The organism is Pseudomonas sp. GM50 (assembly GCF_000282375.1).
Classification (GTDB): domain Bacteria; phylum Pseudomonadota; class Gammaproteobacteria; order Pseudomonadales; family Pseudomonadaceae; genus Aquipseudomonas.
Genome location: NZ_AKJK01000085.1, coordinates 1 through 56,834, shown reverse-complemented (window position 1 = coordinate 56,834; position 56,834 = coordinate 1). Strand labels below are relative to the sequence as shown.

53 protein-coding genes, 2 tRNA genes and 3 pseudogenes are annotated in these 56,834 nt (G+C 59.1%); 35 read left to right on the top strand and 23 right to left on the bottom strand.

Going from position 1 to position 56,834, the window contains the following annotated elements; all coding sequences use genetic code 11:
* Positions 1–705 precede the first annotated feature (705 nt).
* Positions 706–2,214 (top strand): malate dehydrogenase (quinone), encoded by a 1,509-nt coding sequence (gene mqo / locus PMI30_RS08950; protein WP_008012000.1) that lies wholly within the window; start codon positions 706–708, stop codon positions 2,212–2,214.
* 211 nt (positions 2,215–2,425) lie between these two features.
* Here the strand turns inward: mqo and PMI30_RS08955 are convergent, their stop codons facing one another.
* From PMI30_RS08955 to PMI30_RS08965, 3 genes are all read right to left on the bottom strand, one after another.
* Entirely contained in the window at positions 2,426–2,713 is a 288-nt protein-coding gene (locus tag PMI30_RS08955) for a PA4642 family protein (protein WP_008011998.1), read from the bottom strand.
* Positions 2,714–2,776: 63 nt separating this feature from the next.
* Positions 2,777–3,262 carry a hypothetical protein gene (locus PMI30_RS08960; RefSeq protein ID WP_008011996.1) on the bottom strand — a complete coding sequence of 162 codons (486 nt, stop codon included), beginning with the start codon at positions 3,260–3,262 and terminating at the stop codon, positions 2,777–2,779.
* A 179-nt stretch (positions 3,263–3,441) separates the two neighbouring features.
* Positions 3,442–3,999 (bottom strand): hypoxanthine-guanine phosphoribosyltransferase, encoded by a 558-nt coding sequence (locus PMI30_RS08965; RefSeq protein ID WP_008011994.1) that lies wholly within the window; start codon positions 3,997–3,999, stop codon positions 3,442–3,444.
* A 176-nt stretch (positions 4,000–4,175) separates the two neighbouring features.
* Between PMI30_RS08965 and upp the strand changes: the two genes are divergently transcribed.
* Together upp and PMI30_RS08975 are read left to right on the top strand one after the other, a co-directional pair.
* Positions 4,176–4,814, top strand: coding sequence for a uracil phosphoribosyltransferase (gene upp / locus PMI30_RS08970; RefSeq protein ID WP_008011992.1), 639 nt, complete (start codon positions 4,176–4,178; stop codon positions 4,812–4,814).
* A 2-nt stretch (positions 4,815–4,816) separates the two neighbouring features.
* Positions 4,817–6,091, top strand: coding sequence for a uracil-xanthine permease family protein (locus tag PMI30_RS08975; RefSeq protein ID WP_008011991.1), 1,275 nt, complete (start codon positions 4,817–4,819; stop codon positions 6,089–6,091).
* A gap of 88 nt (positions 6,092–6,179) precedes the next feature.
* Here PMI30_RS08975 and hemH read toward each other — a convergent pair whose 3' ends face one another.
* A complete protein-coding gene (hemH, locus tag PMI30_RS08980; protein WP_008011989.1) occupies positions 6,180–7,202 on the bottom strand; it encodes a ferrochelatase in 1,023 nt (340 codons plus the stop codon).
* 14 nt (positions 7,203–7,216) lie between these two features.
* A complete protein-coding gene (locus PMI30_RS08985) occupies positions 7,217–8,119 on the bottom strand; it encodes a TIGR01777 family oxidoreductase (protein WP_008011986.1) in 903 nt (300 codons plus the stop codon).
* Positions 8,120–8,315: 196 nt separating this feature from the next.
* Between PMI30_RS08985 and PMI30_RS08990 the strand changes: the two genes are divergently transcribed.
* The 6 genes and pseudogenes from PMI30_RS08990 to PMI30_RS09015 all read left to right on the top strand — a co-directional run bounded on the left by PMI30_RS08990 (position 8,316) and on the right by PMI30_RS09015 (position 13,691).
* Positions 8,316–9,302, top strand: coding sequence for an NAD(P)/FAD-dependent oxidoreductase (locus PMI30_RS08990; protein ID WP_007905831.1), 987 nt, complete (start codon positions 8,316–8,318; stop codon positions 9,300–9,302).
* A 218-nt stretch (positions 9,303–9,520) separates the two neighbouring features.
* Positions 9,521–10,063: pseudogene (locus PMI30_RS08995) on the top strand (YbgA family protein); the annotation flags it as partial.
* Positions 10,060–11,001: a MerR family transcriptional regulator gene (locus PMI30_RS09000; protein WP_008011981.1), complete on the top strand. Its 942-nt coding sequence runs from the start codon at positions 10,060–10,062 to the stop codon at positions 10,999–11,001. The pseudogene PMI30_RS08995 and the gene PMI30_RS09000, both read left to right, overlap by 4 nt.
* A 34-nt stretch (positions 11,002–11,035) precedes the next feature.
* Positions 11,036–12,484, top strand: coding sequence for a deoxyribodipyrimidine photo-lyase (gene phrB / locus PMI30_RS09005; RefSeq protein ID WP_008011979.1), 1,449 nt, complete (start codon positions 11,036–11,038; stop codon positions 12,482–12,484).
* Between the two features lie 67 nt (positions 12,485–12,551).
* Positions 12,552–13,325 (top strand): SDR family NAD(P)-dependent oxidoreductase, encoded by a 774-nt coding sequence (locus tag PMI30_RS09010; protein WP_008011977.1) that lies wholly within the window; start codon positions 12,552–12,554, stop codon positions 13,323–13,325.
* 60 nt (positions 13,326–13,385) lie between these two features.
* Positions 13,386–13,691 (top strand): YkgJ family cysteine cluster protein, encoded by a 306-nt coding sequence (locus PMI30_RS09015; protein WP_007905822.1) that lies wholly within the window; start codon positions 13,386–13,388, stop codon positions 13,689–13,691.
* A 114-nt stretch (positions 13,692–13,805) separates the two neighbouring features.
* On the opposite strand, the gene PMI30_RS09020 is transcribed toward PMI30_RS09015, so the two are convergent.
* The 6 genes from PMI30_RS09020 to hemA all read right to left on the bottom strand — a co-directional run bounded on the left by PMI30_RS09020 (position 13,806) and on the right by hemA (position 19,177).
* A complete protein-coding gene (locus PMI30_RS09020) occupies positions 13,806–14,324 on the bottom strand; it encodes an acyloxyacyl hydrolase (protein WP_008011974.1) in 519 nt (172 codons plus the stop codon).
* A 120-nt stretch (positions 14,325–14,444) separates the two neighbouring features.
* Positions 14,445–15,236 carry a glutamate racemase gene (gene murI / locus PMI30_RS09025; protein WP_008011973.1) on the bottom strand — a complete coding sequence of 264 codons (792 nt, stop codon included), beginning with the start codon at positions 15,234–15,236 and terminating at the stop codon, positions 14,445–14,447.
* Positions 15,229–15,984 (bottom strand): molybdopterin-synthase adenylyltransferase MoeB, encoded by a 756-nt coding sequence (locus tag PMI30_RS09030; RefSeq protein WP_008011971.1) that lies wholly within the window; start codon positions 15,982–15,984, stop codon positions 15,229–15,231. Before PMI30_RS09030 ends, murI begins: the two co-directional genes overlap by 8 nt.
* Complete coding sequence (gene prmC, locus PMI30_RS09035) at positions 15,978–16,808, bottom strand: peptide chain release factor N(5)-glutamine methyltransferase (protein WP_008011969.1); 831 nt, start codon at positions 16,806–16,808, stop codon at positions 15,978–15,980. The genes PMI30_RS09030 and prmC overlap by 7 nt, the downstream gene beginning before the upstream one ends.
* Entirely contained in the window at positions 16,809–17,891 is a 1,083-nt protein-coding gene (gene prfA / locus PMI30_RS09040; protein WP_008011968.1) for a peptide chain release factor 1, read from the bottom strand.
* Positions 17,888–19,177 carry a glutamyl-tRNA reductase gene (gene hemA, locus PMI30_RS09045; RefSeq protein WP_008011966.1) on the bottom strand — a complete coding sequence of 430 codons (1,290 nt, stop codon included), beginning with the start codon at positions 19,175–19,177 and terminating at the stop codon, positions 17,888–17,890. Before hemA ends, prfA begins: the two co-directional genes overlap by 4 nt.
* Before the next feature lie 235 nt (positions 19,178–19,412).
* On the opposite strand from hemA, the gene PMI30_RS09050 reads away from it, so the two are divergent.
* The 9 genes from PMI30_RS09050 to PMI30_RS31975 all read left to right on the top strand — a co-directional run bounded on the left by PMI30_RS09050 (position 19,413) and on the right by PMI30_RS31975 (position 26,596).
* Positions 19,413–21,137 (top strand): tetratricopeptide repeat protein, encoded by a 1,725-nt coding sequence (locus tag PMI30_RS09050; RefSeq protein ID WP_008011963.1) that lies wholly within the window; start codon positions 19,413–19,415, stop codon positions 21,135–21,137.
* 4 nt (positions 21,138–21,141) lie between these two features.
* Entirely contained in the window at positions 21,142–21,759 is a 618-nt protein-coding gene (gene lolB / locus PMI30_RS09055; protein ID WP_008011961.1) for a lipoprotein insertase outer membrane protein LolB, read from the top strand.
* Between the two features lie 2 nt (positions 21,760–21,761).
* A complete protein-coding gene (gene ispE / locus PMI30_RS09060) occupies positions 21,762–22,613 on the top strand; it encodes a 4-(cytidine 5'-diphospho)-2-C-methyl-D-erythritol kinase (protein WP_008011960.1) in 852 nt (283 codons plus the stop codon).
* Positions 22,614–22,649: 36 nt separating this feature from the next.
* Positions 22,650–22,724, top strand: a tRNA-Gln gene (locus PMI30_RS09065).
* A gap of 45 nt (positions 22,725–22,769) precedes the next feature.
* Positions 22,770–23,711, top strand: coding sequence for a ribose-phosphate pyrophosphokinase (locus PMI30_RS09070; RefSeq protein ID WP_003171603.1), 942 nt, complete (start codon positions 22,770–22,772; stop codon positions 23,709–23,711).
* A 144-nt stretch (positions 23,712–23,855) separates the two neighbouring features.
* On the top strand, positions 23,856–24,455 hold the full coding sequence (locus PMI30_RS09075; protein ID WP_008011958.1) for a 50S ribosomal protein L25/general stress protein Ctc: 600 nt from the start codon (positions 23,856–23,858) through the stop codon (positions 24,453–24,455).
* 168 nt (positions 24,456–24,623) lie between these two features.
* Positions 24,624–25,208: an aminoacyl-tRNA hydrolase gene (gene pth, locus PMI30_RS09080; protein ID WP_007905795.1), complete on the top strand. Its 585-nt coding sequence runs from the start codon at positions 24,624–24,626 to the stop codon at positions 25,206–25,208.
* A 22-nt stretch (positions 25,209–25,230) separates the two neighbouring features.
* Positions 25,231–26,331 carry a redox-regulated ATPase YchF gene (ychF, locus tag PMI30_RS09085; RefSeq protein ID WP_008011955.1) on the top strand — a complete coding sequence of 367 codons (1,101 nt, stop codon included), beginning with the start codon at positions 25,231–25,233 and terminating at the stop codon, positions 26,329–26,331.
* Positions 26,332–26,443: 112 nt separating this feature from the next.
* The gene (locus tag PMI30_RS31975; protein ID WP_443216309.1) at positions 26,444–26,596 is read left to right on the top strand and encodes an integrase arm-type DNA-binding domain-containing protein; all 153 of its coding nucleotides are present in this window, start codon (positions 26,444–26,446) and stop codon (positions 26,594–26,596) included.
* Here the strand turns inward: PMI30_RS31975 and mug are convergent.
* Positions 26,574–27,089: a G/U mismatch-specific DNA glycosylase gene (gene mug, locus PMI30_RS09090; RefSeq protein ID WP_008011953.1), complete on the bottom strand. Its 516-nt coding sequence runs from the start codon at positions 27,087–27,089 to the stop codon at positions 26,574–26,576. The genes PMI30_RS31975 and mug overlap by 23 nt on opposite strands.
* An 8-nt stretch (positions 27,090–27,097) precedes the next feature.
* Positions 27,098–27,721, bottom strand: coding sequence for a TetR/AcrR family transcriptional regulator (locus PMI30_RS09095; RefSeq protein WP_008011952.1), 624 nt, complete (start codon positions 27,719–27,721; stop codon positions 27,098–27,100).
* A gap of 270 nt (positions 27,722–27,991) precedes the next feature.
* Here PMI30_RS09095 and PMI30_RS09100 point away from each other — a divergent pair, with 270 nt between their 5' ends.
* From PMI30_RS09100 to PMI30_RS09120, 5 genes are all read left to right on the top strand, one after another.
* Positions 27,992–29,128 carry an HlyD family secretion protein gene (locus PMI30_RS09100; protein WP_008011950.1) on the top strand — a complete coding sequence of 379 codons (1,137 nt, stop codon included), beginning with the start codon at positions 27,992–27,994 and terminating at the stop codon, positions 29,126–29,128.
* Positions 29,128–30,606, top strand: coding sequence for a DHA2 family efflux MFS transporter permease subunit (locus tag PMI30_RS09105; protein ID WP_008011947.1), 1,479 nt, complete (start codon positions 29,128–29,130; stop codon positions 30,604–30,606). Before PMI30_RS09100 ends, PMI30_RS09105 begins: the two co-directional genes overlap by 1 nt.
* Before the next feature lie 19 nt (positions 30,607–30,625).
* Entirely contained in the window at positions 30,626–32,092 is a 1,467-nt protein-coding gene (locus tag PMI30_RS09110; RefSeq protein WP_008011946.1) for an efflux transporter outer membrane subunit, read from the top strand.
* Between the two features lie 22 nt (positions 32,093–32,114).
* Positions 32,115–33,068, top strand: a complete 954-nt coding sequence (locus PMI30_RS09115; RefSeq protein WP_008011944.1) for an aldo/keto reductase — start codon at positions 32,115–32,117, stop codon at positions 33,066–33,068.
* A gap of 127 nt (positions 33,069–33,195) precedes the next feature.
* Positions 33,196–34,131 carry a LysR family transcriptional regulator gene (locus PMI30_RS09120; protein WP_008011942.1) on the top strand — a complete coding sequence of 312 codons (936 nt, stop codon included), beginning with the start codon at positions 33,196–33,198 and terminating at the stop codon, positions 34,129–34,131.
* 44 nt (positions 34,132–34,175) lie between these two features.
* Here PMI30_RS09120 and PMI30_RS09125 read toward each other — a convergent pair whose 3' ends face one another.
* The 3 genes from PMI30_RS09125 to PMI30_RS09135 all read right to left on the bottom strand — a co-directional run bounded on the left by PMI30_RS09125 (position 34,176) and on the right by PMI30_RS09135 (position 36,451).
* Entirely contained in the window at positions 34,176–34,433 is a 258-nt protein-coding gene (locus tag PMI30_RS09125; RefSeq protein WP_008011940.1) for a DUF2790 domain-containing protein, read from the bottom strand.
* Between the two features lie 331 nt (positions 34,434–34,764).
* On the bottom strand, positions 34,765–35,670 hold the full coding sequence (locus PMI30_RS09130) for a DMT family transporter (protein WP_008011938.1): 906 nt from the start codon (positions 35,668–35,670) through the stop codon (positions 34,765–34,767).
* A 157-nt stretch (positions 35,671–35,827) separates the two neighbouring features.
* A complete protein-coding gene (locus tag PMI30_RS09135) occupies positions 35,828–36,451 on the bottom strand; it encodes a glutathione S-transferase family protein (protein ID WP_008011936.1) in 624 nt (207 codons plus the stop codon).
* Between the two features lie 83 nt (positions 36,452–36,534).
* Between PMI30_RS09135 and PMI30_RS09140 the strand changes: the two genes are divergently transcribed.
* Positions 36,535–37,380 (top strand): helix-turn-helix domain-containing protein, encoded by an 846-nt coding sequence (locus PMI30_RS09140; RefSeq protein ID WP_008011933.1) that lies wholly within the window; start codon positions 36,535–36,537, stop codon positions 37,378–37,380.
* A 209-nt stretch (positions 37,381–37,589) separates the two neighbouring features.
* On the opposite strand, the gene PMI30_RS09145 is transcribed toward PMI30_RS09140, so the two are convergent.
* Positions 37,590–38,807, bottom strand: coding sequence for an MFS transporter (locus tag PMI30_RS09145; protein WP_008011931.1), 1,218 nt, complete (start codon positions 38,805–38,807; stop codon positions 37,590–37,592).
* A gap of 324 nt (positions 38,808–39,131) precedes the next feature.
* Between PMI30_RS09145 and PMI30_RS09150 the strand changes: the two genes are divergently transcribed.
* The 5 genes from PMI30_RS09150 (at position 39,132) to PMI30_RS09170 (ending at position 44,317) form a co-directional block, all read left to right on the top strand.
* Positions 39,132–41,189 (top strand): methyl-accepting chemotaxis protein, encoded by a 2,058-nt coding sequence (locus PMI30_RS09150; protein ID WP_008011929.1) that lies wholly within the window; start codon positions 39,132–39,134, stop codon positions 41,187–41,189.
* Positions 41,190–41,305: 116 nt separating this feature from the next.
* A tRNA-Met gene (locus PMI30_RS09155) sits at positions 41,306–41,382 on the top strand.
* Positions 41,383–41,522: 140 nt separating this feature from the next.
* Positions 41,523–43,367, top strand: coding sequence for a gamma-glutamyltransferase (gene ggt / locus PMI30_RS09160; RefSeq protein WP_008011927.1), 1,845 nt, complete (start codon positions 41,523–41,525; stop codon positions 43,365–43,367).
* Positions 43,368–43,639: 272 nt separating this feature from the next.
* A complete protein-coding gene (locus PMI30_RS09165) occupies positions 43,640–43,942 on the top strand; it encodes a type II toxin-antitoxin system HigB family toxin (protein WP_008011925.1) in 303 nt (100 codons plus the stop codon).
* Between the two features lie 3 nt (positions 43,943–43,945).
* Positions 43,946–44,317 carry a helix-turn-helix domain-containing protein gene (locus PMI30_RS09170; RefSeq protein ID WP_008011923.1) on the top strand — a complete coding sequence of 124 codons (372 nt, stop codon included), beginning with the start codon at positions 43,946–43,948 and terminating at the stop codon, positions 44,315–44,317.
* A 34-nt stretch (positions 44,318–44,351) separates the two neighbouring features.
* Here the strand turns inward: PMI30_RS09170 and PMI30_RS32190 are convergent.
* The 3 genes and pseudogenes from PMI30_RS32190 to PMI30_RS09180 all read right to left on the bottom strand — a co-directional run.
* Positions 44,352–44,783, bottom strand: a pseudogene (locus PMI30_RS32190) (methyl-accepting chemotaxis protein); the annotation flags it as partial.
* Between the two features lie 156 nt (positions 44,784–44,939).
* Positions 44,940–45,521: pseudogene (locus PMI30_RS32185) on the bottom strand (PAS domain-containing protein); the annotation flags it as partial.
* A gap of 266 nt (positions 45,522–45,787) precedes the next feature.
* Complete coding sequence (locus PMI30_RS09180; protein WP_008011920.1) at positions 45,788–47,101, bottom strand: MFS transporter; 1,314 nt, start codon at positions 47,099–47,101, stop codon at positions 45,788–45,790.
* 279 nt (positions 47,102–47,380) lie between these two features.
* Between PMI30_RS09180 and PMI30_RS09185 the strand changes: the two genes are divergently transcribed.
* Complete coding sequence (locus tag PMI30_RS09185; RefSeq protein ID WP_008011919.1) at positions 47,381–48,556, top strand: hypothetical protein; 1,176 nt, start codon at positions 47,381–47,383, stop codon at positions 48,554–48,556.
* A 180-nt stretch (positions 48,557–48,736) separates the two neighbouring features.
* On the top strand, positions 48,737–49,261 hold the full coding sequence (locus PMI30_RS09190) for an SET domain-containing protein-lysine N-methyltransferase (RefSeq protein WP_008011917.1): 525 nt from the start codon (positions 48,737–48,739) through the stop codon (positions 49,259–49,261).
* 7 nt (positions 49,262–49,268) lie between these two features.
* Here the strand turns inward: PMI30_RS09190 and can are convergent, their stop codons facing one another.
* On the bottom strand, positions 49,269–49,913 hold the full coding sequence (gene can, locus PMI30_RS09195) for a carbonate dehydratase (RefSeq protein ID WP_007896890.1): 645 nt from the start codon (positions 49,911–49,913) through the stop codon (positions 49,269–49,271).
* Positions 49,914–50,096: 183 nt separating this feature from the next.
* On the opposite strand from can, the gene PMI30_RS09200 reads away from it, so the two are divergent.
* Entirely contained in the window at positions 50,097–50,501 is a 405-nt protein-coding gene (locus tag PMI30_RS09200) for a hypothetical protein (RefSeq protein ID WP_008011915.1), read from the top strand.
* A gap of 95 nt (positions 50,502–50,596) precedes the next feature.
* Here the strand turns inward: PMI30_RS09200 and rimI are convergent, their stop codons facing one another.
* On the bottom strand, positions 50,597–51,049 hold the full coding sequence (gene rimI / locus PMI30_RS09205) for a ribosomal protein S18-alanine N-acetyltransferase (RefSeq protein WP_007896888.1): 453 nt from the start codon (positions 51,047–51,049) through the stop codon (positions 50,597–50,599).
* A complete protein-coding gene (locus PMI30_RS09210; RefSeq protein ID WP_008011913.1) occupies positions 51,042–51,782 on the bottom strand; it encodes a hypothetical protein in 741 nt (246 codons plus the stop codon). The genes rimI and PMI30_RS09210 overlap by 8 nt, the downstream gene beginning before the upstream one ends.
* Positions 51,783–51,988: 206 nt before the next feature.
* Between PMI30_RS09210 and mksB the strand changes: the two genes are divergently transcribed.
* The 3 genes from mksB to mksF are packed head-to-tail and all read left to right on the top strand — an operon-like array spanning position 51,989 to position 56,794.
* Positions 51,989–53,266 (top strand): Mks condensin complex protein MksB, encoded by a 1,278-nt coding sequence (gene mksB, locus PMI30_RS09215; RefSeq protein ID WP_008011911.1) that lies wholly within the window; start codon positions 51,989–51,991, stop codon positions 53,264–53,266.
* Entirely contained in the window at positions 53,256–53,957 is a 702-nt protein-coding gene (mksE, locus tag PMI30_RS09220; RefSeq protein WP_008011910.1) for an Mks condensin complex protein MksE, read from the top strand. The genes mksB and mksE overlap by 11 nt, the downstream gene beginning before the upstream one ends.
* A complete protein-coding gene (mksF, locus tag PMI30_RS09225; protein ID WP_008011908.1) occupies positions 53,954–56,794 on the top strand; it encodes an Mks condensin complex protein MksF in 2,841 nt (946 codons plus the stop codon). The genes mksE and mksF overlap by 4 nt, the downstream gene beginning before the upstream one ends.
* Positions 56,795–56,834 lie beyond the last annotated feature (40 nt).

Genomic DNA, 56,834 nt, shown 5'->3' with positions numbered 1-56,834 from the left:
TCCCTGCGTTTCTTAGATACAATCTCCCCCCGATTATAAGGACGTCTCCTGATCGGGCCTCGCAGCATCGTCAATGCCTCGGTATTGACACCCCCGCACCGCCCACAGAGAGCCGCCCACACAGATCGAGTGAAGCTGGCGCGCTTGCTGTTCCCTAAGCAAAAACACCACTTTTCGCGAATCTGCAGAGCTGTCATTACGCTCGGTTACTGAGCTGTTTGCCCGTTTTGCCTGTCATGTACCCCATGGCGGCAATCCATCCGGGCACAGTGCCAGGCTGGGACAGCCCTTTTTTGAGGTTCACGTCTTCAAAAGAGCGTGAAAAAAACGGGTTTTCACAACTTCACAAGAGTGTGGCGAGCAAATGAATAGTTTTGCGTCTGAACATGCACCATTAGCGTCTACAACAGCCCAACGACACAGGACCGAGTATTCCTCGAACACCGGAGCCTGAAGCCTGTCCGCTACGGATTTGGTTGCACAAACGGATGTCTCGACCATAAGTCGAATTGCCAGCCGCGTGCCGAAATGAGTTCATGTGACTCTTGAGGCCAAGCCGCATGCATCCGTCGAAGTTGCGAAAAATTGCGAAGATTCGGACATGGCGATCCTGGCCATGGATACCTGGGGCATCACTGACATCGCCCCGGAACGCCTGGCAGCTATGCCGACAATTTGGTGCTGCAGATTTTGGAGACGCGTTAAATGGCGCATAACGAAGCAGTCGACGTAGTACTGGTTGGGGCCGGCATCATGAGTGCCACCCTTGCTGTACTGCTCAAAGAGCTCGACCCCGCGATCAAGCTGGAAGTCGTCGAGCTGATGGATTCCGGTGCCGCGGAGAGTTCCAATCCGTGGAACAACGCCGGTACCGGTCACGCCGGGCTGTGTGAGCTGAACTACACGCCACAAGCCGCCGACGGCACCGTCGACATCAAGAAAGCCGTGCACATCAACACCCAGTTCGAGGTGTCGAAGCAGTTCTGGTCCTACCTGACCAGGAAAGGCACGTTCGGCTCGTGCAAGTCGTTCATCAGCCCGGTGCCGCACCTGAGCTTCGTGCAGGGCGACGACGGCGTCTCCTTCCTCAAGGAACGTTTCAAGACGCTGAGCAAGCACCACGCCTTCTCGGACATGGAATACACCGAAGACAAGGCCAAAATGGCCGAGTGGATGCCGTTGATGATGCCGGGCCGCGCGCCTGACGAAGTCCTCGCCGCCACCCGCGTGATGAACGGCACCGACGTCAACTTCGGCGCCCTGACCAATCAACTGCTCACGCACCTGACCAGCGCACCCGATGCCCAGGTCAAGTACTGCAAGCGTGTGACTGGCCTGAAGCGTAACAACGGTGGCTGGACTGTCAGCATCAAGGACGTCAATACCGGCAACAGCCGTGAAGTCGACGCCAAGTTCGTGTTCCTCGGCGCTGGCGGTGCGGCACTGCCGCTGCTGCAAGCCTCGGGCATCGAAGAAAGCAAAGGCTTCGGCGGCTTCCCGATCAGCGGCCAGTGGCTGCGTTGCGACAATCCGGAAGTGGTCAAGCACCACCAGGCCAAGGTCTACAGCCAGGCCGCCGTGGGTTCGCCACCGATGTCCGTGCCGCACCTGGACACTCGCGTGGTCGACGGCAAGAAGTCCCTGCTGTTCGGACCTTACGCCGGCTTCACCACCAAGTTCCTCAAGCACGGCTCCTTCATGGACCTGCCGATGTCGGTTCGCGCCGGCAACATCGGCCCGATGCTGGCCGTGGCCAAAAACAACATGGACCTGACCAAGTACCTGGTCAGCGAAGTGATGCAGTCGATGGAACAGCGCCTGGAATCCCTGCGTCGTTTCTACCCTGAAGCGAAAGCCGAAGACTGGCGCCTGGAAGTGGCCGGTCAACGGGTGCAGATCATCAAGAAAGACCCGAAGAAAGGCGGCGTCCTGCAGTTCGGTACCGAACTGGTCGCGGCCAAGGACGGTTCCCTTGCGGCCCTGCTCGGCGCCTCGCCAGGCGCTTCGGTGACTGTTTCGATCATGCTTGAGCTGATCGAAAAATGCTTCCCGAACAAAGCGTCCGGTGAATGGGCTGCCAAACTGGCGGAAATCTTCCCGGCTCGGGAAAAGGTTCTGGAAACCGACGCTGCGCTGTATCGCAAGATCAATGCGCACAACAACGTCGCGCTGGAACTGGTTGAAGCCAGTAACGAGACCGAAAGCTATGCTTGATTCGGCCGCATAAAAAACGCCCCGTCCTCATTGAGGGCGGGGCGTTTTTTTGTGCGGTGAAACAATCATTGTGGCGAGGGGATTTATCCCCGTTCGGCTGCGAAGCAGTCGCCAACCGATTCAACAGACTGGTCACAAAGTTCGGGGCCGCTTCGCAGCCCAACGGGGATAAATCCCCTCGCCACAGGTATAGGATTCCTCCCAGAAAGGATCAGCCGCGAGCCTTGTCGATCAACTCGATGTACTCAGCCGCATTACGCTGATCCTTGATCAGGGCGACGAAGTCATTGCCGTGCTCATCCTTGCCATTCAGGTCATGGCCGGCTTCAACAAAGAACGTCAGAAAACGCTCGAAGTCATCGATACGCAGGCCACGGTACGCCTTGATCAGTTTGTGCAGCGACGGTGAAGTGGCATCGACCGGCTCAAAATCGAGGAACAGCTTGATCTGCTCATCGCCGATCTCGTCACCAATCACTTGCTTCTTATCTTTACGCATTGCCGACTCCAGCTCGCAGACATTTCACGGGGCGGGCAGTTTACCCCTGCCATGGCATGGGGCTCAACGCGGACGAACGCTACCTGTGTGCAGATCGGCCCAGATATGGCCGTTGGCGTAGCTGAGGAACTGGCAATACACCGTGTCGTTACGCAACAAGTCGATCACCACCCGGTACTGGGCCATTGGGTAGAAGAGCGTCAGGGTCTTGCGATTTTCGTCGTAGATAGGCTTTTTCAGGCTTTTGCTTTCGCCATCGAAGTTGACCAGCACCTGGCTGATGGTCGCGCCCTTGTTCAAGGATTTGCCCTTGAGGCGGATCAGCAATGGTGATGTGACCGGGATCGGCTGTTGGTTGGACTGACGCTGGCTGCCGATCACCACCGAATACTCGGTGACCTGCAACAGTTGCTGCTGCTCGGGCTCAGCGTCACGCAGGGTCAGGTCGTCCGGGGGCAAAAACTGTGCGTGCATCGGCGACGGGGCGGCTGCCAGGGGCAGGCTGAGGGTCAGCAACAGGGCGGCGCAGCTGCGGATCAAAAGGCTCATGACAGGCTCCGGGGGCGGGGCCGAGCACTCTAGCATGGGTGCAAGAAAGTAGACCTGTGAACACGATCCATTGTGGGAGCGAGCCTGCTCGCGATAGCGTCGACACATCCAACATAACGTTGTCAGACAGACCGCTATCGCGAGCAGGCTCGCTCCCACAGGGGGATATGTGGCCGGACTTACATGCCTTTAACAGCAAAAATCCCGTTGGCGTTACGCCAGTAGCCTTTGTAGTCCATGCCGTAACCGAAGATGTAGCGGTCGATGCACGGCAGGCCGACGAAATCGGCTTTCAGGTCCGGGCGAGCCTTGCGGTCGTGGTCCTTGTCGATCAGCACGGCGGTGTGCACGGCGCGGGCGCCAGCGTGTTTGCAGAAGTCGATGATCGCGCCCAGGGTGTGACCTTCATCGAGGATGTCGTCGATGATCAGCACGTCACGGTCAATGAACGAAACTTCCGGCTTGGCTTTCCAGAACAGGTCGCCGCCGCTGGTTTCGTTGCGATAACGGGTAGCGTGCAGGTAAGACGCTTCCAGCGGAAAGCTCAGATGGGTCAGCAGCTTGCCGGAAAAAATCAGCCCGCCGTTCATCACACAGAACACCACCGGATTGCTTTCAGCCAGCTGTTCGTTGATTTGCGCACCGACGCGGGCGATGGCCGCCTCGACTTCAGCTTCGGTGTACAGGCAGTCAGCCTCTCGCATGATTTGACGGATATGCTCGAGATCAGCGGACATGGCGCTCTCCAAGGGGTTTTAGGGGGAGGGACGGATTCGGAAAAGCGGGCAAAGGTACGCATCAAGCGAGGCCAGATCAAGCGTTTGTGGACTAACGTTCTGTATGTCTATAGGACAACACCCTCGGATAGATTAATCTAGGCCGGTTTTTTTGCCCGCCGCCGGAGCCTTTCCCCATGCCCATCCTTGAGATCCGCCATCCGCTGATCCGTCATAAACTTGGCCTTATGCGCCGCGCCGACATTAGCACGAAGAATTTCCGTGAGCTCGCTCAGGAAGTCGGTGCCCTGCTGACCTATGAAGCCACCAAAGACCTGCCGCTGGAAAGCTACGACATCGAAGGCTGGTGCGGCACGGTGTCGGTCGAGAAAATCGCCGGCAAGAAAATTACCGTGGTGCCGATCCTGCGTGCCGGTATCGGCATGCTCGAAGGCGTGCTCAGCCTGATCCCGGGCGCCAAAGTCAGCGCCGTGGGCGTGGCCCGCAATGAACAAACCCTGCAGGCCCACACCTACCTGGAAAAACTGGTGCCGGAAATCGACGAACGCCTGGCGATGATTATCGACCCGATGCTCGCCACCGGCAGTTCCATGGTCGCCACCATTGATTTGCTGAAAAAGGCAGGCTGCAAAGACATCCGCGCAATGGTGCTGGTAGCCGCTCCTGAAGGCATCGCCGCTGTAGGCAAAGCTCACCCGGACGTGATGATCTACACCGCCTCCATTGACGAAAAACTCAACGAACACGGTTACATCATCCCAGGCTTGGGCGATGCCGGTGACAAGATCTTCGGTACCAAGCAGAAGGACGCTTGAGCATGCAGCAAGAGTTCAACGATCCGCTCTGGCGCACGGTGCTGTCGGGTGCACAGATGCTGTTCGTGGCCTTTGGCGCGCTGGTGTTGATGCCGTTGATCACCGGCCTCGACCCGAACGTTGCGCTGTTCACCGCAGGTTTGGGGACGATTCTGTTCCAGATCGTCACCGGGCGTCAGGTGCCGGTTTTCCTCGCTTCGAGCTTTGCCTTCATCACGCCGATCATTCTCGCCAAGGGCCAGTTTGGCCTGGCGGCGACCATGGGTGGGGTGATGGCGGCCGGTTTCGTCTACACCTTCCTCGGTCTTGCCGTGAAGATCAAAGGCACCGGGTTCATAGACCGTTTGCTGCCACCGGTGGTGATTGGCCCGGTAATCATCTCCATCGGCCTGGCCATGGCGCCAATCGCCGCCAACATGGCGATGGGCAAGGCTGGCGACGGCACTGAACTGATTCCTTACCAGACAGCGATGTTGATCTCGATGCCGGCGCTGCTGACCACTCTGATTGTCGCGGTGTTCGGCAAAGGCATTTTCCGCCTGGTGCCGATCATCTCCGGCGTATTGGTGGGTTTCGCGATGGCGTTCTATTTCGGCGTGGTCGACACCGCGAAGATTGCTGCTGCACCGTGGTTTGCGATTCCACAGTTCACGGCGCCGGAATTCAACTGGCAGGCGATCCTGTTCATCGTTCCGGTAGCCCTGGCCCCGGCCATCGAGCACATCGGTGGCGTGATTGCCGTGGGTAGCGTGACTGGTCGTGATTATTTGAAGAAGCCCGGCCTGCACCGCACGTTACTCGGCGATGGCATTGCCACCACCGCGGCCGGTCTGTTCGGCGGCCCGCCCAACACCACCTATGCCGAAGTGACTGGCGCGGTGATGCTGACCAAAAACTACAACCCGAAAATCATGACCTGGGCGGCAATCTTTGCTATCAGCCTGGCGTTCATCGGCAAGTTCGGCGCCCTGCTGCAAAGCATCCCGGTGCCGGTGATGGGCGGGATTCTCTGCCTGTTGTTCGGTTCGATTGCCGCGGTGGGGATGAACACCATGATTCGCCACAAGATCGATCTGGGCGAAGCACGCAATCTGGTGATTGTCTCGGTGACGCTGGTGTTCGGGATTGGCGGCGTACTGGTCGGCACCGGTACCGGCCCGGATGATTTCGGCCTCAAAGGCATCGCGCTGTGCGCGGTGGTGGCGATTGCGCTGAACCTGTTGCTGCCGGGCCATGACAGCTGGAAACACAAAAAGGCGGATGAGCCGTTGTTGTAAACCAGCCTCAAGAATGCCTTCGCGGGCAAGCCTCGCTCCTACAAGGTCCGCGCAATACCTGTAGGAGCGAGGCTTGCCCGCGAAGCTTTTAAAGGGCCAACGGCGCCCGTTCACACAATGCGTTCAACGCCTTCGCCCACTGCGGATCATCGTTGAGGCACGGCACCAGCACCAACTCCTCCCCTCCCGCTTCGCGGAACTGCTCCTTCCCGCGATCACCAATCTCTTCCAGGGTTTCGATGCAATCGGCGACGAACGCCGGGCACATCACCAGGACTTTCTTCACGCCGCTTTTGGCCAACTCATCGAGGCGCGCTTCGGTGTAGGGTTCGATCCACTTGGCCCGGCCCAAACGCGACTGGAACGACACCGACCATTTGCCATCCGGCAGGCCCATGCGCTTGGCAAACTCTGCCGCGGTGCGCAGGCACTGACCGCGATAACAGGTCGCAACCACTTCCGGCGGCGCCCCCGCGCAGCAATCGCCGCCACCTTCGAAGCTGTGACCTGGATTGAGCTTCTTCAGGTGCCGTTCCGGCAAACCATGAAAGCTCAGCAGCAGATGATCGTAATCCTGCTGCAAATATGGCGTAGCGCTGGCCACCAGGGCATCGAGGTATTCCGGCTGATCATAGAACGGCTGGAGAATCGAGAACTGCACGTCGAGTTTCTTCTCCCGCACCACCCGTTTGGCTTCTTCGATCACCGTGGTCACGGTGCTGTCGGCGAATTGCGGATAGAGCGGCGCCAGGGTGATTTTTTTGTGCCCCTGAGCCGCCAGACGAACCAGCGTCGACTCAATGGATGGCTCGCCGTAGCGCATCGCCAGCTCCACCGGCCCGTGGCTCCATTGCGCGGTCATGGCCCGTTGCAGACGACGGCTGAGCACCACCAATGGCGAGCCGTCCGCCCACCAGATCGACGCATAAGCGTGAGCCGATTGTTCCGGGCGCTTGATCAGAATCAACGACACCAGCAAACGCCGCACCGGCCATGGCAGGTCGATCACATACGGGTCCATCAGAAATTGATTGAGGTAGCTGCGCACATCCGCCACCGAGGTGGAAGCGGGTGAACCCAGGTTGACCAGAAGCAACGCGTGATCGGTCATGCAACGTCCTATTTCTAAAGGCGGCTGGACAGATCGTCCAACGCCGCGCGCAAATCAGTGAACTGGAATGTGAAACCCGCTTCCAGCAAGCGAGCCGGCATGGCCTTCTGGCCACCCAGCAGCAACAATGACAACTCGCCCAGGCCCACCTTCAACACGAGGGTTGGCATCGGCATGAACGCCGGACGATGCAACACGCTACCCAACGTTTGGGCGAATTCGCGATTGCGTACCGGCTTGGGCGCGCAGGCATTATATGGACCACTGGCCTCATTGCGGTGCAGAAGAAAATCAATCAGGGCGATTTGATCCTTGATATGAATCCACGGCATCCACTGCCGACCATTGCCGATCGGCCCACCCAGCCCCAGTTTGAACGGCAACAACAGCCGCGACAAAAAGCCGCCCTCGGCGGACAGCACCAACCCGGTACGAATGAGGATCACGCGAATGCCCAAGGCTTCGGCGCGTTGCGCGGTTTCCTCCCAGGCGACGCACAACTGGCTGGCGAAATCATCAATGACCGGTGGAGATTGTTCAGTCAACTCCCGCTCACCACCGTCGCCGTACCAACCGATCGCGGAGCCAGAAATCAATACCGGCGGTTTCTGCTCGCGGCTTTCGAGCCAGGCCAGCAGGGTTTCGGTCAGGGTGATCCGGCTGCTCCACAACAACGCCTTGCGTTTGTGCGTCCAGAGCCGATCGGCAATCGGTGCGCCCGCGAGGTTGATAATTGCATCCACCGGTTCTTGACCCAGGTCCTCAAGTCGTGCGATTCCACGTACCTGAGTGCCACAGACTTTGGCGACTTTTGCAGGCGTGCGACTCCAGACCGTCAGGCGATGTCCCTGGCTCAACCAGTGTTGGCAGAGTTGACGTCCTATCAAACCAGTACCGCCGGTCAGCAATATGTGCATGACATCTTCCTCGCGTGGCGTTTTACCCTGATCACTAGTCTATTTTTATAAGCAGGGATCTTTGGTATTGGGCAGGCTCTGTGCTTAACAATAGGCCAAGCTGTCAGAACGAGGACGCTAAAAGTTATACCAAAAAACAATATTGTACAGGTTTGAACCACGGCGTAGTCTGTACAGAAAGGTAAACGAGGCCCCTATGACTGTACCTATCGCAATCATCGGCACCGGCATCGCCGGACTCTCAGCCGCCCAGGCCCTGACGGAGGCCGGGCATGTCGTTCAACTTTTCGATAAAAGCCGCGGCAGTGGCGGACGCATGTCGAGCAAGCGCAGCGATGCGGGTGCTCTGGACATGGGCGCGCAATATTTCACTGCCCGCGACCGTCGCTTCGTCACCGAAGTCCAGCGCTGGCAAGCCAACGGCTGGGTCGCCGTATGGACGCCGCAGCTCTATACCTTTCACGGCGGCCAGCTCAGACCTTCGCCGGATGAACAGACACGCTGGGTCGGCACGCCACGCATGAGCGCGATCACGCGCGGCCTGCTCGGTGATCTGGAAGTGCATTTCGCTTGCCGCATCACCGAGGTCTATCGCGGTGAAGAACACTGGCACCTGCAAGACGCCGAGGGTTTCACTCACGGCCCGTTCAGCCATGTCGTTATCGCCACGCCAGCCCCTCAGGCGACCGCGCTGCTGGCGGCCGCGCCGAAACTCGCCGGGGCCGCTGCCGGGGTAAAAATGGAACCCACCTGGGCCGTCGCCCTGGCGTTCGACACGCCACTGGAAACCGCCATCGAAGGTTGCTTCGTGCAGGACAGCCCCCTCGACTGGCTGGCGCGCAACCGCAGCAAACCGGGACGCGACACCACCCTCGACACCTGGGTGCTGCATGCCACCAGTGCCTGGAGCCGGCAGCATATCGACCTGCCCAAGGAAGCGGTGATCGAGCAATTGCACGGGGCCTTTGCCGAACTGCTGCACGACGCCATGCCTGCTCCGACCTTCAGCCTCGCTCACCGCTGGCTGTACGCCCGGCCGGCCAGCAGCCATGAATGGGGTGCCCTGGCCGATGCCGATCTGGGCCTGTATGTGTGCGGCGACTGGTGCCTGTCTGGCCGTGTCGAAGGTGCCTGGCTCAGTGGTCAGGAAGCAGCCCGCCGGCTGCATGAACACCTGCAGTGAATTGAATCAAGTCCAGCCCATCGCTGCTGTCGACATGGGCAGCAGCCCTGCAAAAACCTATACAAAAAAATTGACTTGTACACCCTTGGATCTATGCTGAAGGGCATGTTGTACAGAAACATAACTCTGTACAGGTTCAGATTCGAGGTGCTCCGATGCCTGCACAGTCAGCCACCCATACGAAAATCGCCATCAGCGGCCGCATCTTTTCTGACTATGCGCTGCATCCCGATTTCCCGGTGGAAGAAGAAGGCCGGCTCAACGATCCGGTGCTACGGGAAAACTTCCTCACCCGCGTGCTTGCCTACAGCGACTGGCAGCAATTGCTGCAAGCAGGCCTGACCCGACGCGGTCTCACGGATTTTCACTCGCGCTACAAATACCTGTTGATGGCCCACAACCCGGTGCAATACAAAACCCTGGGCAACTTGCTGGGCAACATGGGTCAGTCCGCTCTCGAAGAGCTCGGCCCGCGCTATTTCAGCGAGCTGATGGAGGCCCTGAAAAAATGCGCTACTCGCCGCACCCACACCAACGTCCTGCAACACCTCAGTGGCTATCTCAAACGAGCTATCAGCGCTGAAGACAAACAGCAAGTGCAGCATGTCATCGGCCAGTATCGCCAGGGCATCGTGCCGCTGGTGGTGCCATTGACGCTGCTCAAACACTATTTTCGCCAACACCCGGATCCATACATTGCGCAACAGGTTTACCTGCAACCGCCTCCAGAAAACCTCAGCCTGCGAAACGCAATTCAATGAAAAATCCCCCGGACACCAGCGCCAGCGAAGACCTTGGCAGCGACTTCAAGAAGGCCCTGGACGCTGGCTGGCTACCCATTCGTGAAGTGGCCCGGCAAACCGGGGTCAATGCCGTCACCTTACGCGCCTGGGAACGGCGCTACGGTCTGATCGTGCCCCAGCGTACGCCCAAGGGGCATCGGCTGTTCTGTGCCGAACACGTTCAACGGATCCTGACGATTCTCACCTGGCTCAATCGCGGCGTGGCTGTCAGCCAGGTCAAACAACTGCTCGACACGCCTCATGGGCTTACCGACCCCATCGGGAACGATTGGCTGGTGCTGCGTCAGACACTGCTGCAAGCGGTCACTCAGCTGGCCGAACGCACCCTCGATGACACGGTGAATCAGGCGATGGCGCTGTATCCGCCACGCACCTTGTGTGAAAAATTGTTGATGCCATTGCTGGCGGAACTGGAACAACGCTGGCAAGGCCAGTTCGGCGCGCAGATGGAGCGGGTGTTTGTTTATTCCTGGTTGCGCAGCAAATTCGGCGCGAGGATCTACCATAACAACCGTCAGTTGCGCACCGCGCCGCTGCTGCTGATCAATCACTCGGACCTGCCGCTGGAGCCTCATCTGTGGCTCACGGCCTGGCTGATCAGCAGCGTCGATTGCCCGGTGGAAGTCTTTGACTGGCCGCTCCCCGCTGGCGAACTTGCGCTGGCGGTCGAGCATCTGCAAGCCCGCGGCGTACTGCTGTATTCCAGCAAAGCCATGAATCTTGCGCATCTGACGAAACTTTTGAATGGCGTCAGTTGCCCAAAAATGATTGCCGGACCAACGGTGTGTATCCACCACACCGAGTTAGCCGCAAAAACCACTGCCATTGCTGATTTGTCCCTGGCCGAAGACCCTTTGTCGGCCCATCAGGGCCTGATTCAGCGTGGGCTCATTTAATGACGCTTTTTTAATGGATCGTGCGGATACCACCATGCAATTGATCTGGCTGCGCAGCGACTTGCGTCTACACGACAACACCGCCCTCTCGGCCGCCGCAGCCCGCGGCCCGAGTGTGGCGGTGTATTTGCTGAGTCCGCAGCAATGGCTGGCGCATGACGACGCCTCGTGCAAAGTGGATTTCTGGCTGCGCAACCTCAGCGAGTTACGCCATGCGCTGGGCGCCCTGAACATCCCGCTGCTGATTCGCAAGGCGTCCCGCTGGGATGAGGCACCGAAGGTCTTGCTCGAGTTGTGCCAGCAATTGAAGATCGACGCAGTGCACGTCAACGAGGAATACGGCATTCATGAAACCCGTCGTGATGCCGCGGTGGCCCAAGCCCTGAAAGCCCAAGGCATCGACTTTTACCGCTACCTCGATCAACTGCTGTTCAAGCCTGGCACCGTGCTGACCAGAACCGGCACCTATTTCCAGGTCTTCAGCCAGTTCCGCAAGGTCTGCTACGAACGCTTGCACGCATCATTACCGAGATTGGTTACCGCCCCCGCCATCCAGGCTCCGCTGGGTATCGCCAGTGACGAACCGCCCTCTCGTGTCGAGGGTTTCGACACGCCCAGCGACAGTTTGCGTGCTCTCTGGCCGGCCGGCGAAGCCGAGGCCCGACGCCGCCTCGAGACCTTTACCGACGCACAGATCGACTATTACCACAGCGAGCGCGACTTCCCGGCAAAACCCGGCACCAGCCAGCTCTCGGCCTATATCACCGCTGGGGTCATCTCCCCTCGTCAGTGTCTGCACGCCGCGTTGCAAAGCAATCAGGGGGAGTTCGAAAGCGGCAAGGTCGGTGCCGTCACCTGGATCAACGAGTTGTTGTGGCGCGAATTCTACAAACACATCCTGGTGGGCTACCCACGGGTCTCCCGGCACCGCGCCTTTCGCCCGGAAACCGAAGCGTTGGCCTGGCGTGACGCCCCGGAAGACCTCAAGGCCTGGCAACAAGGCCGTACCGGCCTGCCGATCATTGATGCCGCCATGCGCCAATTGCTGGAAACCGGCTGGATGCACAACCGTTTGCGCATGGTCGTGGCAATGTTCCTGAGCAAAAACCTGCTGATCGACTGGCGTGAAGGCGAGCGTTTCTTCATGCGGCATCTGATTGACGGCGATCTGGCGGCGAACAACGGTGGCTGGCAGTGGAGTTCGTCCACCGGTACCGATTCGGCGCCCTACTTCCGGATTTTCAACCCACTGAGCCAGTCGGAAAAATTCGACGCCGAAGGCGTTTTCATCAAGCATTGGTTACCGCAGATCAATGGAATGAACAAAAAAGACCTGCACAATCGCGCGAGACTCGACGGATTATTCGGCGTGACGGATTATCCATCGCCGATCGTCAACCTGAGCACTTCCCGCGAACGGGCCCTGGCCGCGTTCAAGAACCTGCCATCCCGACAGGGTTTATCACCCCCGGAATTAATTTGATGCCGTCGCATTGCGTTATAAATACGGTGCTGAGCCGGGAAATTATCTGCTTAAAAAGGGAATTGGGATGAGTCTTACACCTCCAAGGCGATACTGGTTGACCGGCGCCAGCAATGGCATTGGTGCCGCTTTGGCCGAAGAAATACTGAAAACCGGTGCCCACCTGGCTGTCAGCTCCCGCTTATTGGCACCATTGAAAGCCCTGTCTCAGCGTTACCCCGGACAAGTGCTGGTGGTCGCGGGTGATTTGACCAACGGCCAACAGGTGCGCGAAATCGGCGAGCAGATTGCCAAGGAATGGGGTTCTCTGGATACCATGATCCTCAACGCAGGCACCTGCGAATACGTCGACCCCAGTCAGTTCGACTCGTCAATCATCGAGCACATCGTGCGTACCAACCTGCTCGCCAGCAGCTATTGCATCGAAGCCGCCCGGCCCTTGCTCCAGGCGGGCACTGCGCCGCATCTGGTGGGCATGGCCAGCTCGGTGACCTATCTGCCCCTGCCACGAGCTGAAGATGGCGATTCAAAGCCCGGGTTGCGCCACCTTTTCGAGTCCTTGCGCATCGACGTGGCGCCGGAAAACATCGAAATGACCGTGGCCAGTCCAGGGGTTATCAATACTCCTCTGAACGACGACCTCTCGTTACACCTCGACTGGTCGGCAGACAAAGCTGCGCGATACCTATTCGACATGCTCAAGCACCGTCCACCGGAGCTCCCCTTACCGGAACTGCTCATGCCTGTCCTTTGGCCTCTGCCACAAAAGTCTGGCCAGACGGGACTGGAAATCGGCAAGCGCATGGAGCGAAACAATCCGCCCTTCGACGATCTGCCGTGAAGCCTGAGCGTCCGTCAGGCCTTTCACACAGCGTGGGCCCACTGCCTTACACTGCGTGCCATGAAAACCATTCCCCACACGCAAATCGCCGAGCCTGCGGTCACCTGTTCGACCTGCGCAGCCTGCTGCTGTCAGCTTGAAGTCATGTTGATCACCGACACCGGCGTGCCCGAGCGCTTTATCGATACCGACGATTGGGGCGGGGAAGTCATGCTGCGACTGGATGACGGCTGGTGCGCCGCGCTGGATCGCAACAGCATGATGTGTACCATCTACGAAAAACGTCCGCTGATCTGCCGGGAGTTCGAAATGGGCGCACCGGAATGCATCACCGAACGCCAGGGGATTGCGACGGCGTATCGGTGAAAGGGGCGATTTTAGAGATAGGTCTGCAGGTCTGACGTCTTCGCGGGCAAGCCTCGCTCCTACAGGGCAAGATGGTCTCTGTAGGAGCGAGGCTTGCCCGCGAAGCTTTTGACGTTACAACGGCATCGTGTAATGCAGCGAATAACTCTCTACACCATCGTTCGGGCTGCTGATCCCGGCATTGGAATAGTGCGTGGCGCGAATCCCGACTTCATGTCCGCCGGTAAAGCGCAGACCAAACCCGAAACGGTCTTCAAACTGAAAGGCTCCGCCAAGTTTATTGTCTTCGACCTCGGTGTTGGCAAACACCGCGATGCCGATACCCGCTTCAACGTAGGGTTTGATGGTCTGACCGGCAAACTCGTACACCAGCACCGGCGAGAACGACAAACTGTGATTGCTCGACGTTTCATCGCCATCCCAATAGGTGTAAGCACCGCTCCAGTAGCCGGTCAAGCGACCGATATCACTCTGCAACCAGCTCTTGTCCCAATCGAATTGCATGCCCAATCGGTAAGTCATGGTCGAATCGCTGGTCTGGCCGACCCCGAATTCCACCCCTGCTGCCTGCGCGGTAAAACTGTGCCCCATCAATGCGGTCGCAATCGCGGCCAAGCAGAATAGTCGCTTCATTAGAAACATCCTTTTCCGAACAATTTCGTATGGTTTTTATGCTGCCCAACAGACAAAGCTATAGAAGTTGAAGCTTGATCAGAAGTTCAGCTCAATTATTCGTGTCATCTCTTTTTTTATCTACAAGTCGAAGCTTTGCACAACACCCGTCGAATGCCATAAAACCGGCAAGATATTTCTGAAATGTTCCGTATCCGCGCTCGACCAGAACCGGGTAGCGCGAGCAGGTCCCTCGGCCAGCAACTCACGCTCGGCCAACAATCGTTGAAGCTGCCGTGCCACAGCGGCACCGGTATCGATCAAGCTGATGTTCTGGGGGATCATCTGCTTAAGCAGCGGCTTCAGAAAGGGATAATGCGTGCAGCCAAGAATGATCGTGTCTGCACCGGCAGCCAGCAGCGGATCGACATACCCCTGCAGCAACTGACGCAATGCCTCGCTGTGCAAATCGCCATTTTCAATCAGCTCCACCAGCCCTGGGCATGGCTGAGTGATGACTCGCACATCGGCGGCGAAACGGTCGAGCAAGGCGGCGAACTTGGCACTCTGTAAAGTGCCGGTGGTGGCGAGTACGCCAACTACACCGCTGCGCGTCGCCGCGGCAGCCGGTTTGACCGCGGGCTCCATGCCGACAATGGGCCACTCGGGGAAATCGCGCCGCAAGTCCGCAACACCCGCGACGGTCGCGGTGTTGCAAGCGAGCACCAGCGCCTTGGCGCCCTGCTGCTGAAAGAACTGCGCCATGACACTGCAACGCTGACTGATGAATGCCGGTGATTTCTCACCGTAGGGAATATTCCCGCAATCGCCAAGGTACAAAAGAGACTCGTTGGGCAGCAACTGCTGGATCTCGGCCAGCACGGAAAGTCCACCGACGCCGGAATCGAATACAGCAATCGGCGCTTCACGCATGGCTTGACCCGCAGACACTGCAACCCGGATCACGCTTGACCCGCAATTCACGGAAGCGCGTACCCAAGGCATCGATCAATAACAGGCGCCCCACCAGCGGTTCGCCGAACCCCACCAGCAACTTCAGCGCTTCGAGGGCTTGCAAGCTACCGACCAGCCCCACCAGCGGACCCAGTACACCGGCCTCGCTGCAGGTCAGCTCGGCTTCGCTGCCATGCCCGTATAAACAGTGGTAGCAAGGGCTTTCCGGACGACGGGAGTCGAAGACCGACAATTGCCCTTCCAGCCGAATCGCCGCACCGCTGACCAGCGGTTTGCGCGCAGCCACACACGCGGCGTTGACCGCTTCGCGGGTGGAAAAATTATCGGAACAGTCCAGCACCAGATCCACCGCCGCCACTGCCGCCGCCAAAGAATCTTCATCCAGGGCGGTGCGATGGGCAATCAGCTGAATCTCGGGATTGATCGCGGTCAGACGCCGGATCGCCGAATCGACCTTGCTCAGGCCGACACTGTCGGTGTCGTGAACGATCTGACGTTGCAGATTGGTCAGGTCAACCGTGTCGAAGTCCGCCAGATGCAACTCACCGATACCGGCCGCAGCCAGGTACAGCGCCACCGGCGAGCCAAGACCGCCGAGACCGACAATCAGCACACGGCTTTCCTTGAGCCGTAGCTGGCCGTCGATGTCGACGTGTTGCAGCAGAATCTGCCGGCTATAGCGCAATAATTCCTGATCATTCAGCACGGCAAGCGCCCCAGACTGATGCGTTCGTGACCGCCCAGATCGGTGCGGCTATGGACTTCTTCAAAGCCGCGGGTCAGCAGCAAATCGCGCACGGCCTCGGCTTGATCGTAACCGTGTTCGAGCATCAACCAGCCACCTGCCTCAAGATGATCCGGTGCCTGATCGACGATCAGACGCAAATCGTCGAGCCCATCGACGCCGGCCACCAGGGCACTGGTTGGTTCGAAGCGCACGTCGCCCTCCGCCAGATGCGGATCGGTCGAAGCGATGTAGGGCGGATTGCTGATGATCAATTGAAAGCGTTGACCTTCCAAAGCGCTGAACCAATGACTACTCAGCACCGTGGCGTTGTTCAGGTGCAGCCGCTGGCGATTGCGCTCGGCGAGGGCTACGGCTTCCAGCACGCGATCCACGGCGGTGACTTTCCAGGCCGGACGTTCGCTGGCCAGGGCCAGGGCGATGGCGCCACTGCCGGTGCCCAAATCAAGCACCAAGGCCTGTGTGGCCGGCAACAGTTCCAGCGCGGTTTCTACCAGCAATTCGGTGTCGGGACGCGGAATCAGCGTGTGAGGCGCGACTTCCAGGTCGAGCTTCCAGAAGCCCTGCTGCCCCAGAATGTAAGCCACCGGCTCACCGCTACGGCGGCGCTGCAGGTACTCGGCAAACTTCAGGGCTGCTTCGCTCGGGACGATACGTTCAGGCCAGGTGTGCAGAAAACTGCGGGACTTGCCCAAGGCAGCCGCCAGCAGCAATTCGGCATCCAGACGCGCGGTGGGCGAGTCGGGCAAATCAGCGGCGCGCAACAAACTGGCAATGATCGTCATTTACTCACCTATCGCTGCCAATTGGTCGGCCTGGTACTCGGCCAGCAGCGGTTCGATCACCGCATCCACGCCACCGGCAAGAATTTCGTCGAGCGAATACAGCGTCAGGTTGACCCGGTGGTCGGTGACCCGGCCCTGGGCAAAGTTGTAGGTGCGAATACGCTCGGAGCGGTCACCGGAACCCACCAGCAATTTACGCTCGCTGGCGATGGCATTGGCCGCTGCGCTGGTCTGCTGGTCGTTAAGCTTGGCCGACAGCCAGGACATCGCCCGGGCGCGGTTTTTGTGCTGGGAACGTTCTTCCTGGCACTCAACGACAATACCGGACGGCAAGTGCGTGATACGAATCGCCGAGTCGGTCTTGTTGACGTGCTGACCACCGGCACCGGAGGAGCGATAGGTATCGACCCGCAGATCCGCCGGATTGATCTCGATCGCTTCCTGCTCGTCCGGCTCGGGCAACACGGCCACGGTGCAAGCCGAAGTGTGGATGCGGCCCTGGGATTCAGTGGCCGGAACCCGTTGTACGCGGTGCGCGCCGGATTCGAACTTCAACTTGCCGTAAACGTTCTCTCCTTCGACCCGCGCAATGACTTCTTTATAGCCGCCGTGCTCACCTTCGTTCTCCGAGAGAATCTCTACCCGCCAGCCACGCCGCTCGGCGTAACGCGAATACATGCGGAACAGGTCGCCGGAGAAAATCGCTGCTTCGTCACCGCCGGTGCCGGCACGGATTTCGAGGAACACGTTGCGCCCGTCGTTGGGATCTTTGGGCAGCAGCATGCGTTGCAGTCGGGCTTCGATTTCGATCAGTTGCTCTTTGGCTTCGCGGACTTCTTCCACGGCCATTTCGCGCATGTCCGGATCGCTGTCCTTGAGCAGCGCCTGAGCCCCTTCGAGATCGCCCTGCACTTTAAGCAGCTGTTTATAGGTGCCAACGATCGGCTCGACTTCCGCGTATTCCTTGGAATAGGTGCGGAACTTGTTTTGATCGGAAATGACCTCGCCATCGCCAAGCAGGGCGGTCAATTCCTCGAAACGGTCCTGGAGGATGTCCAGCTTATTGAGCAGTGACGCTTTCATTGCGGTTTTTTATCCGAAAAGCTATCCGATGAGCCCTCACCGAGGGCAAAGAGTTCCTGGGCCATGGCCAGCGCATCGAGGCGGCCTTCGGCAGAGAGCTTTTTCAACTGCACGCTCGGTGCGTGCAAGAGTTTGTTGGTCAGGCCGCGAGCCAGTTGCACCAGCACGTCTTCAGCGCTGCTGCCATTGGCCAGCATGCGCTGGGCTTTCTGCAATTCTTCGTCTCGCATGCGCTCGCTTTGTTGACGGTAGGCCTTGAGCACATCCACCGCCGCCAGTTCGCGCAGGCGAACCATGAAATCTTCGGCACCGACCGACACCATCTCTTCAGCGGCCTGGGCAGCGCCCTGACGGCTCTTGAGGTTTTCGGCAACCACTTCGTGGAGATCGTCGACGCTATACAGGTAAACGTCGTCCAACTCGCCGACTTCCGGTTCGATATCCCGAGGAACGGCGATATCCACCATGAAAATCGGCTTGTGCTTGCGCAATTTCAAGGCACTTTCCACCGCGCCTTTACCGAGAATCGGCAACTGGCTGGCGGTGGAACTGATGACGATGTCGCTGCGCACCAGTTCTGCCGGGATATCCGAGAGCAGCACTGCGTGGGCGCCGAACTGTTCGGCCAGAATGCTCGCGCGCTCCAGGGTGCGGTTGGCGACCACGATTCGCTTCACCCCCAGCTCATGCAGATGGCGGGCGACCAGGGTGATGGTCTCGCCGGCGCCGATCAGCAAAGCCTGGCTGCGTTGCAAATCACTGAAAATCTGTTTCGCCAGGCTGACCGCGGCAAACGCCACGGACACCGGGTTTTCGCCGATGGCGGTGTCGGTTCGCACCTGTTTGGCCGCATTGAATGTGGCCTGGAACAGCCGCCCGAGCAACGGACCGATGGTGCCGGCCTCGCGAGCGACAGCGTAGGCCGATTTCATCTGACCGAGAATCTGCGGTTCACCCAACACCAGTGAATCTAGCCCGGAAGCAACCCGCATCATGTGACGAACTGCCGCATCATCTTCATGCACATAAGCGCTCGCGCGCAGCTCATCGAGGCTCAAATGATGATAATCGGCCAGCCAGCGCAACACGATGTCAGCCGAAAGGTGATCCTGTTCTATATACAGTTCACTGCGATTGCAGGTGGAGAGGATCGCAGCTTCGCGGCTGTCGGTGAGTCGGCAGAGCTGCTGCAAGGCCTCAACCAGCTGCTCAGGGGTAAAGGCCACGCGCTCGCGGACGTCTACTGAAGCAGTCTTGTGGTTAATACCGAGTGCAAGGAAGGCCATTCAAGGTCGCTGATGGTGACGTGAAGCCGACAATTGTCCTACTTCGACAGAGCCAGAACAACCACTCGATCTCTATCGCTCCTGCAAGAACCGCCAAAGGCTGCGATCCGTTCTCGTTTACAAGGGCGCCGGGCCTGTGGGGATTGCCCGCGCGGGTAAATTGGCCGGGCGGTTATGTTTGGCCGAAGGCTTGTGTCATGATGATCCGACCGCAGGTTAGTCGTCCTTTTCCTATATGAATAGATCTTCCGCGTTGCTCCTCGCTTTTGTCTTCCTCAGCGGCTGCCAGGCCTTGGCACCCGTTTCGTCGGACGGTACGCCGCCGGTTGAAGACAGCACTCCGGTTCCTGAAAAGCCCAAGGTTTACAGCTCGTTCAGCGAAGAAACCGTCTTCAGCCTGTTGAGCGCCGAACTGGCTGGCCAGCGCAATCGTTACGACATTGCCCTGGACAACTACGTGACCCAGGCCATCAATACCCAGGATCCGGGGGTCTCCGAGCGGGCATTTCGCATTGCCGAGTATCTGGGTGCCGATCAGGCTGCCCTCGACACCGCACTGGTCTGGGCCAAAAACGCCCCGGACGATCTCGAGGCGCAACGGGCGGCTGCCGTGCAACTCGCCCGCGCAGGGCGTTATGACGACTCCATGGTCTATATGGAGAAAGTCCTGCAAGGCAAAGGCGACACGCATTTCGACTTCCTCGCCCTGTCCGCGGCCGATACCGACCAGGACACGCGCAACGGCCTGATGAAAGGTTTTGACCGCTTGCTGCAGCGTCATCCGCACAACAACCAGCTGATTTTCGGCAAGGCCTTGCTGATGCAACAGGACGGCGATGCCAAAGGTGCCCTGACCCTGCTCGAAGACAACCCGCCGGACGAGGGCGAAATAGCGCCGATCCTGCTGCGCGCGCGCCTGCTTCAAGGGCTCAACCGTGGCGATGAAGCCCTGCCGCTGCTGCAAAAAAGCATCAAGAAATACCCGGACGACAAACGCCTGCGCCTGACCTATGCGCGCATGCTGGTTGAACAGGACCGCATGGAAGATGCCAAGGCCGAGTTCTCGAGCCTGGTGCAGCAATACCCCGAAGACGACGAACTGCGTTATTCCCTGGCCTTGGTCTGTCTGGAAGCCAAGGCGTGGAACGAGGCCAAAGGTTACCTGGAAGATTTGATCGCTCGGGAAAGCCATGTCGACTCGGCACACCTGAACCTGGGGCGCATTGCTGAAGAGCGTAACGACCCGCAGGGCGCATTGATCGAGTACGCCCAGGTCGGCGCGGGCAACGATTACCTGCCGGCGCAATTGCGTCAGGCCGATATTCTGATGAGCAATGGCAAGACCGCCGAAGCCCAAAGCCGCCTGGCAGCCGAGCGCGGCGAGCAACCCGATTACGCGATCCAGCTGTATCTGATCGAAGCTGAAACCTTGTCCGCCAACAAACAGGGCGACAAGGCCTGGAAAGTCTTGCAGCAAGCCCTGCAGCAATACCCGGACGATCTGAACCTGCTGTATACCCGGGCCATGCTGGCAGAAAAACGCAATGACCTGGCGCAGATGGAAAAAGATCTGCGATTGATCATCAAGCGCGACCCGAACAATGCGATGGCGTTGAACGCCCTCGGCTACACCCTGTCCGACCGCACCACACGCTACGCCGAAGCCAAGACCTTGATCGAACAGGCGCACCAGATCAACCCGGAAGACCCGGCAGTCCTCGACAGCCTCGGATGGGTCAACTTCCGCCTGGGTAACCTCGATGAAGCCGAGCGGTATCTGCGCCAGGCACTGGAACGCTTCCCCGACCAAGAAGTCGCCGCGCACCTGGGCGAAGTCCTGTGGGTCAACGGCAAACAACGCGAAGCCAAGCAAATCTGGAGCAAGTTCCTCAAGGAACAGCCCGACAGCCCTACCCTGCGCGGCACCATCAAGCGCCTGACCGGATCAGAGACTCTTTAAGATTATGTTTTTGCGCCACCTCGTTATTTTCAGCTTCATCGCCCTGCTCGCCGGTTGCGCGGGCTTCGGCGCCCGTGAATCGGTCCAGGGTCAAGGCAACACGGCCCAATGGCGCGAGCACAAACAGCAACTGACCGGCCTCGACGGCTGGCAGATCAACGGCAAAATCGGTATCCGCGCGCCAAAAGATTCGGGCAGCGGCACGTTGTTCTGGCTGCAACGCCAGGATTACTACGACATCCGTCTCTCCGGCCCGCTGGGTCGTGGCGCGGCCCGCTTGACCGGCCGCCCGGGCAAAGTCTCGCTGGAAGTGGCCAATCAGGGTCGCTATGACGCGCAGACCCCGGAAGCCCTGGTTGAAGAACAGCTGGGTTGGAAATTGCCGGTATCCCATCTGGCATGGTGGGTTCGCGGGCTCCCGGCCCCGGACAGCAAAAGTCGCCTGACCCTCGACGTCGACAGCCGCCTGGCCAATCTCGAACAGGATGGCTGGCAGGTCGAGTATCTGAGTTATGCCGAGCAAAACGGCTACTGGCTGCCCGAGCGGATCAAACTGCACGGCACCGACCTTGATGTCACGCTGGTGATCAAGGAATGGCAACCACGCAAACTGGGGCAGTGAACATGACTGCGCCACGCCTGAAATTGCCCTCGCCCGCCAAGCTCAACCTGATGCTGCACATCCTCGGTCGTCGTGAAGATGGCTACCACGAGTTGCAGACGATTTTTCAGTTCCTCGATTACGGCGATGAAATCACCTTCGCCGTTCGCGACGATGGCGTGATTCGGTTGCACACCGAATTCGCCGACGTCCCTCACGACAGCAACCTGATCGTCAAAGCCGCCAAAAAACTTCAGGAACAATCCGGTTGTTCACTGGGTGTCGACATCTGGATCGAAAAAATCCTGCCCATGGGCGGTGGAATCGGTGGCGGCAGCTCGAATGCGGCGACCACATTGCTGGGCCTCAATCATCTTTGGCAACTGGGTTGGGATGAGGACCGGCTGGCCGCGCTGGGCCTTACGCTAGGCGCCGACGTCCCGGTTTTCGTGCGTGGCCATGCGGCTTTCGCCGAGGGTGTGGGGGAGAAACTCACCCCTGTAGAGCCCGAAGAACCGTGGTATCTCGTGCTCGTGCCGCAAGTATCTGTAAGTACAGCAGAAATTTTTTCAGATCCACTGTTGACACGTAACACTCCTCCCATTAAAGTGCGCCCCGTTCCCAAGGGAAACAGTCGAAATGACTGCTTGCCGGTGGTAGCAAGGCGTTATCCAGATGTACGTAACGCATTGAATTTGTTAGGTAAATTTACCGAAGCAAAACTCACCGGAACTGGAAGTTGTGTGTTTGGGGGCTTCCCAAGCAAAGCTGAAGCTGATAAAGTCTCGGCCCTTCTGACAGAGACCCTTACAGGGTTTGTAGCAAAAGGAAGCAACATTTCGATGTTGCATCGCAAGCTGCAAAGTCTGCTCTAAAGGAATCGATTACTGGGTAATCGTTGCAACAGATACAGGGGCGTCGCCAAGCGGTAAGGCAGCAGGTTTTGATCCTGCCATGCGTTGGTTCGAATCCAGCCGCCCCTGCCATTTTCTATACTCATCCAGGTTACCCTCAGCCTCTAGGTACTGCGCGTGTCCAAGATGATGGTCTTTACGGGGAACGCTAACCCCGATCTGGCTCGGCGTGTTGTACGTCAGCTGCATATCCCTCTCGGTGACATCTCTGTCGGTAAGTTCTCCGACGGCGAAATTACTGCCGAGATCAATGAAAACGTTCGCGGTAAAGACGTTTTCATTATTCAGCCGACTTGCGCTCCGACCAACGATAACCTGATGGAACTGGTAGTGATGGCTGATGCCTTCCGCCGCTCCTCGGCTACTCGTATCACTGCTGTTATTCCTTACTTTGGTTATGCCCGTCAGGATCGCCGTCCGCGTTCCGCACGTGTGGCTATCAGCGCGAAAGTCGTTGCTGACATGCTTACTGTAGTCGGCATCGACCGTGTTCTCACGGTTGATCTGCATGCTGACCAGATTCAGGGCTTCTTCGATATTCCGGTAGATAACATCTACGGCTCCCCGGTACTGGTGGATGACATTGAAGATCAGCGCTTCGAAAACCTGATGATCGTGTCCCCGGACATTGGTGGCGTCGTGCGTGCACGGGCTGTTGCCAAATCCCTGGGCGTGGACCTCGGGATCATCGACAAACGCCGTGAGAAAGCCAATCACTCTGAAGTGATGCATATCATCGGTGATGTCGAAGGGCGTACCTGTATTCTGGTCGATGACATGGTCGATACCGCCGGCACTCTGTGCCACGCGGCCAAGGCCTTGAAAGAGCATGGCGCTGCCAAGGTTTTCGCCTACTGCACGCACCCTGTGCTGTCGGGTCGGGCGATCGAAAACATTGAAAATTCCGTGCTGGACGAGCTGGTGGTAACAAATACCATCCCGCTGTCCGCTGCAGCACAAGCCTGTGCGCGTATCCGTCAACTGGATATCGCACCGGTAGTTGCCGAGGCGGTCCGCCGCATCAGCAATGAAGAATCGATCAGTGCGATGTTCCGTTAAGGGCCCTGCCCTTTTCATTACATCTCGTTGACGAAAAGCGCCCCGCCCCGGCATTCCTGTCGGGGCGGGGCTTTTTTGCCCATATCGCCTTTTAAGCGCTGGTCGCAAACGCTGGGGCGAATGTGGTTATTTTGGAGATACAACATGAACGATTTTACTCTGAATGCTGAAGTGCGTTCCGACCTGGGGAAAGGTGCGAGCCGCCGCCTGCGTCGTCTCGCAAGCCTGGTTCCAGCTGTAGTTTACGGTGGCGACAAAGCCCCTGAATCCATCAGCATGCTGGCTAAAGAAGTTGCCAAACTGCTCGAAAACGAAGCGGCTTACAGCCACATCATCGAGCTGAACGTTGGCGGCACCAAGCAAAACGTAATCATCAAGGCTCTGCAGCGTCACCCGGCAAAAGGCCACGTGATGCACGCTGACTTCGTACGCGTTGTAGCTGGCCAGAAACTGACCGCTATCGTGCCTGTACACTTCGTTGGCGAAGCTGCTCCGATCAAGAAAGGCGGCGAAATTTCGCACGTTGTTTCTGAAATCGAAGTTTCGTGCCTGCCGAAAGACCTGCCTGAATTCATCGAAGTTGACCTGGCTGATGCCGAAGTCGGCGCGATCATTCACCTGTCTGACCTCAAAGCCCCTAAAGGCGTTGAGTTTGTTGCTCTGGCTCACGGTAACGACCTGGCTGTTGCCAACGTTCACGCTCCACGTGTTGCTCCAGAAGCTGCAGAAGGCGCTGCAGAGTAATTTCACTCTGTACGCCGGAGTGACCGGAACATCGCGGACTAGAGCGTAGCGAGAAAGCGGGCGAGAACGCGGAGTTTACATAATGGTAAATGAGCACTTGTCGTCCACTTTCGCCGCACACCCTGATCGCGGCGATGTTATCCATCACTTCAAGGAAGGGCCCCTATCGTGACTGCCATCAAACTGATCGTTGGCCTGGGAAATCCAGGCGCTGAATACGAACAGACCCGGCATAACGCAGGGGCCCTTTTTGTTGAGCGCATCGCGCACGCGCAGGGTGTCAACCTTGTGGCCGATCGCAAGTATTTCGGCCTGACCGGGCGCTATTCGCATCAGGGTCAGGATGTTCGTCTGCTGATTCCCACCACCTACATGAACCGCAGCGGCCAGGCCGTCGCGGCACTTGCCGGCTTCTTCCGCATCAAGCCTGAAGAAATCCTGGTGGCGCATGACGAACTCGATCTGCCTCCGGGCGTTGCCAAGCTCAAACAGGGCGGCGGCCATGGCGGTCATAACGGGTTGCGCGACATCATCGCGCAACTGGGCAATCAGAATACCTTTCACCGCTTGCGGCTTGGCATTGGCCACCCGGGCGTTGCCAGTATGGTTTCAAATTTCGTCCTGGGTCGTGCGCCACGCGCCGAACAGGAAAAACTCGATGCCAGCATCGACTTTGCCCTCGGCGTGCTGCCGGATATCCTCGCCGGTGAATGGAACCGCGCGATGAAAAACCTGCACAGCCAGAAGGCCTGACTCACTCCTCGGGGAAAACACCATGGGATTCAATTGCGGCATCGTCGGCCTGCCTAACGTCGGCAAGTCCACCCTATTCAACGCCCTGACCAAATCCGGGATCGCGGCCGAGAACTTCCCCTTCTGCACCATCGAGCCGAACACCGGTATCGTGCCGATGCCGGATCCGCGCCTGGAAGCCCTGGCAGCCATCGTCAATCCAAAGCGCATCCTGCCGACCACCATGGAATTCGTCGACATCGCTGGCCTGGTTGCCGGCGCCTCGAAAGGTGAAGGCCTGGGCAACAAATTCCTCGCCAACATCCGCGAGACCGATGCCATCGCCCACGTGGTCCGCTGCTTCGAAGACGAGAACGTGATTCACGTCTCCAACAGCGTCGACCCGAAACGCGACATCGAAATCATCGACCTGGAACTGATCTTCGCCGATCTCGACAGCTGCGAGAAGCAACTGCAGAAAGTCGCCCGCAACGCCAAGGGTGGTGACAAGGACGCCGTGGTCCAGAAAGGCCTGCTGGAGCAACTGATCGCTCACTTCACCCTCGGCAAGCCAGCGCGCACGCTGATGAAGAACATGGGCGCCGACGACAAAGCGGTGATTCGTGGCTTCCATCTGCTGACCACCAAGCCGGTCATGTACATCGCCAACGTCGCTGAAGACGGTTTCGAGAACAACCCGCTGCTGGACATCGTCAAGGCCATCGCCGAAGAAGAAGGCGCCATGGTGGTTCCGGTCTGCAACAAGATCGAAGCCGAAATCGCCGAACTGGAAGACGGCGAAGAGAAAGACATGTTCCTCGAAGCATTGGGCCTCGAAGAGCCTGGCCTGAACCGCGTAATCCGCGCCGGCTACGAAATGCTGCACCTGCAGACCTACTTCACCGCTGGTGTCGAAGAAGTCCGCGCCTGGACCGTCCGCGTCGGTGCCACCGCACCACAAGCCGCTGGCGTGATCCACACCGACTTCGAAAAAGGCTTCATCCGCGCCGAAGTCATCGCCTACGACGACTTCATTCAGTACAAGGGCGAAGCCGGCACCAAAGAAGCCGGTAAATGGCGCCTGGAAGGCAAGGATTACATCGTTAAAGACGGCGACGTGATGCACTTCCGTTTCAACGTGTAACGGTGACCGTGGATTTACACGGAACTCGATAGACTAAAAATCCCCGCAATCACTCGCTGATGCGGGGATTTTTGCGTCTTGGGGTCACCATCCTCCTCCATTGTGATCTGGGTTGTTGAAGGACAAGCCCTACAAGCTCACCGACGGAAAAGGGCTGCGCCTATGGGTCAAACCCAACGGCTCAAAAGAGTGGCGCTACCGTTTCGAGCTTCGAAGCTCTCGGCGCGTGTCGAGGCTGACACTCAGCCTGTTTGAAAACCGGTAGCCCGTGATAGCTGCTGATACGCCGCCACCAATTGTTCCAGGGTAAACGCCAGATTGCGCCCGCTGGGGTTGGGCAGCACCCAGACAACCGCATTGCCGAAGGTCTCGGGCTGAAGCCCCCACGCAATGATCTTCTGCCCGGACAGTCCCGAATAAGCCGCTTTGCCGAGAAACGCTACATGGCGTGGATTGTAGCGGGCAATCTTCTGCTCGAAATCGACCGCGGCGGCGACGAATTCCTGCGCCGACACTTGATCCGCCCGCGCGGTTGGCCGTGCTACCACCGCCGTCAATCCGCACTGGTACTGAAGAATTGAGCGGTCGTTTTCCGGGCGTATTTCTTCGGCCGTGAACCCGGCCAGATGCAGCGTGCGCCAGAACCGATTGCTGCGCCCGGCAAAATGATGCCCCTGCTCCGCCGCAAGCAGGCCGGGATTGATGCCGCAAAAGACCACTGACAGATCTTCCGCGAGAATATCGTCGAGGTCGTTCATGGTAGCGCTCAGCCGCAGATGACGATGACGGCGTTACGCACGATCGCGGCCAGCTCTTCACGGGATTTGCCCGCCCGGGCGCGGATCGAAATGCTGTGCAGCAGCGAAGAGGCGATCACCGCCAGCGCGGCCAGGTCGCTATCAGGTTTCAGTTCGCCGGCCTCGATCGCCGTTTGCAGGCGCGCTTCAAGGTCAGCATCCAACTGGCTGAGCCTGGCCGACAGCACATTGCGGATTTCCGGGTCTTCGACAGCCTCGGTGGTCGCCGTGCCGATGGCAAAGCAGCCACGGGGCTGTCCGTCGCCCGAGAAGTAGATCGCCAATTGCCCTTCATAAAAACCGGTCAGCGCCTGCGCCAGGGTCAGGCTGTTGTCGGTCAATGCCGCCTGCATGGCGGTATGCGCGGTGTCCCAGTATTGATCGAGTGCCTTGATGTAGAGCGCATGTTTATCGCCGAACGCGGCGTACAGGCTTGGCCGGTTCATTCCCGCCGCCGTGGCAATGCTGTCCAGCGAAGCGCCGGAGTAGCCGGTGTTCCAGAACACGCCAAGGGCCTGTTGCAGCGCTGTCTGCGGGTCATACGCGCGAGGTCGGCCGCGGCCTTTTCCTTCTGTCGTTTTATTTTGTGCCATACCGTACAAATTCCTTGCAAGGAGTAGAAGCCGCTCATATTCTTACACCATCGCACAAAATTAAGAAACCAGAAATTCCTTGGTCAGCAGCTTTGTTGTAGTGCAGCTCGAATCGGGTGTGGCAACGACGAAACAGCGGTACGGAGCGATCCTCCCCCACCGCGTACGGATTTGATTTCTCGCAGCAATTAATCACGTCGCGGCCACAGGCGATTGCCCGGGTCGGCCCGATGTCCCGTTTTGGCTTCAGCACCTTGGATAGAGCAGATCATGACCAAGCCAATTGATCTCACCGCAGAACACGCCAGCGCCCAGCCGATCCGGGATCTGGCGGGCACACCGCCGAAAAAGCCACTCAAGCAAAAGCTGCGGCCACTGCTGATGGCTGGCCTGCCCGCGCTGTTCGCCGTCATCGGTTACAGCCAATACAGGGCGAACGAGCCTTTCGTGTCCACCGACAACGCCTATGCCCGCGTGGCCAAGTCGTCGATCAATGCGCGGGTTTCCGGGCAAGTGGTCGAGGTCGCCGTTGACGACAACCAACCCGTGCGCAAGGGACAAGTGCTGTTTCGCATCGACGCGCAGCCGTTTCAGATTGCTGTCGACCGCGCCGAAGCCCAGCAGGGCAACGCTCGCCTGCGCATCGATGGCCTCAAGGCCAGCTATCGCCAGCAACAGGCCGAACTGCAATCGGCGCGGGCGTCGGCGGAATACGATCAGAAAGAGTTCGCCCGCAAGAAAGCGCTGATTGCCACCGAGTTCGTCTCGCGGGCTGCCTATGAGCGCGCCGAGACCGACCTGAAAGTCTCGCGCCAACGCATCGCTTCGATCGAGCAACAGATCGCCAGCACCGTGGTCGCTCTCAACGGCGATCCGGACATCGCCATCGACCGTCACCCGACCGTGCGCGAAGCCAAGGCCCAGCTCGACGAAGCGCAACTCTATCTGTCCTACGCCACGGTGACCGCGCCGGCCGACGGCATCGTCGCCAAGGTCGACGACTTGCAGGTTGGCAATTACGTCAACAACGGCAGCGCCGCGTTCGCGTTGATTTCCGATCGCGAGATCTGGGTCGAAGCCAACTTCCGCGAAACCCAGGTCACGCATATGCGCCCCGGCCAGACCGCGACGATCACCCTCGATACCTACCCGGATCGGCCGTTCAAGGCTCATGTAATCAGCATGAGCCCCGGCGCCGGGGCCGACTTTGCCCTGCTGCCGCCAGAGAATGCGACCGGCAACTGGGTGAAGGTGGTGCAGCGGGTGCCGGTGCGTCTCGAACTCGACGACGCCGACCCGGCCCTGCCGCTGTTCTCCGGCACCAGCGCAACAGTTCAGGTCGACACCGGGCACCGTACGCCGTGGTGGTATCCGCTCAAGTCATTGCTCAGCGCGGGTAACTCGTGATGAACACCATCTCTCACACCAAGGCTGCCGATCTGCGCGCGCTGCGCTTCGTCGCTCTGCTGGCGACCTACCTGCAATCGGTGAATCTGCCGCTGCCCAATGCTGCCCTGCGCTTGATACAAGGCAGCCTGTCGATGACCGACGATCAGGCCGGGTGGATTTTCACGGCTTATCTGGCCGCCAGCGCGATCACCTTGCCGATTGCCCAGTGGCTCGCCGCATCGTACGGATTGAAGCGGGTTTATCAGATTGCGCTGGTGTTGTTTGCGCTCAGCCTGTGGCTCGGCACGTTAGCGAGCACGCCGCTGGAGTTCATCGCCGCGCGCATTCTGCAAGGCTTGGCCAGCGGTGTACTGGCACCGCTGTCGATGGCGATTGCCCTGGAAACGCTGCCTGCGGAAAAGCGTCCTGCGTTCGGGGCGAAATGGACGGCGCTGGTGCTGTTCGGCATCGTCAGCGGCCCGGGCATTGGCGGCTTGATCTGCGAGTACTTCGACTGGCGGCCGATGTTCTACCTCAGCCTGCCGTTGACGGGGTACATCTTCATGGTGGTGGCGTTGCTGCTCGCGGAGAAAAAAGCCGATCAGCGTCCGCCGTTCGATTTCTTCGGTTTCGGCACCTTCACCCTCGGCATGATCGGCCTGCAGATGCTCCTCGACCGTGGCGAACGCCTGGACTGGTTCGACTCGGTGGAAATCTGGATCGAAGCGCTGGCCTGCGTGCTCGGGCTGTACCTGTTCGCCGTGCATCGGTTGACCGCCAAGGTGCACTTTGTCAGCAAGGCTTTGCTCGCTGACCGCAACTTCGTGCTGTCGACGGTGATGTTCTTCGCCCTCGGCTTTGTACTGCTGTCGACCATGGCGCTGACCTCACCGATGCTCGACGAGATCCTCGGCTACCCACCGGACACCACCGGGTTCCTGACCATTCCACGCGGCATTGGCTTGGTTGGCGCGTTCCTGTTGATGGGCCGTGTGCCGCTGTGGATCGACACCCGTGTGTTAATCGCCGCTGGCATTGCCCTGGTGGTCTACGCCAACTGGCTGATGCTCGGCTACTCGCCGTTGATGGACTGGACACCCGTGGCGCTGACCGGGTTCATCCAGGGGGTCGGCCTCGGCGTGCTGATGCCGGCGTTGAGCAAGGTCGCTTTCAGCACGATCAACCCAGCATTGCGCCCGGAAGCCACCGGCCTTTTCAACTTGATGCGGGTCTACGGCAGCACCCTCGGTGTGGCGGTGGTGCAGATCTTTTTCTTCAACAACACCCAGGCGATGCACGTGGCGCTGGTCAGCCAACTGACGCCCTATCGCGTGACGCTGCCGACGTCGCTACCGGCGCTGGAAGGTTTGAACCACCTGGTGACCCATCAGGCCGCGTTCGTCGCGTTGATGGGCCAGTTCAAGATTCTGATGCTGGCGATGCTCGTGGTGAGTCCGCTGGTGTTGTTGCTGCGCAAACCTGCTGCGGCCAACTGATATTCGTGGAGTCTGCAAAATGAAAACGTCTACGCGCTTCACTCACTCTGCAATCCCCAGCGCCTTCAGTGCATTGGCCATATTGGTAATGCTCTCGGCCTGCACCGTCGGACCCGATTTTCAACGCCCCGCCGCCGGTTCGTCGCAGCACTATGATCAGCAAGCCGAACAATCGTCTGGCGATCAACGCTTCGATATGGGCCAACGCATTCACGGCGATTGGTGGACAGCGCTGCGCTCACCGAAACTCGATCAGCTGATGCGCCGCGCCATCGACGGCAACCTCGAACTGGTCGCGGCTGACGCGACTCTGCGCCAGGCCGCCGCCTCCGTTGCGGTGGCGGAAGGTGCGCGGTACCCGCAAGTGGACTTCGCCGCGGCGGGCGGTCGGCAACGGACCCACAATGGGCCGGAGCCGAGCGTTGCCAATGTCTATGCCATCGGACCACGAGTCGCATTCGATCTGGATGCCTTCGGCGGCATCAAACGCGAAGTCGAAGGCCAACAGGCGTTGGCCGATTTACACAAGCATCGCTATGAAGCGGCCTACCTCACGTTGACCGGTGAAGTGACCCGACAGGCGTTGCTGCTCGCCTCGGCCAACGCGCAGATCGAGGCTGTGCAAACGCTGCTGGCCAATGACACAAAAAACCTTGATCTGGTGCAGCGCGCACAACAGAGCGGCACCACGACGCGCATCGATGTGTCGCTGGCCGAAACCCGGCTCGCGCAGGATCGCACCCTGCTGCCGCCGCTCGCCCAGCAGCGCGATGCGGCGCGACATGCGTTGTCGATTCTCGCAGGCAAAGGCCCGGCCGACTGGATCGCGCCGGACTTCACCCTCGACGAGTTTGCCTTGCCGACGAGTCTGCCGGTGAGCCTGCCCTCGGAAATGGCCCGCACCCGTCCGGACATCTTGCAGGCCGAAGCCGAACTGCACATGGCTAGCGCGGCCATAGGTGTGGCCACGGCCAATCTCTATCCGCGGATCGAACTGTCGGCCTCGCTGGCTCAAGCGGCCTCCGGCAATGGCGGCGCCGCACTGTGGGGTTTTGCTGCCGGACTGACCGCACCGATCTTCAATGGCGGCACACTCAAGGCCGAGCGTCAGGCAGCAGTCGATGGCTACAACGCCTCGCTCGCACGCTATCAACAGACGGTGATTCAGTCGTTCGGCCAGGTCGCGGACACCTTGCAGGCGATCCATCACGGCGCCGAGCAATACCTCGCGCAGGATGATGCGTTGCGCGCCGCCGACAGCAGTTTCCGGCTCAACCAACAGGCTTACGCCCAAGGCGAAAACAGCGTCCTGCAAGTGCTCGAGGCCGAGCGTGCGTACGAGCAGGCGCTGCTTGGGCAGATTCAAGTGAAGACCGCGCGTTATCTCGACACGGTGCAACTGTTCGTGGCGCTGGGCGGCAATTCCGTCGGTGTCTTCGAGCAAAAACTCGCCGCGCGTGCAGGCAACGAGCAAACACCGCTGTAACCACCGACATTGGAGAAAAACCATGACCTACGAAGCCTTTCACGATGAGCTTCGCGACACCCGCTGGCCGCTCAACAACGGCGCAGGCGCTATGCCGGCCGTTGGCTTCGGCACCTTGTTCCGCGATCCGAGCACGACCACTGAAGCGGTCAAATGCGCGTTGGAGGTGGGTTTTCGCCACTTCGACTGCGCCGAGCGTTATCGTAATGAAGCGCAGATCGGCGTGGCGTTCCAGCAGGTCTTCGCCGCCGGCCACATTCGCCGCGAAGACGTGTTCATCACCACCAAGCTGTGGAACACCAATCACCGGCCCGAGCGGGTCAAGCCTGCATTCGAAGCAAGCTGCCAACGGCTGCAAACCGACTACATCGATTGCTACCTGATCCACACGCCATTCGCTTTCCAGCCGGGTGACGATCAGGACCCGCGGGACGTGTTCGGCCACGTTATATACGATGGCGAGATCACCTTGCTCGATACCTGGCGTGCGCTGGAAAGCCTGGTGGATGAAGGCCGCTGCAAATCCATCGGCTTGTCGGACATCACCCTGGAGGCGCTGAAAAAGATTGTTGCGGCGGCACGGATCAAACCGGCCGTGGTGCAGATTGAGTCGCACCCGTACCTCCCGGAATGGGAAATGCTCGAGTTCTGCCAACAGCACGGCATCATCCTTTTGGCCTTCGCGCCACTGGGGCACGGGATGGAGCCGAATGTGCTTGAAGAGGCAGTGCTGACCGGCATCGCCCGGCATGTGCAGAAGACCCCGGCGCAAGTGGCACTGGCGTGGGCGGTGCAACGTGGCACGGCATTCCTGACGACGTCGGCAACGCCCAGCCATATTCAGGAGAACTTTGATATCGCGACATTGGCGCAGCGGGCGATGCGTGAGATCAAGGAAGACATCAGCACGCGGATCCGCTTCAATTCGGTGGTGGAAACCGGGGTGCCCGGGTTTATTCCGAGGCGTCCGGCTTGAAGTGCAGTGGCGTGATGCAGATTGAAGCCCTCCCCCCCCCGCCCTCCGGGAGAGGGTTAGGGTGAGGGGCTGCCATTGAAGGTGAGCACCGACTCCCAGACACCGTCCCCCATAAGGCGAACAACCAATGGACGTTTTCCAGAGCATGCGTTTCTTCGTCGCCGTCGCTCAGAGTGGCAGTTTCACTGCGGCCGCCGAGTTGCTCGACACCACCACGACCAACGTCTCCAAAGCCGTTTCCGCCCTTGAAGCCCGTCTGCACACACGCCTTATCAACCGCACTACCCGCCGCCTCGCCCTGACCGAAGCCGGCGTACGTTACCTGCAACGCTGCGAACGCATCCTCGATGATGTCCGCGAGGCCGACGAGGAAGCCGGCACCGCGCAGACCCTGCCCGTGGGTCGTTTGAAAATCCACGCAATGTCGGCCATCGGCAACCACTATGTGATCGACGCCATCGCCCGCTACCGGGAGATTCACCCCACGGTGATGTTCGACCTGACCCTGACCAACCGCGTGCCGGACCTGCTCGAAGAAGGCTACGACATGTCCATCGTACTGGCCCGCGAACTGCCTGATTCAGGCTTCGTCGCTCAGCGTCTGGGCATCACTTACAGCATCCTCTGCGCGTCGCCGGCCTACCTGGAAAAACGCGGCAGGCCCGACTCACCCAGCGCCCTCGGTGAACATGAGTGCCTGCGGATCGTCAACACGGTCATGCCAGTGGAGAACTGGACGTTCGAAGGCCCGCAAGGCATGGAGACCATTACCATTCCCTTGTCGCCCTTCCATATCAATACCGCCGACGGCATGACCATCGCGATCAGAAAAGGCATGGGAATCGGCATTCAGCCGATAGCATCGGCCGTGGATGGCCTGCGGGCGGGGACGTTGGTGCGGGTGTTGCCGGAGTACCGGCTGGAGGAGTTGAACCTGTTCGCGATCTATCCGTCGCGCAAGTTCGTCGATGCGAAGACCAAAACCTGGGTGGATTTTCTCAAGCTATCGATCCCGCAATTGCTGGCATCGGATGAGCACGTTGCTGGAGCAAGAAAAGACTGAGTACAGCAGATATGGAGTGTCGACCCTCCATCCTCCGCACCGAATCAACTGGAACAGCCAGTGCCCATTATTTGATATTGCAGGACATGGCGCTGACCATGGGAATCTTCATAGGTCATCTGAACCGGCACCGGTGCGCACTCATTCGCCGGCTCAGTGATCGAAATCACATGCTCGATATCGAGCTTCGTCGAGTAGTCATAGGTTTCGACCCGAAGGTTTGTCGTCGGCACCGTATCCGCATAGGCCTGCGCGCCTAGGCTACCAAGCAATAACACCATCGCCATTTTCATCGTGTTCATGTTGGTCACCGTCTCGTTGAGTGGGCCGCTTCAGCACGATTGCTGGCGGCTTGAGGACGATGCTATGGGATGACGGCGGCGGGAAAAATCGATCGGAGGGACAAACACTGTTGCCGAATCAGGGATGAATGGCTGGGTTCAGTCGCTTTCAGTCGGTCGCGACAGACTGAAATGGGCCAGAACGGACGTTTTGGGAGCGAAAGTGAAGCTGTCCCCATTCTCCTCTAGCGCTACGCCAGTCTATCCAGCTCCGCCAGCAATTCAGGCGTAATCACCAACTCACTGGCCATGACAGCCCGTCATTCACGATACCGCCGTGATACACCTTCTATCAGGTCGCTTCGGGTAAAGGGTGCGCTTTCTCAGGCGGTTTGATTGAGCCAATGTAAACCGCAAAGATAGTCAGCAGCGCGCCACAAATCTGCAGCGTGGAGCTGGCCTTGCCGAGAAAGGTGACATCAATGAAATACGTGATCACCGGCTCCAGTAGCAGGATCAGACCGGCCAACCCCAGGCTGATGGCTCCAATCGAACGGTTGACCAACAACCAGCCGACAAACTGCACCAGCACCCCGTATATGATCAACATCAGCAAGGTGTGCCCATCCACGATGGCCAGGCTTTCCCCAGTTGCCAGCGCGTATGTCAGCAGAACCAGTGCCGCCCAAAGACTCAAATTGAGCATCTGTGCGATCTTGTCACCCCCGCCGTCAGGCAACTGGGTGTTGATCTTCAGGAAGTACACGCAGATGGCATACGCCAGTCCCGACAGCACGCCATACACCACGCCCTTGATCCCTACCGCACTGGTCATCTCGGGTAGCAACAACAGATAGAGCCCAACAAATGCCAAGGTAATGGATACCAGGAAGTAGATCGAAGGTTTTTCCTTCAACAGGTACAACCCCAGCAGGGTCATGAAGAACACCTGACAGTTGGTCAGGATCGACCCGATACCCGGGCCGACGATATAGATGCTCTGGTGCCAAAGCACCAGGTCAATGGCCAGAAACACCCCAGCCAACGCGGTGTACAGCTGCGCCTTGGCGGTTTTGAGCAGCACCGGTGTTTTGCGCACCTTGAGCAGCAGGAAGAACAGGATCGAGGCGAACACCATCCGATAGAACCCTGCGCCACCCGCGCCGATATGGGTGAAAGCGACGGCTAGAGCAGACAGACTGAGCATCAGTCCGCCGATGGTCAATTCAATGATTGCCCGATTGTTATTAGTCGACATGAGAAACCTCATTGATAAAGACCGGCATTAACTTTATGAACACTCAACAAACACCGGACTCGACAAAGCAGAAAAGCCCCAAAGGTCTTTTCTGCCACGCGTCAAAAAACACAACTAATTTTTAATTAGCTTTAATAGTTAGCCGCCACACAACCCTTTAAACTTCTTGCGCGGCCAACTTCAACCATTGTTGTACCGGCGCATACCCCAGAATGTTTTCGACATAACCCTGCAGTTGTTCAGGGATGGCAATCCCATAACGACGGAAGCGGAACACCACCGGAACAAACATCGCATCAACAATGCCAAAGTCACCGCAGAGGAACTGTGTTGAACCGCTCACCTCACGGAGCTGCTTCCAGATTGCGAACACCCGCATGATTTCCTCTCGGGTCTCGGCGGTCAGGCTTTCCGGGATGTCACCGGTGTTCAGGCCAAACGACATCTGCGTGCGCAGATGGGTGAAACCGGAGTGCATCTCTGCCGCAGCAGCTCGTGCCAGGGCCCTGATCCGTGAATCTTGAGGCCAAAGGTTAGCGGTCGGATATGTGCCGGCAATATATTCGCTAATGGCCAGGCTGTCGTTGATGACAACATCATCAAGCAGCAGCGCCGGTACCTTACCGGAAGGCGAGTGCTCCAGAATGCGCTCACGCGTGTCGCTTTGTTCCAGTTTGATCTGAAGGGTTTCAAATGCAACATCCGCTGTCACAAGAACCAGCCACGCACGAAATGACCATGAAGACTTATTAAAATCCCCAACTACCAGTTTTGTAGACATCGCATCCCCTAGCTTGTGTTGTGAAATAGGTGCTAAATTTAGCGACCTTTTTTTCATACGTATTGCACAAAACTGGACAATTAATGGATGAGAATCGCCATAACAAAGCCCTTCAAAAAAACAAGGACTTTGTTCAATTCTGGCGTATACCCGAAGGCGACTGTGAATTGCTATCTGCGCGTTACAGCACTCAATCTTTCGGCCGACATTCACATGACCGGTACGCTATCGGCGTTATAAGTAGCGGTGTTGAAAAGCTTTTTTATCGCGGCAGTTACTACATGGGGGTCGCTGGCAGTGTGGTCACCATTACCCCCGGGGAGATCCACGACGGCTTGCCAGGGCATGATGAGGGCTGGATGTATCGAATGCTCTATATCGACCCCGAATGGGTCAATCGGATGGTGTTTCAAGGGCGTTTTTCAGACGATCATATTCATCTTTTTCAAACAGCTCTGAGCCAGGCCCCCGACTTCGCCCGGACCTTTTTGCATCAACATCAAATCATTGAAACATCCCCCTCCAGCCTTGAACGGGAAACTATCCTGCTGGATCTGGTGACCCAGCTCTTCGAGCGCAGCGGAGCGCCCATCGAACCAGTCAGTGCGGTTGAGCAGCACGCAGTGCAAAAGATCAAGAGGAAGCTCGAAGACGAGTTCGACAAACATCTGTCTCTGGAAGAACTGGCACAACTGGTGAATCTTGACCCTCTTTACCTGATCCGGGTGTTCAAAAAAAGCGTTGGCGTCTCCCCCCACAGCTATCAAATCCAGAAACGAATCGCACAGGTCCAAAAACTGCTGCGCACCGGGTCCAGCCTCGCAGAAGCGTCGTTCGCTTGCGGCTTCTTCGATCAAAGCCACATGACCCGGGCCTTCAAAAAAGTAGTGGGCATCACACCCGGCAGCTTCCGCAAAAGCAGTACCTGAGCTTGTGCGTCCCCATTGCCTGACTCATTTGAGCCAGTATCCATTGCACCTTCCTGATAAGAAGTCGGAAGGGTGTAAACCCTATTCAGGACGAGACACTTCCGACACGTAGGAGCGAGGCTTGCCCGCGAAGAACGATGACGCGGTGATTCAGGCAAACGGCATAACGGCCTTCGCGGGCAAGCCTCGCTCCTACGGGTCGGTAGTGTTCAGGCTTTTTTGGTTCTCGGCAGGAAGATCGCCAGCACACCAAGCAACGGCAAGAACGAGCACAGGAAGTACACGTATTCAATGCCGTGGATATCCGCCAGATGCCCGAGCAATGCGGCGCCAATCCCGCCGAAGCCGAACATCAGGCCGAAGAACACCCCGGCAATCATCCCGACATTCCCCGGCACCAGCTCTTGCGCATACACCACGATGGCCGAGAACGCCGAGGCGAGGATGAAGCCGATCACCACGCTCAGGACGCTGGTCCAGAACAGATCGACGTGGGGCAGGATCAGGGTGAACGGTGCGACACCGAGGATCGAGAACCAGATCACTGCCTTGCGCCCGATCTTGTCGCCGATCGGCCCGCCGAAGAAGGTCCCCGCCGCTACCGCACCGAGAAACAGGAACAGATGCAGCTGCGAACTGGCCACCGACAGGTCAAATTTTTCAATCAGGTAGAACGTGAAGTAACTGGTGAGACTGGCCATGTAGAAATACTTGGAGAACACCAGCAATCCAAGTACCACCAGCGCGCTGATCACCCGGCCTTTCGACAAGCCGTGAGTCGCTGCCTGACCTTGTTTGAGCTTGAACAGGTTCAGGTGGTTGGCGTACCAACGGCTGATCCGATACAGCACGAACAGCGCAAACAGCGCGAACAATCCGAACCAGGCCACATGCCCCTGACCGTAGGGAATGATGATCGCTGCCGCCAACAACGGCCCGAAAGCCGAACCCGCATTACCGCCCACCTGAAACGTCGACTGCGCCAAGCCGAAACGCCCACCCGAGGCCAGTCGCGCCACACGAGAAGCTTCCGGGTGAAAGGTCGATGAACCGACACCGATCAACCCCGCCGCCAGCAGAATCATCGGGAAGCTACCGACCACAGACATCATCAGAATGCCGATCAATGTGCAGACAGTACCGGCCGGCAACAGCCAGGGTTTGGGATGACGATCAGTGTGGTAACCGACCCATGGCTGCAACAGCGAGGCCGTCAGTTGAAAGGTCAGGGTGATCAGACCGATCTGGGTGAAGGTCAGGCCATAGCTGGCCTTGAGCATCGGATAGATCGACGGCAATACCGCCTGAATCAGGTCGTTGATCAAATGCGCCAGCGCCACCGCGCCGATGATGCGCATGACCAACGGACTGCTTTGTGAAGTGGCGGGCGCCGACGTGGCGGCGGACTGAGCGTTGCTGATGGCCATGAGAGTTTCCGTACTGCGGATGGGTGCGCACTGGCAGGTCGGTCAATGTGCCATTTTTCGGTGCAGGTGCGCCATCCCCTTAGCCTGCTAACGACTTCAAAAAAAGAAGGTGATAGCGCAACGCCATGGTCTGAATCTTGCCTTGCTTATACGCTTCAACGCGGCCCCTTACAAAGGGAACCGAGAATGGGAAGTTTCGCTACAGAGTCGGCCTACAGAGCGGACCAAGGGGAATTTTCGAGGCCTTTTAGAAGGGCACCAGTCGCGGTCGCAATGACCTCGACGCACGCTAATGATGCGTGGTGTCCAGAGGAGTCATGGGGCATGCAGGCTTTTTTATCACCGGGGATCGGGCTACTGGGGCGCTTCGGCTTCGCGCGCAAATTTCAGCTGCTGTTTCTGCTGTTTATCCTGCCACTGGCGGGCAGTCTGTGGATGATCGGTCAGGATTATCGTGACAAGTTGAACCTGATCTCCGGCGAACGCGCCGGGGTTCGTCAATTGCTCGCCCTCGATGCACTCGACAATCTGCTCGCCGCCCAGCGTGACCGCGCCGCTCGTTGGCGCGCCACCGAAACCAATCGCCAGCCGACGCCCGCAACCATCGCTGCGATGGCAGCGTTCGACGCGGTTCAGCCGGCCGTCGCCCAAGCCACCACGGATTTGGGCAATGCCCTGAAAACCGAAGGCGCCGAGGGCCAAATCCTCACCCGCTATCAGGCCCTGCAAACCGCGCTCACCGGCCTGGACTCGAAAAGCCTGAGCAGCGTCGGTTGGTGGCCGGACGGTTACGATCGCTTCACCAATGCCTTGAGTGCTCTGCAAGCCTTGCGCGAACAAATCGCGATGGACAATCGCCTGACCCTCGCGCCATGGCTGGAAACCTGGCTGCTGACACAGATTTCCACTCAACACGCACCGGATCTGATCGAACGGGTCGGGCGTCTCGCCGCCGTCGGCCAGGCCTCGGTAGTATCCGGGCAGTTCACTCTGCAAAGCCGTCTACAACTGCGGGACTTGCGTAGCCGCATCGGCGATGCGCGGGAGCAGCTTGTTAAAACGGCTGGCCTGCTGGAAACACGCCTGCCCAGCGCCCTGCAAACCTGGGCCGGGCAATACCACGACAGCCTCAAACATCTGGACGCCGGTTTGAAAGTGCTGGATGAGGGCGTCTTCGGCGGCAGCATCAACCTCAAGCCGGAAGACTTTGAACGCAGCCTCGACGCCCTTCTCGGCGATCTCGCCTCGCTACGCCAGCAATCGTTGGTTTCGCTGGATCAGCGGCTGGACTATTACCACGGCTCGGCCATCCGCCAATTCATCCTGGTGGCGACAGTTTTCGGTTGCCTGCTACTGGCTGCGCTGTACCTGTTCATCTGTTTGCAGGCCTCGATCCGTCGCAGCGCCAGCGGCATCACGCTACTGGCCGAAGCGTTGCGTGACGGCAACCTGAGCCTGCAAGTACCAGTGCAGGGCCGCGACGAACTGGCGGCTATCAGCACCGCCCTCAACGTCGCGGTGGTGCAACTGCGCAACAGCCTGCTGGGGGTCGATCATGAAACCTTGCAGCTGAGCAACGCGGTGCGCACCCTCAACCATCACTCGAGTGGCGCCCTTGGGGAAGTCGAAGCTCAGCAGTTGCAGATCAGCCAGATCGCCGCTGCGGCCACGCAATTGGCCGCGACCTCCCAAGGAGTCGCCCAGAGCTGCGAACAGGCCTCAGGCAGCGCGCAGCACACCCAGCGCATCGCCGCCGACAGCAGCCGTGACAGCCAACGCACGACAGCGAGTATTCAGCAGCTCAATCAACGCTTGAACGACACCGCGGCGGCACTGGGGCGGGTCAGCGAGCAAGGGCAGCAGATTCAATTGGTGGTCGATACCATTCGCGGCGTCGCCGAGCAGACCAACCTGCTGGCCCTCAACGCCGCCATCGAGGCCGCACGGGCCGGCGAGCAAGGTCGTGGTTTTGCCGTAGTGGCCGATGAAGTGCGCAGCCTGTCGCAACGCACCCAGTCCTCCACTGCGCAAATCGCCGGCACCGTCGACAGCCTGCGCAGCACCGTCAACGAAGCCGTAAGCCTGATGGAAGCCGCCTGCGGCCAGGCCCAATCGGATGCGCAAGCCGTCACCGGTCTCGGCGAGCGCCTGGGGGAAATCGCCAGCGCGGTGCAGAGCGTCACCGACACCCTGGCGCAAATCGCCACTGCTGTCGAAGAGCAAGCGAGCACTGCCGATGAAGTCAGCGGCAACATCCAGCAAGTCGATCAGGCGGCGGTACGCTTACTTGAAGGCGCACGGGCGGTGAACCTGGCTGCGGACACCTTGAGTCAGGGCAGCAAGGCCTTGAGTGCGAATACCGGGAGATTTCAGCTCGGTTGACGCCATCCCCTGGCCCGACTTTTCGGGTCAGCGGGATAAGCGGTTGAAAGTGTGGAGAAATATTTTAAATTTACGCTTGACGCATCTTCGTTCCAGGTGAATAATGCGCGCCACTTGGCTACATAGCTCAGTTGGTTAGAGCATAGCATTCATAATGCTGGGGTCCGGGGTTCAAGTCCCTGTGTAGCCACCAAGTACTAAAAACGGCTTACCGAAAGGTAGGCCGTTTTTTTATGCCTCGAGAAAAGTCGCGGCCTCCATCCCTGATTTGCGTACCGTTCCCTCGGCCGATAAAGTCCTCAGACCTTTTATCCCATGGACGGAGTGCCCCGCGTGTTCTCAGCCTTCCACTTGAGCCTCTCTCGCCTGTCAGCCCTTTCGCTGATTGCCAGCGTTTTAACCCTCGCCGCCTGTAATGCCCCGCCCTCTTCACCGTCAGTCTCGACCCTGCCGGTCGCGCCAGAAATCACCTCTGGTTATCGCACTGACCTGCAGACCCGGCACGCCTCGAAACACATGGCCGCCGCCGCCAACCCGCTGGCAGCTGAAGCCGGACGGGAGATGCTGCGTGAGGGCGGCTCGGCGATTGATGCGGCCATTGCCATGCAAGCAGTGTTGACGCTGGTCGAGCCACAATCGTCGGGTATCGGCGGTGGCGCGTTGATTGTGCTGTGGGACGGCAAGGCTGTACGCACCTACGACGGTCGAGAAACCGCTCCGGCCGACGCCAGCGAGAAACTATTCCTGCAAGCCGACGGCAAACCGATGCCGTTCACCCAAGCGCAGATCGGCGGGCGATCAGTGGGTACGCCGGGTGTATTGCGGGCGCTGGAGCTGGCGCATCGCAAGCATGGTCGTCTGCCGTGGGCGAAGCTGTTCGAACCTGCCATCAAACTCGCGGAACAAGGCTTCGCCATCTCGCCACGACTGCATCAGTTAATCGCGGCAGATACGTTCATACCGCGTTCACCGGACATGGCCGCCTACTTTCTGAATGCCGATGGCAGCCCGAAAGCCGTCGGTACGCCGCTGAAGAACCCGGCACTCGCCGCAGTGTTCAAGCGCATCGCCAAGGAAGGTCCCGACGCGCTGTACAAAGGCCCGATCGCAAGTGAGATCGTCGCCAAGGTTCAGGGCCACGCCAACCCCGGCAGCCTGTCGCTGAACGACCTTCAAGGCTACAAGGCCAAGGAACGCGCGCCGCTGTGCACCGACTACAAACGCTGGCAGGTCTGCGGCATGCCGCCACCGTCGTCGGGCGGGATCGCCGTGGCGCAAATTCTCGGCACCTTGCAGGCGCTGGAATCCCGCGACCCGCGCTTTGCCCTGGCACCACTCAAACCAATCAAGACCAGCAAACCGGCGGGCACAGAACCAGCCCCAGAAGCTGTGCACCTGATCGCCGAAGCCGAGCGCCTGGCTTACGCCGACCGAGCGCAGTATGTCGCCGACACCGACTTCGTACCCGTGCCGGTAAAAGGTCTGATCGACCCGACTTACCTGGCCAGCCGCGCCGCGCTGATTGGTGACCGCAGCATGGGTCAGGCCAAACCCGGCACCCCGCCGGGGATTCAGGTTGCCTATGCGCCGGACCGCTCGCCACTGCGCATCTCTACCTCGCAAGTGGTGGCGGTCGATGACGAAGGCGGTGCGGTGTCCATGACCACCACCGTGGAAGCAGCGTTTGGCTCGCACTTGATGGTCCAGGGTTTTCTGCTCAACAACCAGATGACCGACTTCTCGTTCATCCCCGAAGAGAACGGACAGAAAGTCGCCAACCGCGTTGAACCGGGTAAACGCCCGCGTTCGTCCATGGCGCCAACGCTGATCTTCGACCGCCAGAGCGGCGAGTTTCTGGCCACCGTCGGCTCCCCTGGCGGCTCGCAGATCATCGAATACGTCGCCAAATCCACTATCGCTCTGCTCGACTGGAATCTCGATCCGCAAGCGGCCATCAACCTGCCCAACTTCGGCAGCCGCAACGGCCCGACAGAGCTGGAACAAGGCCAGTTCAGCCCCGCGCTGATTCAGGCGCTGAAGGACAAAGGGCACAGCGTGAACGAGATCGACATGACCAGCGGGACCCAGGCGATTGTTCGGGTCAAGGATGCGCAAGGGAAAGCGGCGTTGGCCGGCGGAGCCGATCCACGGCGAGAGGGGGAAGCGTTGGGGGATTGAGTCGTACGCAGGAATGAGAAAAGGCTTACCGGGAGGTAGGCCTTTTTTTATTGGTGAAGAATCCTGATCAAGTCTCTCGTGTAGCCTTTTCCTACCCTCAAACTGCTATCCCTTGGATAGAGTGTGGAAACCATTTTTATCTCGTCTTGTTCATCCACCTCATCAGATCAGCTATCGGGAGTGCCTGATTACAGGAGGCGAATTTACTCCCCACATGTCGGCTACTTCGCCACAAACTTGCACAAGTCCCACCACGGGACTAGGATCACGCCATGAGAATTATCGCCATCAGCCACATGAAAAGTTTTTGGGAGAGATACCCGGACTCAGAACAACCTTTCCTGGCCTGGATTGACGAAGCAAGGAAAGCGGACTGGAAGACGCCTGCTGACATCAAGGCGCACTTTGCCACCGCCAGCATTCTCAAAAGCCGCAGAGTCGTGTTCAACATCAAGGGCAATGACTTTCGGCTAGTAGTCGCGGTGGCCTACCGTTTCGGCGCCGTATACATAAAATTTGTCGGCACCCACAAGCAATACGATGGGATCGACGCTGATACCATCGAAATGGAATAACCCATGAACATTCATCCGATTCACACCGACGCGGACTACCGTGCAGCCCTCAAGAACGTATCTGCACTATTCAACAATGAGCCTGAGCCGTGTACCCCCGAAGGCGATTACTTCGAGATCATGATTACCCTCATCGAGGCCTATGAGTCGAAGCAGTTTCCTGTCGATCTGCCCACCCCGATCGACGCTATCAAATTTCGCATGGAGCAGTCCGGTCTGTCCGCGGCTGATCTGGCACCTGCCATTGGCCGGACAAACCGGGTTTATGAAGTGCTCAACGGTAAGCGTGCGTTGACGCTTCCGATGATCTGGAAGCTTCATGATCTATTCGGGATACCAGCCGAAAGCCTGATCAAGCCAGTGAAGCAGGCCTGATCTTTTTAGGGCTACCGACACCGGATGCAGGGCATCAAGTCGATAATTGATTGGCAAACTGCCCGACCGCGTTCACCACTTTCTGCGCACCGTCCTGGATTTCGACGATCACTGTGCCCGCCTCCGCTGCCAGCGCCAGCCCCTGTTCGGCCTGGAGTTTGCCATCGGTCATCAGGGCCACGGCGTTGCGCGCCATGTCCTGGTTCTGGCGTACGACGCCGACAATTTCATCGGTCGCCTGGCTGGTGCGCGAGGCCAGTTGCCGGACTTCGTCAGCCACCACGGCAAAACCTCGACCTTGTTCACCCGCGCGAGCCGCTTCGATGGCCGCGTTGAGCGCCAGCAGGTTGGTCTGTTCGGCAATGCCACTGATGGTTTTGACGATGGTGCCAATTACCAATGATTGCTCGTTCAGCGCCTCGATGCCTTCACCGGCGGTTTGCATGTGTTTGGCCAGGTCACGCATGACGTCCACCGCTTGAGTCACCACGGTGGTACCGCGCTGGGCGCTGCTGTCGGTTTGCAGCGACGTGCTGTAGGCGATGTTGGCCGCTTCGGCGACGGCCTGTTCCTGATTGACCTGATCGGTAATCACCGTGGCGAACTTCACCACTTTGTAGAGTTTGTTGTTGGCGTCGACCACTGGATTGTAGGAAGCCTCCAGCCAGACCACGCGACCGTGGCTGTCGACGCGCTTGAAGCGATCAGCCACGAACTCGCCGGCGTTCAAGCGGCGCCAGAAGTTCTGATATTCAGCGCTGTTGTATTCCTCTGGCGCGCAGAAGGTGCGGTGATGTTTACCCTGGATTTGCGCCAGGCTGTAACCCATGCCGCTGAGGAAGCGGTCGTTGGCCATCAACACGTTGCCATTGAGATCGAACTCGATGACCGCCGTCGAGCGCACCAGGGCGCCGATCAGGTTCTGATGTTCACGGGACGCCTCAATGGTGCGGGTCAGGTCGCTGGAGTAAATCGAGAAGTGTTTGACCCGGCCATCCGAGGACCGCACCGGTTGCATGATCGACCGCAGCCAGGCTTCGGCACCGTTGCCACGCAACAGACGAATCGTGCCGGCAAAGTGCTCGCCACGGGTCAGCGCAGTCTTGAAGCGGCGGTGAAACTCGTCCGACTTCACATGGACGGGGACGATGTCTTCGATGTGCCGGCCGACCAGATCATTGCCCTTGTAGAGCATCTCACCCATGAAGTTCTGGTTGACCGATTGAATCCTGCCATCGGAATCAAGGGTCAGGGCCAGCATCTCGCTGTCCAGGCTCTCCTTGACTTGCTGAAGGCTGGAGAGTTCTTCGCGCAGAGCCGACAGCTCCTGCTTCAAGCGTTTGTTGAACATGGGAAAGCACCGATGGACAGGGATAGAAAGCGACATACAGCCTAACCATCGGCCTTGTGGATATTTTCTGAAGAGCGTTTAGGGGTTGTCCTACAAAAATAGTGGCACAACGAACCCCCTTATACTGCACCGACCACCGAACAGCGTCCGGTTCGCGGCATTCGCGAGCCGAAATACACCGCACTGCTGATGCCCACTGCCCCCATCACCGCGCAGAAGATCACACAAATCCACGGGCTCCATGGCATCAGGCCGATCAACAGCAGCGGTGTGATACTCGCCCAGATGGCGTAGGCAATGTTGTAGGTGAAGGAAATCCCCGAGACGCGAATCCGTGCCGGAAACAGGCTGACCATCACCGACGGCACCGCGCCGACGACCCCGCAACCGAGGCCGGCCACCGCATAGGCCAAACCGAGCCACCGGCTTTCAATGATCAGGCAGGTGTAGAGCACGCCGATACCCAGAGGCAGCAGCAGGCTATACAGCATCACCGTACGCCAGGCGCCGATGCGGTCGACGAGCAGCCCGGCAAGTACGCAGCCGATGTTCAGAAAAACGATGCCCAAGGCACTCAGGGCGAAGGTATGGCTGGCGCTCATGCCGAAGGTTTTTTGCATCATGGTCGGGGTAATGACCACGAACACCACCACGGCCGAGGTCAGCACGCAGGTGAGGATCATCGCCGGCAGCATCGCCAGACGGTGCTCACGCAGCACCGTGCGCAGCGGCAGTTCCACAGCGGCCTCTCGTTGGACCTGCATTGCCATGAACACCGGGGTTTCGCTGAGCCAGCGACGCAACCAGACACCGATGACGCCAAACACACCGCCCAGCAGAAACGGGTAGCGCCAGGCGTAATCGAGGATTTCCGCCGGGGTGAACACCTGAGCCAGAAAAGTCGCCGTCAAGGCGCCGATCAGGTAACCGAAGGTCAGCCCGGCCTGCAGGAAACCGAGGGCATAACCGCGATGCCCGATCGGCGCGTGTTCGGCGACGAACACCCAGGCGCTCGGCACTTCACCGCCCACCGCCGCGCCTTGCAGGACCCTCAGGGCCAACAGCAACAGCGGTGCGAAATAACCAATCTGGGCGTAGGTCGGCATGATCCCGATCAGCAGGCATGGCAACGCCATCATCAGGATGCTCAGGCCGAAAACCTTCTTGCGCCCCAGTCGATCGGCGAAATGCGCCATCAGGATTCCGCCCAACGGACGCGCCAGGTAGCCAGTGACGAAAATCCCGAAGCTTTGCAGCAGGCGCAGCCATTCGGGCATTTCGGGAGGGAAAAACAGTTGGCTGAGGGTCAGCGCGAAAAATACGAAAATGATGAAGTCGTAGATTTCCAGCGCGCCACCAAGGGCTGCAAGCCCCAGGGTTTTGTAGTCCGAGCGGGTGAAGGGCGCCGGGCGTGCGTCGGTGTTGGCAGTCATGGAAAAGAACTCTGGCAGGCAAAAAACCAAGGCGCCCATGGTCTACGCAAATGCGCTTGTGGACAACCCGTCAGGCCCTGGTCCCAAACACCCAAACAGCGTCACCACTGCCCCCTCTTCCATCCCTCACTGCCAACGTCCCGGCGAAATATGCTTTCCCGGATGAAGGCTGCTCTCAGACTGGCGATCTTTTCATCTGGGTACTAGACCATACGATACAAGTAGTTTCAGTATGTACTCGCCCCGCCTCCGAGGGCTCACGCTGAAAAGGATCTGAGCATGTTGAAACTCGCAGGACTCACCCTGGCCGCACTCACCTTGAGTACCGCCGTCCACGCCGATGTCGATCTGAATCTGGGCAGTACCGAACGTGTTACTCGACTGTTCGCCTATCCCAACAACTGCAACGTCATCTGCTTTCGCAACTGGACGCTGGAGCAGACCGTCGAGCATTACCTGACCCAAAGCGTACAACGCGATGGCTACAAAACCGCAAAAGTAGTGGTCAAAACCGACAACAAGCAGCTCTACGCCACTATCAGCGGTGTGCCCAAAGGCTATGACAAACCACTGACCGCATTGCTCCAGGCTGGGGATTTGGCTTACAACGGCGCCAGCAAACTGAGTGCCGATGGCAAATGGACCTATAACTGGTACTTGTTCCTGCCGCTGGGCATGGCGCTGGAAAACCGCAAAAGCGTCGAACTGCTGCACTTCCCGCCGGATTATTCCCTGATCCAGGCCCAGGATTACCTGGAGTCCAAGACCACCGACCGTTGGGCCGCGCTGCTGACGAACAACGGCATTCCCGCCGACCAGACACCGGGCTATCAGACCATCATCGACATCGCGCCAATTGCCGCACCGTCCAGCGCCGGCAAGGACCTGGAGGGCGTCTACGGCTACTTCAAGGACTACCAGACCACCATGGTCAAGGAAGTCAGCCAGAACGCCAGCGGCGCTGCATTGCCAATGGTTGCCTTCGGCGCACCGGTGCGTAACTGGATCAAGCAACAATACGGACAGACCGTGGACGTGCTGGGCCTGGCAACCATCAGCCCGAGCGAGGGGGTGAAGGTGCCAGTACTGGGTTCCAACCACCCGAGCTACATCTGGTACGCCGCCGATCCCGAGGCCTATAGCGGCAGCGATGCCCAGGCCAAGGCCGATGCTGCGGGGCTGAAAGTCATGGGGCAGGATTTGAGCGCCGCGTGCTGGCAGGCCGGGATGGGCAGCAAACCGGGCACTGACCCTACCGTTCAGCTGAAAAGCTGTACTCAGACCTGGCAAGTGACCCAGAAAGAAAAAACCTGCGAACTGTTCTACACCTCGATCCGCAACCTGACGCCTGAACAGGCCGTGGCCAAGTGCTCGACAGCGCAGGTCAAATCTCAGTTGAAACAGTTGAAGAGTCCAGCCCTTGTGACCTCCTCCGCCCCTGCTCCACACTTGTAAACGATAAAGCTCTTTCTCGCGTGAGCCATGGCTGACGCGGGAAAGAGCTTTTTTCGCCTGTCATATCTGACAGTAGATCAATTGGTTCATTTGCGAGAGGCTTGGGGCATACCCATGTGCTGCAGGACTGACAGGATGTCAGTAGACGGCGGTCGTAGCACTCGACTGACAAGGATTGTTATGAGAGCCCATGCAGAACAAGCAATACCCCCACCACCATCAAATGGCATCTATCCGTTTGTAGAATTGCCCCTTCGCCTTGGGTTCCCCTCCAAAGACGACTTTGAAATCATCGACAACACCCAGGGATCGGCAATGGCTGTCGTGGCACTGCGCGAGTTCCCGCGCATCAGCCGAATCTGTCGGGTTTCCGGACATCTGCTGCCCTATCGCTGCCGACACACTCGGCAACTGGCTCCAGGAATCCACCTCTACGATCCGCGCTTCTGCGGTCTGCTGAGCCACTCCTGCGACCCCAACGTCTTTCTGGACATGAGCGAGCTGTGGTTATGGGCACTCAAGGACATCAAAAAAGGTGATCGACTGACGATGGATTTCGCCGCGACAGAAGACAAACTGCAGCGGCAGTTCGCTTGCCGCTGCAGTTGTCCCTGCTGCCGTGGCTGGATCATCGGCTATGACGAGTCGCCGAACGCCAATGGAGAACAGTTTTTTCAACACTGGCGTCGACGAAGTTCCAGCTGAAAGGCTCTTACAACGTTTCGACCGGACGCAAACGGTACTGCGGCGGCAACTGTTCGAAACCGCTGATGGTGGCGTTCAGGCTTTTCCAGCGTCCATCCTTGATGCCATAGATGCAACCATGGACCGACAGGCTCTGGCCGCGGTGCCAGGCGTTTTGCACAATGCTGGTATGACCGACGTTGGCCACCTGCTGGATCACGTTGAGCTCGCAAAGGCGGTCGACCCGCTCTTCTTCGGTGGACAACTTGGCCAGTTCGTCGCGCTTTTCATAATAGAGATCGCGAATCGAGCGCAACCAACCGTCGATCAGGCCCAACTGACGGTCCTGCATCGAGGCGCGTACACCGCCGCAGCCATAGTGGCCAGTGACCAGGATGTGTTTGACTTTGAGTACGTCGACCGCGTACTGAATCACCGACAAGCAGTTGAGGTCGGTGTGCAATACAACGTTGGCCACGTTGCGGTGCACGAACAGATCGCCCGGCAGCATGCCGACGATTTCATTGGCCGGCACGCGGGCATCGGAGCAACCGATCCACAGGTATTCCGGGGTCTGTTGACGGGCCAGCTTGGCGAAGAAATCAGGATCTTCCTGGGTGATCGCGTCGGCCCAGCGCTCATTGTTATCAATCAGATCTTGTAATTCGTTCATGCAATGAAGCCTCGATAATGATGCGCTGGTTTGACAGACAACCGCCTGTCGGGGTCACGTGCGCGATGCAGATACCCCCTGATGCCCTGATGCCTATAACGGCGAGCCGACGTTCCCTGCCGGTGGAATTCTCGCAAGCCCAGTGGGTCAACTGTAGTAAGGCCTACAGTATGAGGGAATGCCATGACTGATTCACGACGTCCGTTCGATGAGGCGCAACCCGAACCCATCGATGACAACGAAGACCGCATGGGCTCAGTGCATGAGCTGAATTTCGACGAGGAAGAACCGGGCACCAGAATCGGTGACTTGATCCCCGAACGCGAGCGTGCGCAGAAAATCCCCGACGAACGCGTCCGTGAAGCTGGCATGACCGGCGGCTCGACCGATGACCATGAATCCACCGACGATGACATGAGCCCGGAAACCTTGATCCGTGAAGACGGCGCACGGGACGCCCACGAAGAGGGTGAAGGCGACCAGGCGGACTGGGATTTGAGCATTGTCGATGAGGACGACATCGGCGGGGGCAATGGGTTGGACGAAGCAGAGATGGCGCAGCGCGATCCAATGGATGGCAAGCGTTGATCGTTGTCGTCAGTGAGGACGCCTTCGCGGGCAAGCCTCGCTCCTACGGGTTCTCGGCCCGTAGGAGCGAGGCTTGCCCGCGAAGCTTTCAAGGCTCAATCCACTAATGTACAGGCCATGACCACGGCATCTTCGCGCCCGCCAACAGCGGGGTAGTAATCGCGCCGACGTCCGATTTCGTTGAACCCATACCGCTCATACAACCGAAACGCCGCCCGGTTGCTGTCGCGCACCTCCAGGAAACATTCCCGCGCCTCTGCCTTGTAGGCAATCGACATCAAGTGCTCCAGCAGCGTCAATCCCAGGCCTCGGCCCTGATTTTCCGGTTTGACGGTGATGTTCAGCAAATGCGCCTCGTCGAGAATGATCTGCACCACGCCATGACCGACCTGCTGCTGCCCTTCGAACATCAGCCAGATCTGGTACTTGCCCAGGCCATCGAGAAAAATCCCGCGGGTCCAGGGGTGGCTGTAAGCCGCGTATTCGATTTTCAGTACAGTGTCCAGGTCCGCCTCGGTCATCGGGCGGAACGATACAGCGTCACTCATTCGATTCTTTCCAGCGCGCCATCAGCCGACGCATGGCTTGCCAGACATCAGCCTTACGCTGTGGCTCTTCCATTAATAATTCCAGACCCGGCAGGGCCCAGACCGAACCCAGGCCTTCGACCTGAAGTTCACGGTTGAAGGATTCGGCGTTGGCCTCACCGGCAAATCGCACCGCCGGCAAGCCGATCAGCCACAGGCAGACGCATGGCGCGTCTTCCAGACGGGCCGACAGAAAGCCTTGTACGAAATCCCGAGCCGCTTCCGGCCCTTGATCCATGGTGCCGCGAGCCAGCAGTGGCCAGCGCACCGGCTCGCCGACGATCTGCGGGCTGTCCGGCAGACCGGCGGCGCGCAGCATGTCCTTGAGCAACAGATAGGCTGGATCGCGAGTCTGGAAGCTTTCGCCTGTGGGTAACTCCACCAGCAACAGGCAACGACCTGCGCGCAGCAATTGCAGGGCGAAACGCGGTGGCGGAACGACCGGCGCCTTGACCGCGACCGGGGCCTCCTCTTCTTCGACCTTGGCGTTCGTACGGGTGCTGGCCAACGATGGCCGCGGCACCTCGATTTTTACCCGTTCGGCCGGTTTGACCACGGGCTCCATCGGTGCCTCGGCCACGGGAGCCGGCGCAACCGGGGTGACGACCAATGGCTCGGGCATCTCCAGCAGTTCGGGGCGCGAGGGCGCAGCAAAGGGCAATTCGGTGCGCGGCAGCCAGTTGACCACCTGCATGGCGGTCAAATAAGCGCGGCGACGGGACTCGATAAGCAAAGGTCGGCCACTTGTGGATAACTAAAGTGCGTTGATTCTACCGCCCTTCGCTCAAGATCGCCCGCGCTTGATCGATAGAAAGCCAACTGTCCGTCCCGAGAGTGAATCGCAACGGGCGTGATGCAGTACAATCGCGACTTTTAATCGCCAACCAGCCGGCCATTCCGATGATCGAACCCAAGCGCGTCTTGCGCGCCCTCGCTGAACACTGGGCACTTCTGGAGCCACTGTGCGAGCACTTCGACCAAGGCACCCTGAGCCTCAACGAACTGCGCACGCAACTGGCCGCCCAGCAACTCGACAGTACGCCACAGGACATCACCAGCCTGCTGGATGTGTGGATCCGTCTCGACATTCTGGTTCCCGTGGCGAAAAGCCCGAACCGTTTCGAGCTCAACGCGCAGATCCACGACTTCCTCGCTTACCTGCGCCGTGAGCACCGTCTGGGCCTGTGCCTGGAAATCGAAGCCTATTTGCGTCATCTCGAGCGCCTGGCCGGTTACATTCAGGACGCCTTCGACATTCGCGACGGCAACGATCTGGCGCGCCAGTTGCGCCTGCTCGACATGCGCGTGCGCGACGTGCTGAAAAAACTCGACAACGACGAACAGGCGTTGGTGGCCGTCGCCGAACGGGCGAAAACCAGCGATCGGCAGATCCCGCTGCGTCAGCGCTACGCTGAAGTGCTGGCGACCTGGGACGAATACGTCGAGCCGATGATTGAACTGGTGAACGCCGACGGCGCCTTCGAACAAGGCGTGCGCAAGGTCGAAACGGTCCTGTTGAAGATGCTCTCCGAACAGCAGCGCCTCGGCCATCTGGTCGACGACGACATGCTGCTGCGCACCCACGCGCGCATCCTCGAAATGCAGACCAGCGCCCAGCTAACCTTGCGTCACGCCCGCGAACTGCTCCTGCCGTTGCGTGAAGAAGCCCGCCGCCACAACGCCGTGACCCGTGGCGCGGCGCTGGCCTTGTCGGCCATTCGTCGCAAAGGTATCGATGCGGTGCCACAAGCGGCGATGCCGATGTTCACCCGTCCGCAAAGCACGTTCCTGGGCAGCGCCAGTCAGGTCGAAGCCTACGTTTATGCCCTGGCCCGTTTCGAGCCGAAACCGGCGCGTTTCCCCAAGGCCCACAAGACCCAGAAAGGCGAAGCCCCGCGCGCGCCACGCACGGTTCGGGAAATGCTCGAACGCTGCGAAGACGCCCTGCCGATGCCGGACCTGATGACCTGGCTGCTAGAGCAGGAACCGAACGGCGCCACCGACGAATTGCTCTACTGGTTCTCGCGCCTGTCGCGGGAAAAACGCTTCAAGCGCGAGCGTCTGGAACGCCGCGATTACCACACTCACGAGCATCAGGTCAGCCTGCGCTCCTTCGCCCTGCTCTCGGCCCGCGACACCGCCGCCGAGGATTCTGCGAGCATCCCACATGCATCTTGATCTATCCGAACTGTCCCAGCTGGCGCCGATCTTTCGCGAGCTGTTCAAGGGCTACCACGTCAGCCGCCGCGACCCGGAGCTGTACGCGCAATTGTCGAACTTCCAGGACCAGTACCGCACGTTGTTCAAGGCGTTGGGCTTTGAACTGGTCTGCGACACCCGCGGTTTCTACTACTTCGTCCCGGACCTCGCGGCGGCGGCGGTGAACAAGACCGCGCAACGTCTGGCGCTGTTCACCTTCATTCTCGTCGAGCATCTGGCCGATCAGGGCCGCGACCCGGTCGCCGTGCTGGATGGGGGCAGCCTCGGCCGCGATGAATTGCCATCGCTGCTGGAGAAATATCGCGACCTGTTTATCCAGGCCGAAGTGCAGACCGTCGAAGAACTCGAAGAAAAAATCATGCGCCGCATGACCCAGCTCGGTTTCGCCGGCGAAGAAAACGGCATCTACCGTTTCCTGCCGCCGATGCACCGTTTCCTCGACGTCTGCCTGTCGGTTCAGCAGGACCGCGATCTGGCGGCCAGCCTGCACAGCGTGTTGCCTCTGCCGGTGCCGGTGCTGATCGACGACGACAGTGACGAAAAGCTGCTGCAAACCGATGATCCGCTGGACCTCAGCGACTTCGAAGAAGAAAGCGAAGAAGACGCCATGGCCCGTGCCATTGCCGAAGAACAGGAGACCGACGCATGAGCAAGGAACGCTACGGCATTCGCCGCTTTGCCCTTTTGAACACCGCCGGTTACAGCCTCGGCCTGTTCCCGCTGGAAGAACCTTTGTCGGTCTACGGCGCGAACAACCTCGGTAAATCCGCTTCGATCAACGCCTTGCAGTTCCCGATCCTGGCGCGCATGTCGGACATGAGTTTCGGCAAGTACAGCCTGGAGCAATCCCGGCGCTTCTACTTCGCCTCGGACACCAGTTACATCCTGGTGGAAGTCTCCCTGCCCCACGGCCCGCACGTAATCGGCGTGGTCGGCCGCGGCCCGGGCGGTGGTTTCGGTCACCAGTTCTTTGCCTACGCCGGCAAACTGGATCTGGCCCATTACCAGAAAAACGACACCTGCCTGCGTCAGAAAGAATTGTTCACCAACCTTGAGCGCGAAGGCCTGAAAGCCTACGAACTCAAACCGGATGAACTGCGTCGTTTGCTGGTCGGCGGTCACACCTCGATTCCGCTGGACCTGACGTTGATCCCGCTGCGCTCCACCAGCGAGCAGAGCCTGAAGACCTTCCGCGCCCTGTTCATCAACTTGCTGCACATGCGCGAAATCACCGCGGCCAAACTCAAGCAGCTGTTCCTCGATGCTTTCGAACACAGCCTGCGTTCCGGCAGCGTCGACTACATCGCCGCGTGCGAAGAAGCGTTCCGCGATGTACGCCGCATGGAGCAGGACTACAACTCGCTCGTCACCGCCGGCCCGCTGGTTGAAGCGCTGGCCGCAGGCGTGGCCCAGCGCAATATCCTGCGCGGCAAACTGCATCGCCTGTCGCCGCTGCTCGACTCCCTGCTCGGCACCTGGTCGGACTACGCCAGTGCGCGTAAGGAAGAGCTGACGATTCAGGCCGAGCACTATCGCAACGAACAGGACGCGCTGCAAAACGATCAACGCGGCGGCACTCAGGAGCTGATGCGTCTGGAGCGGGAAATCACCGGTATCCAGCGCTGGCTCGGCGAGTTGTCGGTGCTCAAGCATCGCTTCGCGTTGGTCGATGACGTCAAAGTCCTTGAGCAGCAACTGCTCGCCGCCAAGGACGCGCACGACGAACTGGCCGGTGCACTGGCCCAGTCGCGCCAGTTCAGCGCCGAAGACCTCGAAGAGCGTCTGCGGGATCTGGAAAAACGCCTCAAATCGGTGAAGCAGCAACTCGACCACGCCGACAACAACAGCTACGCCCGTCTGCGCGAAGAGTTTTCGCAGCAGGACGTCGAGCGCCTGATGCGCCTGTTCAACAGCGCGTTGTTCAGCCTGCCACTGGGTGAACACGGCATTACGCTGGACGAGGACGGTCAGTGGGTCAAATCCATGGAACTGATCCTTGATGGCTTCAAAGGCGAGCGCTTCGAAGTGCCGGGCCTGTCCATCGACATCTCGCACATCGAGCCGCCAGCCCTGCAAGCCCTGGCTGACCGCGCGGCGTTGCGCGATCAGAAGGAGCGCCTGGACAAAGAACTCAAGCAACTGAAAACTCAAGCTGCCGTGGCAGCCGACCGCGCGGCCAGCAAGACCCAGACCGAAGCCCTGTACCAGCAAGTGCTGGACGCGCAGAAAGCCCTGGAAGACTTCCGCCGCGCGCAAACCCTGAGCGCCGAAGAAGGCGACAAGCTTGAGCAATTGGCGCAGATGGAAGCCGCTCAGGAAGAATTGAAGCGTTCCAGCGATGCCTTCACCGAACGCGTCCAGCAACTGTCGGCCAAGCTGCAACTGGTCGGGCGACAGATCGGCGACATGGAAGCCAAGCAACGCACCCTCGACGACGCCCTGCGCCGCCGTCAGCTGTTACCAGCGGATCTGCCGTTCGGCACGCCGTTCATGGACCCGGTCGACGATTCCATGGACAACCTGCTGCCGTTGCTCAATGACTATCAAGATAGCTGGCAAGGTTTGCTGCGCAGCGACGGGCAAATCGATGCGCTGTACGCTCAGGTTCGCCTCAAGGGCGTGGCCAAGTTCGACAGCGAAGACGATATGGAGCGTCGCCTGCAACTTCTGATCAATGCGTACGCACACCGTACCGATGAAGCCCTGACCCTCGGCAAGGCACGCCGTGCGGCGGTCACCGACATCGCCCGGACCCTGCGTAACATCCGCAGCGACTATGACAGCCTCGAACATCAACTGGCGCTGTTCAACCGCGAGATCAACAAACGTCAGGTTTCCAACCTGCAAAGCTTCCGCATCGTGCTCGCGCCGAACAAGGAAGCGCTCAAGCACATTGACCAGATCATCCACAGCGCCGGTCAGTACGAAGAAGGCGAAACCCTTTCGGTCTTCGACCTGAGCCAAAGCGCCGATCAGGACAACAAGAACGAAGAGGCCAAGGAATACCTGGCGCGGCTGGTGGCGGCAAACCACAACCAGCTCGGTCTCAAGGATCTGTTCGAGCTGGCGTTCGAGATCACCAAGGTCAACGGCCAGCCGGTGATCCATACCGACATCGACGGTGCGGCATCCAACGGCACCACCATGACAATCAAGGCACTGACCAACATGTACTTGTTGCTGCACTTGATGGACCGCGATCAGGCCGGCCGCGTGCGCCTGCCGTACTACCTCGATGAGGCGGCGGACATCGACGAGAAGAACCAGGCAGCACTGCTGGAAACCAGTCTGCAATTGGGCTTCGTGCCGATCCTGGCGAGTGTGAAGCCGCAAGTTTGCGCCAGTGTCGCTATCGACCTGGAAGGCGGCAGCGGCCCGAACGGTATCTACATCGACGAGGCGGACTGGAAGTACATCCGTCGTCACGATGAGGTGAAGGCTACCGTTGTTGTACAAGCTGATGAGCCAGAGCTGGATGCGGTCTGATTTGACTTAATCCAAGCCATCGGCATAGGGGACGGCCTTC

Coding starts and splice junctions, on each gene's coding strand:
- PMI30_RS09095 (WP_008011952.1), bottom strand. CDS start 27,721: ATGGCACAAAATAAAACGACAGAAGGAAAAGGCCGCGGCCGACCTCGC.
- mqo (WP_008012000.1), top strand. CDS start 706: ATGGCGCATAACGAAGCAGTCGACGTAGTACTGGTTGGGGCCGGCATC.
- can (WP_007896890.1), bottom strand. CDS start 49,913: ATGAACGAATTACAAGATCTGATTGATAACAATGAGCGCTGGGCCGAC.
- PMI30_RS09125 (WP_008011940.1), bottom strand. CDS start 34,433: ATGAACACGATGAAAATGGCGATGGTGTTATTGCTTGGTAGCCTAGGC.
- PMI30_RS09000 (WP_008011981.1), top strand. CDS start 10,060: ATGAAAAATCCCCCGGACACCAGCGCCAGCGAAGACCTTGGCAGCGAC.
- PMI30_RS09120 (WP_008011942.1), top strand. CDS start 33,196: ATGGACGTTTTCCAGAGCATGCGTTTCTTCGTCGCCGTCGCTCAGAGT.
- PMI30_RS08985 (WP_008011986.1), bottom strand. CDS start 8,119: ATGCACATATTGCTGACCGGCGGTACTGGTTTGATAGGACGTCAACTC.
- phrB (WP_008011979.1), top strand. CDS start 11,036: ATGCAATTGATCTGGCTGCGCAGCGACTTGCGTCTACACGACAACACC.
- PMI30_RS08965 (WP_008011994.1), bottom strand. CDS start 3,999: ATGTCCGCTGATCTCGAGCATATCCGTCAAATCATGCGAGAGGCTGAC.
- lolB (WP_008011961.1), top strand. CDS start 21,142: ATGTTTTTGCGCCACCTCGTTATTTTCAGCTTCATCGCCCTGCTCGCC.
- PMI30_RS09100 (WP_008011950.1), top strand. CDS start 27,992: ATGACCAAGCCAATTGATCTCACCGCAGAACACGCCAGCGCCCAGCCG.
- PMI30_RS09135 (WP_008011936.1), bottom strand. CDS start 36,451: ATGTCTACAAAACTGGTAGTTGGGGATTTTAATAAGTCTTCATGGTCA.
- PMI30_RS09130 (WP_008011938.1), bottom strand. CDS start 35,670: ATGTCGACTAATAACAATCGGGCAATCATTGAATTGACCATCGGCGGA.
- hemA (WP_008011966.1), bottom strand. CDS start 19,177: ATGGCCTTCCTTGCACTCGGTATTAACCACAAGACTGCTTCAGTAGAC.
- PMI30_RS09150 (WP_008011929.1), top strand. CDS start 39,132: ATGCAGGCTTTTTTATCACCGGGGATCGGGCTACTGGGGCGCTTCGGC.
- upp (WP_008011992.1), top strand. CDS start 4,176: ATGCCCATCCTTGAGATCCGCCATCCGCTGATCCGTCATAAACTTGGC.
- PMI30_RS09110 (WP_008011946.1), top strand. CDS start 30,626: ATGAAAACGTCTACGCGCTTCACTCACTCTGCAATCCCCAGCGCCTTC.
- PMI30_RS08990 (WP_007905831.1), top strand. CDS start 8,316: ATGACTGTACCTATCGCAATCATCGGCACCGGCATCGCCGGACTCTCA.
- PMI30_RS09115 (WP_008011944.1), top strand. CDS start 32,115: ATGACCTACGAAGCCTTTCACGATGAGCTTCGCGACACCCGCTGGCCG.
- PMI30_RS09180 (WP_008011920.1), bottom strand. CDS start 47,101: ATGACTGCCAACACCGACGCACGCCCGGCGCCCTTCACCCGCTCGGAC.
- PMI30_RS09010 (WP_008011977.1), top strand. CDS start 12,552: ATGAGTCTTACACCTCCAAGGCGATACTGGTTGACCGGCGCCAGCAAT.
- PMI30_RS09165 (WP_008011925.1), top strand. CDS start 43,640: ATGAGAATTATCGCCATCAGCCACATGAAAAGTTTTTGGGAGAGATAC.
- murI (WP_008011973.1), bottom strand. CDS start 15,236: ATGCGTGAAGCGCCGATTGCTGTATTCGATTCCGGCGTCGGTGGACTT.
- mksE (WP_008011910.1), top strand. CDS start 53,256: ATGCATCTTGATCTATCCGAACTGTCCCAGCTGGCGCCGATCTTTCGC.
- PMI30_RS09075 (WP_008011958.1), top strand. CDS start 23,856: ATGAACGATTTTACTCTGAATGCTGAAGTGCGTTCCGACCTGGGGAAA.
- PMI30_RS09105 (WP_008011947.1), top strand. CDS start 29,128: ATGAACACCATCTCTCACACCAAGGCTGCCGATCTGCGCGCGCTGCGC.
- PMI30_RS09050 (WP_008011963.1), top strand. CDS start 19,413: ATGAATAGATCTTCCGCGTTGCTCCTCGCTTTTGTCTTCCTCAGCGGC.
- mksB (WP_008011911.1), top strand. CDS start 51,989: ATGATCGAACCCAAGCGCGTCTTGCGCGCCCTCGCTGAACACTGGGCA.
- PMI30_RS09185 (WP_008011919.1), top strand. CDS start 47,381: ATGTTGAAACTCGCAGGACTCACCCTGGCCGCACTCACCTTGAGTACC.
- PMI30_RS08955 (WP_008011998.1), bottom strand. CDS start 2,713: ATGCGTAAAGATAAGAAGCAAGTGATTGGTGACGAGATCGGCGATGAG.
- prfA (WP_008011968.1), bottom strand. CDS start 17,891: ATGAAAGCGTCACTGCTCAATAAGCTGGACATCCTCCAGGACCGTTTC.
- PMI30_RS09145 (WP_008011931.1), bottom strand. CDS start 38,807: ATGGCCATCAGCAACGCTCAGTCCGCCGCCACGTCGGCGCCCGCCACT.
- rimI (WP_007896888.1), bottom strand. CDS start 51,049: ATGAGTGACGCTGTATCGTTCCGCCCGATGACCGAGGCGGACCTGGAC.
- mksF (WP_008011908.1), top strand. CDS start 53,954: ATGAGCAAGGAACGCTACGGCATTCGCCGCTTTGCCCTTTTGAACACC.
- mug (WP_008011953.1), bottom strand. CDS start 27,089: ATGAACGACCTCGACGATATTCTCGCGGAAGATCTGTCAGTGGTCTTT.
- PMI30_RS09200 (WP_008011915.1), top strand. CDS start 50,097: ATGACTGATTCACGACGTCCGTTCGATGAGGCGCAACCCGAACCCATC.
- ispE (WP_008011960.1), top strand. CDS start 21,762: ATGACTGCGCCACGCCTGAAATTGCCCTCGCCCGCCAAGCTCAACCTG.
- PMI30_RS09015 (WP_007905822.1), top strand. CDS start 13,386: ATGAAAACCATTCCCCACACGCAAATCGCCGAGCCTGCGGTCACCTGT.
- prmC (WP_008011969.1), bottom strand. CDS start 16,808: ATGACGATCATTGCCAGTTTGTTGCGCGCCGCTGATTTGCCCGACTCG.
- ychF (WP_008011955.1), top strand. CDS start 25,231: ATGGGATTCAATTGCGGCATCGTCGGCCTGCCTAACGTCGGCAAGTCC.
- PMI30_RS09190 (WP_008011917.1), top strand. CDS start 48,737: ATGAGAGCCCATGCAGAACAAGCAATACCCCCACCACCATCAAATGGC.
- PMI30_RS09210 (WP_008011913.1), bottom strand. CDS start 51,782: ATGCAGGTGGTCAACTGGCTGCCGCGCACCGAATTGCCCTTTGCTGCG.
- PMI30_RS08960 (WP_008011996.1), bottom strand. CDS start 3,262: ATGAGCCTTTTGATCCGCAGCTGCGCCGCCCTGTTGCTGACCCTCAGC.
- hemH (WP_008011989.1), bottom strand. CDS start 7,202: ATGACCGATCACGCGTTGCTTCTGGTCAACCTGGGTTCACCCGCTTCC.
- PMI30_RS08975 (WP_008011991.1), top strand. CDS start 4,817: ATGCAGCAAGAGTTCAACGATCCGCTCTGGCGCACGGTGCTGTCGGGT.
- PMI30_RS09170 (WP_008011923.1), top strand. CDS start 43,946: ATGAACATTCATCCGATTCACACCGACGCGGACTACCGTGCAGCCCTC.
- PMI30_RS09020 (WP_008011974.1), bottom strand. CDS start 14,324: ATGAAGCGACTATTCTGCTTGGCCGCGATTGCGACCGCATTGATGGGG.
- PMI30_RS09140 (WP_008011933.1), top strand. CDS start 36,535: ATGGATGAGAATCGCCATAACAAAGCCCTTCAAAAAAACAAGGACTTT.